46 protein-coding genes and 1 tRNA gene (1 of these 47 running past the window's edge) are annotated in these 57,671 nt (G+C 57.4%); 18 read left to right on the forward strand and 29 right to left on the reverse strand.

Going from position 1 to position 57,671, the window contains the following annotated elements:
• Window positions 1-321: 321 nt before the first annotated feature.
• Both ACOTXF_RS17420 and rsuA read right to left on the reverse strand, forming a co-directional pair.
• Window positions 322-1,518 (reverse strand): Bcr/CflA family multidrug efflux MFS transporter, encoded by a 1,197-nt coding sequence (locus ACOTXF_RS17420; RefSeq protein ID WP_008500953.1) that lies wholly within the window; start codon window positions 1,516-1,518, stop codon window positions 322-324.
• Between the two features lie 15 nt (window positions 1,519-1,533).
• Complete coding sequence (rsuA, locus tag ACOTXF_RS17425; RefSeq protein ID WP_021241522.1) at window positions 1,534-2,241, reverse strand: 16S rRNA pseudouridine(516) synthase RsuA; 708 nt, start codon at window positions 2,239-2,241, stop codon at window positions 1,534-1,536.
• A gap of 152 nt (window positions 2,242-2,393) precedes the next feature.
• Between rsuA and ACOTXF_RS17430 the strand changes: the two genes are divergently transcribed.
• Window positions 2,394-4,154, forward strand: a complete 1,761-nt coding sequence (locus tag ACOTXF_RS17430) for a DEAD/DEAH box helicase (protein WP_045414656.1) — start codon at window positions 2,394-2,396, stop codon at window positions 4,152-4,154.
• 125 nt (window positions 4,155-4,279) lie between these two features.
• Window positions 4,280-4,564: a 50S ribosomal protein L25 gene (gene rplY, locus ACOTXF_RS17435; protein WP_008500956.1), complete on the forward strand. Its 285-nt coding sequence runs from the start codon at window positions 4,280-4,282 to the stop codon at window positions 4,562-4,564.
• A 51-nt stretch (window positions 4,565-4,615) separates the two neighbouring features.
• On the opposite strand, the gene yejK is transcribed toward rplY, so the two are convergent.
• A complete protein-coding gene (gene yejK, locus ACOTXF_RS17440) occupies window positions 4,616-5,623 on the reverse strand; it encodes a nucleoid-associated protein YejK (RefSeq protein ID WP_045414658.1) in 1,008 nt (335 codons plus the stop codon).
• Window positions 5,624-5,757: 134 nt separating this feature from the next.
• Between yejK and ACOTXF_RS17445 the strand changes: the two genes are divergently transcribed.
• The 3 genes from ACOTXF_RS17445 to ACOTXF_RS17455 all read left to right on the forward strand — a co-directional run bounded on the left by ACOTXF_RS17445 (window position 5,758) and on the right by ACOTXF_RS17455 (window position 7,914).
• Window positions 5,758-5,985, forward strand: a complete 228-nt coding sequence (locus tag ACOTXF_RS17445; RefSeq protein ID WP_008500958.1) for a YejL family protein — start codon at window positions 5,758-5,760, stop codon at window positions 5,983-5,985.
• Window positions 5,986-6,004: 19 nt separating this feature from the next.
• Window positions 6,005-7,765 (forward strand): LPS biosynthesis-modulating metalloenzyme YejM, encoded by a 1,761-nt coding sequence (yejM, locus tag ACOTXF_RS17450; RefSeq protein WP_023294051.1) that lies wholly within the window; start codon window positions 6,005-6,007, stop codon window positions 7,763-7,765.
• 72 nt (window positions 7,766-7,837) lie between these two features.
• Window positions 7,838-7,914: transfer RNA gene (locus ACOTXF_RS17455), tRNA-Pro, on the forward strand.
• 37 nt (window positions 7,915-7,951) lie between these two features.
• Here ACOTXF_RS17455 and ACOTXF_RS17460 read toward each other — a convergent pair.
• Complete coding sequence (locus ACOTXF_RS17460) at window positions 7,952-9,139, reverse strand: MFS transporter (RefSeq protein ID WP_048963228.1); 1,188 nt, start codon at window positions 9,137-9,139, stop codon at window positions 7,952-7,954.
• A gap of 124 nt (window positions 9,140-9,263) precedes the next feature.
• On the reverse strand, window positions 9,264-9,524 hold the full coding sequence (locus tag ACOTXF_RS17465) for a DUF2534 family protein (RefSeq protein ID WP_010433451.1): 261 nt from the start codon (window positions 9,522-9,524) through the stop codon (window positions 9,264-9,266).
• A gap of 209 nt (window positions 9,525-9,733) precedes the next feature.
• On the opposite strand from ACOTXF_RS17465, the gene eco reads away from it, so the two are divergent.
• Window positions 9,734-10,237 carry a serine protease inhibitor ecotin gene (gene eco, locus ACOTXF_RS17470; protein WP_047748461.1) on the forward strand — a complete coding sequence of 168 codons (504 nt, stop codon included), beginning with the start codon at window positions 9,734-9,736 and terminating at the stop codon, window positions 10,235-10,237.
• 93 nt (window positions 10,238-10,330) lie between these two features.
• On the opposite strand, the gene mqo is transcribed toward eco, so the two are convergent.
• Complete coding sequence (mqo, locus tag ACOTXF_RS17475) at window positions 10,331-11,980, reverse strand: malate dehydrogenase (quinone) (protein WP_023325740.1); 1,650 nt, start codon at window positions 11,978-11,980, stop codon at window positions 10,331-10,333.
• 187 nt (window positions 11,981-12,167) lie between these two features.
• Between mqo and ACOTXF_RS17480 the strand changes: the two genes are divergently transcribed.
• Complete coding sequence (locus ACOTXF_RS17480; protein ID WP_048963226.1) at window positions 12,168-13,457, forward strand: SulP family inorganic anion transporter; 1,290 nt, start codon at window positions 12,168-12,170, stop codon at window positions 13,455-13,457.
• Here ACOTXF_RS17480 and mgtE read toward each other — a convergent pair.
• The 6 genes from mgtE to ACOTXF_RS17510 all read right to left on the reverse strand — a co-directional run bounded on the left by mgtE (window position 13,420) and on the right by ACOTXF_RS17510 (window position 20,832).
• A complete protein-coding gene (gene mgtE / locus ACOTXF_RS17485) occupies window positions 13,420-14,856 on the reverse strand; it encodes a magnesium transporter (protein ID WP_021241530.1) in 1,437 nt (478 codons plus the stop codon). The two genes, ACOTXF_RS17480 and mgtE, sit on opposite strands and share 38 nt — an antisense overlap.
• 190 nt (window positions 14,857-15,046) lie before the next feature.
• Window positions 15,047-16,690: a multidrug ABC transporter permease/ATP-binding protein gene (locus ACOTXF_RS17490; protein ID WP_316937070.1), complete on the reverse strand. Its 1,644-nt coding sequence runs from the start codon at window positions 16,688-16,690 to the stop codon at window positions 15,047-15,049.
• Between the two features lie 69 nt (window positions 16,691-16,759).
• Window positions 16,760-17,416 (reverse strand): DNA oxidative demethylase AlkB, encoded by a 657-nt coding sequence (alkB, locus tag ACOTXF_RS17495; protein WP_047747622.1) that lies wholly within the window; start codon window positions 17,414-17,416, stop codon window positions 16,760-16,762.
• Complete coding sequence (gene ada / locus ACOTXF_RS17500; RefSeq protein WP_023294099.1) at window positions 17,416-18,474, reverse strand: bifunctional DNA-binding transcriptional regulator/O6-methylguanine-DNA methyltransferase Ada; 1,059 nt, start codon at window positions 18,472-18,474, stop codon at window positions 17,416-17,418. Before ada ends, alkB begins: the two co-directional genes overlap by 1 nt.
• 72 nt (window positions 18,475-18,546) lie before the next feature.
• Window positions 18,547-19,602: an FAD:protein FMN transferase ApbE gene (gene apbE, locus ACOTXF_RS17505; protein WP_008500243.1), complete on the reverse strand. Its 1,056-nt coding sequence runs from the start codon at window positions 19,600-19,602 to the stop codon at window positions 18,547-18,549.
• Between the two features lie 117 nt (window positions 19,603-19,719).
• Window positions 19,720-20,832, reverse strand: coding sequence for a porin OmpC (locus ACOTXF_RS17510; RefSeq protein WP_008500242.1), 1,113 nt, complete (start codon window positions 20,830-20,832; stop codon window positions 19,720-19,722).
• Between the two features lie 744 nt (window positions 20,833-21,576).
• On the opposite strand from ACOTXF_RS17510, the gene rcsD reads away from it, so the two are divergent.
• Both rcsD and rcsB read left to right on the forward strand, forming a co-directional pair.
• Window positions 21,577-24,249: a phosphotransferase RcsD gene (gene rcsD / locus ACOTXF_RS17515; protein ID WP_021241536.1), complete on the forward strand. Its 2,673-nt coding sequence runs from the start codon at window positions 21,577-21,579 to the stop codon at window positions 24,247-24,249.
• Between the two features lie 16 nt (window positions 24,250-24,265).
• Window positions 24,266-24,916 (forward strand): response regulator transcription factor RcsB, encoded by a 651-nt coding sequence (gene rcsB, locus ACOTXF_RS17520; RefSeq protein WP_003859405.1) that lies wholly within the window; start codon window positions 24,266-24,268, stop codon window positions 24,914-24,916.
• 78 nt (window positions 24,917-24,994) lie between these two features.
• Here the strand turns inward: rcsB and rcsC are convergent, their stop codons facing one another.
• Together rcsC and gyrA are read right to left on the reverse strand one after the other, a co-directional pair.
• Window positions 24,995-27,841 (reverse strand): two-component system sensor histidine kinase RcsC, encoded by a 2,847-nt coding sequence (gene rcsC / locus ACOTXF_RS17525; protein WP_047747624.1) that lies wholly within the window; start codon window positions 27,839-27,841, stop codon window positions 24,995-24,997.
• A gap of 135 nt (window positions 27,842-27,976) precedes the next feature.
• Entirely contained in the window at window positions 27,977-30,613 is a 2,637-nt protein-coding gene (gene gyrA, locus ACOTXF_RS17530) for a DNA topoisomerase (ATP-hydrolyzing) subunit A (protein WP_021241538.1), read from the reverse strand.
• Between the two features lie 146 nt (window positions 30,614-30,759).
• On the opposite strand from gyrA, the gene ubiG reads away from it, so the two are divergent.
• The 4 genes from ubiG (at window position 30,760) to yfaE (ending at window position 35,561) form a co-directional block, all read left to right on the forward strand.
• Entirely contained in the window at window positions 30,760-31,488 is a 729-nt protein-coding gene (gene ubiG, locus ACOTXF_RS17535) for a bifunctional 2-polyprenyl-6-hydroxyphenol methylase/3-demethylubiquinol 3-O-methyltransferase UbiG (RefSeq protein ID WP_021241539.1), read from the forward strand.
• 348 nt (window positions 31,489-31,836) lie between these two features.
• Window positions 31,837-34,122, forward strand: coding sequence for a class 1a ribonucleoside-diphosphate reductase subunit alpha (gene nrdA / locus ACOTXF_RS17540; protein ID WP_008500237.1), 2,286 nt, complete (start codon window positions 31,837-31,839; stop codon window positions 34,120-34,122).
• Between the two features lie 54 nt (window positions 34,123-34,176).
• Window positions 34,177-35,307, forward strand: coding sequence for a class Ia ribonucleoside-diphosphate reductase subunit beta (nrdB, locus tag ACOTXF_RS17545; RefSeq protein ID WP_025913162.1), 1,131 nt, complete (start codon window positions 34,177-34,179; stop codon window positions 35,305-35,307).
• Window positions 35,307-35,561, forward strand: coding sequence for a class I ribonucleotide reductase maintenance protein YfaE (gene yfaE, locus ACOTXF_RS17550; protein ID WP_023294104.1), 255 nt, complete (start codon window positions 35,307-35,309; stop codon window positions 35,559-35,561). Before nrdB ends, yfaE begins: the two co-directional genes overlap by 1 nt.
• Window positions 35,562-35,650: 89 nt before the next feature.
• Here the strand turns inward: yfaE and glpQ are convergent, their stop codons facing one another.
• Both glpQ and glpT read right to left on the reverse strand, forming a co-directional pair.
• On the reverse strand, window positions 35,651-36,706 hold the full coding sequence (glpQ, locus tag ACOTXF_RS17555; RefSeq protein ID WP_047747625.1) for a glycerophosphodiester phosphodiesterase: 1,056 nt from the start codon (window positions 36,704-36,706) through the stop codon (window positions 35,651-35,653).
• Window positions 36,707-36,717: 11 nt separating this feature from the next.
• The gene (glpT, locus tag ACOTXF_RS17560; protein ID WP_008500232.1) at window positions 36,718-38,070 is read right to left on the reverse strand and encodes a glycerol-3-phosphate transporter; all 1,353 of its coding nucleotides are present in this window, start codon (window positions 38,068-38,070) and stop codon (window positions 36,718-36,720) included.
• A gap of 251 nt (window positions 38,071-38,321) precedes the next feature.
• On the opposite strand from glpT, the gene glpA reads away from it, so the two are divergent.
• Genes glpA through glpC form a run of 3 tightly spaced genes read left to right on the forward strand, consistent with a single transcriptional unit; the run spans window position 38,322 to window position 42,344 of the window.
• Entirely contained in the window at window positions 38,322-39,950 is a 1,629-nt protein-coding gene (gene glpA, locus ACOTXF_RS17565; protein ID WP_047747626.1) for an anaerobic glycerol-3-phosphate dehydrogenase subunit A, read from the forward strand.
• Window positions 39,940-41,157 (forward strand): glycerol-3-phosphate dehydrogenase subunit GlpB, encoded by a 1,218-nt coding sequence (gene glpB / locus ACOTXF_RS17570; protein WP_047747627.1) that lies wholly within the window; start codon window positions 39,940-39,942, stop codon window positions 41,155-41,157. Before glpA ends, glpB begins: the two co-directional genes overlap by 11 nt.
• Complete coding sequence (gene glpC, locus ACOTXF_RS17575; RefSeq protein WP_023325753.1) at window positions 41,154-42,344, forward strand: anaerobic glycerol-3-phosphate dehydrogenase subunit GlpC; 1,191 nt, start codon at window positions 41,154-41,156, stop codon at window positions 42,342-42,344. Before glpB ends, glpC begins: the two co-directional genes overlap by 4 nt.
• Before the next feature lie 33 nt (window positions 42,345-42,377).
• Here the strand turns inward: glpC and ACOTXF_RS17580 are convergent, their stop codons facing one another.
• From ACOTXF_RS17580 to ACOTXF_RS17625, 10 genes are all read right to left on the reverse strand, one after another.
• Complete coding sequence (locus tag ACOTXF_RS17580; RefSeq protein ID WP_021241545.1) at window positions 42,378-43,577, reverse strand: nicotinamide mononucleotide deamidase-related protein YfaY; 1,200 nt, start codon at window positions 43,575-43,577, stop codon at window positions 42,378-42,380.
• A 94-nt stretch (window positions 43,578-43,671) separates the two neighbouring features.
• Window positions 43,672-44,211, reverse strand: a complete 540-nt coding sequence (locus ACOTXF_RS17585; RefSeq protein ID WP_023294110.1) for a YfaZ family outer membrane protein — start codon at window positions 44,209-44,211, stop codon at window positions 43,672-43,674.
• Window positions 44,212-44,335: 124 nt separating this feature from the next.
• Window positions 44,336-45,697 carry an o-succinylbenzoate--CoA ligase gene (gene menE, locus ACOTXF_RS17590; RefSeq protein ID WP_232927061.1) on the reverse strand — a complete coding sequence of 454 codons (1,362 nt, stop codon included), beginning with the start codon at window positions 45,695-45,697 and terminating at the stop codon, window positions 44,336-44,338.
• Window positions 45,694-46,659, reverse strand: coding sequence for an o-succinylbenzoate synthase (menC, locus tag ACOTXF_RS17595; protein ID WP_044597882.1), 966 nt, complete (start codon window positions 46,657-46,659; stop codon window positions 45,694-45,696). Before menC ends, menE begins: the two co-directional genes overlap by 4 nt.
• Window positions 46,659-47,516, reverse strand: a complete 858-nt coding sequence (gene menB, locus ACOTXF_RS17600) for a 1,4-dihydroxy-2-naphthoyl-CoA synthase (protein WP_008500223.1) — start codon at window positions 47,514-47,516, stop codon at window positions 46,659-46,661. The genes menC and menB overlap by 1 nt, the downstream gene beginning before the upstream one ends.
• The gene (menH, locus tag ACOTXF_RS17605; RefSeq protein WP_047747630.1) at window positions 47,513-48,289 is read right to left on the reverse strand and encodes a 2-succinyl-6-hydroxy-2,4-cyclohexadiene-1-carboxylate synthase; all 777 of its coding nucleotides are present in this window, start codon (window positions 48,287-48,289) and stop codon (window positions 47,513-47,515) included. Before menH ends, menB begins: the two co-directional genes overlap by 4 nt.
• A complete protein-coding gene (gene menD, locus ACOTXF_RS17610; RefSeq protein WP_047747631.1) occupies window positions 48,286-49,956 on the reverse strand; it encodes a 2-succinyl-5-enolpyruvyl-6-hydroxy-3-cyclohexene-1-carboxylic-acid synthase in 1,671 nt (556 codons plus the stop codon). Before menD ends, menH begins: the two co-directional genes overlap by 4 nt.
• An 88-nt stretch (window positions 49,957-50,044) precedes the next feature.
• Complete coding sequence (gene menF, locus ACOTXF_RS17615) at window positions 50,045-51,340, reverse strand: isochorismate synthase MenF (RefSeq protein WP_047747632.1); 1,296 nt, start codon at window positions 51,338-51,340, stop codon at window positions 50,045-50,047.
• A gap of 86 nt (window positions 51,341-51,426) precedes the next feature.
• Entirely contained in the window at window positions 51,427-51,732 is a 306-nt protein-coding gene (elaB, locus tag ACOTXF_RS17620) for a stress response protein ElaB (RefSeq protein WP_008500219.1), read from the reverse strand.
• 53 nt (window positions 51,733-51,785) lie between these two features.
• Entirely contained in the window at window positions 51,786-52,247 is a 462-nt protein-coding gene (locus ACOTXF_RS17625) for a GNAT family N-acetyltransferase (RefSeq protein WP_048963217.1), read from the reverse strand.
• 71 nt (window positions 52,248-52,318) lie between these two features.
• Between ACOTXF_RS17625 and rbn the strand changes: the two genes are divergently transcribed.
• Both rbn and ACOTXF_RS17635 read left to right on the forward strand, forming a co-directional pair.
• Window positions 52,319-53,236 carry a ribonuclease BN gene (rbn, locus tag ACOTXF_RS17630; RefSeq protein ID WP_047747634.1) on the forward strand — a complete coding sequence of 306 codons (918 nt, stop codon included), beginning with the start codon at window positions 52,319-52,321 and terminating at the stop codon, window positions 53,234-53,236.
• 64 nt (window positions 53,237-53,300) lie between these two features.
• Window positions 53,301-54,305 (forward strand): chemotaxis protein, encoded by a 1,005-nt coding sequence (locus ACOTXF_RS17635; protein WP_047747635.1) that lies wholly within the window; start codon window positions 53,301-53,303, stop codon window positions 54,303-54,305.
• Window positions 54,306-54,405: 100 nt separating this feature from the next.
• Here the strand turns inward: ACOTXF_RS17635 and nuoN are convergent, their stop codons facing one another.
• The 3 genes from nuoN to nuoL all read right to left on the reverse strand — a co-directional run.
• On the reverse strand, window positions 54,406-55,863 hold the full coding sequence (gene nuoN, locus ACOTXF_RS17640; RefSeq protein ID WP_008500215.1) for an NADH-quinone oxidoreductase subunit NuoN: 1,458 nt from the start codon (window positions 55,861-55,863) through the stop codon (window positions 54,406-54,408).
• Window positions 55,864-55,869: 6 nt separating this feature from the next.
• On the reverse strand, window positions 55,870-57,399 hold the full coding sequence (gene nuoM / locus ACOTXF_RS17645) for an NADH-quinone oxidoreductase subunit M (protein WP_008500214.1): 1,530 nt from the start codon (window positions 57,397-57,399) through the stop codon (window positions 55,870-55,872).
• A 76-nt stretch (window positions 57,400-57,475) separates the two neighbouring features.
• Window positions 57,476-57,671, reverse strand: partial view of an NADH-quinone oxidoreductase subunit L gene (gene nuoL, locus ACOTXF_RS17650; RefSeq protein WP_008500213.1) — the end only. It continues 1,646 nt past the right edge of the window; only the last 196 of its 1,842 coding nucleotides appear in the window; the start codon falls outside the window, past its right edge — the gene reads right to left on this strand; its stop codon occupies window positions 57,476-57,478.

Below are 57,671 nucleotides of genomic sequence, written 5' to 3' on the forward strand. Positions count from 1 at the left end.
GACGAACTGGAAGGACTTGCCGGCCCGCGTACCTGAAGTCCGTAACTATAAGGGCTGGGATCATATGCAGTGCAACCCGGATAAAGGGCTTAAGCCATGAGTTTACTGATGCGGGCCTTCAGACTGTTGATAAAGTGCATTTAGTGAGTGTCGCCCGGCGGCGCTACGCTTGCACGGGCCTACGATGAATGATGCAATTTATTGATATTGTTGAGATATGTATACCTGGCAAGCGCAGCATCACCCGGCAAGAAACCAGCAACATAATTAATAGCGGGGTTTGTCATCAATCTGAAGGCCCTGGCGGGCCTTCTCTGTGTTTCAGTGAGCCGCTTTTCGCGGTCGACTGGCGTAAAGATAGAAGAGTATCGAGCTGGTTGCGCAAAAAGCCATCGCCCACAGCATGGGCCATGCCGTCGTAAAGGTGGCCATCGAAAGCAACGCGCCAACGATAGCGCCGATGCCGAAGCGGAACGTCCCCGCCAGGGAAGAGGCGGTCCCCGCCATGTGCGGGAACTCATCCAGAATCACCGCCATCGCATTGGACGACACCATCGACACGCAGCCGACAAAGGCCGCTACGCCGACCACCAGCGCCCAGAAGCCCACGCCCAGAAACGCGCTCACCACCAGCCAGATCGCCATCACAAACTGGATCCACAGCCCCGCGCGAAACATGTTCAGCGCCCCCACCCGCCGGACAAAGCGGCTGTTGATGATGGTCATGATGAACAGGAAGACGATATTAAGCGCAAAGTAATAGCCGAAGTGCTGCGGCGACACGTGGTTAAGCTCGATGTAGACAAACGGCCCGGCGCTCAGGAAGGAGAACATTCCGGCAAAGCTGAACCCGCTTGCCAGCATATAGCTGAGCACGCGCTTGTGGCGAAACAGCGAGGCAAAGTTGCCGATGGTGGTACGGATGTGAAACTTCTGGCGGCGCTCGACGGGAAGCGTTTCATCTATAAAGAAGAAGATCATTGCCGAGGCCAGCAGCGCGGCCAGGGCCAGGATCCAGAAAATCACATGCCAGCTGAACCACACCAGCACCGCACCACCCGCCATTGGCGCCACCAGCGGCGCAATCGTCGTCACCAGCATCACGAACGACATCATGCGGGAGAACTCTTCCTTCGGGTAGATATCGCGCATCAGGGCGTTAATCACCACGCTTGCCGCTGCCGCTGCCAGACCGTGGAAGAAGCGCATGATGATCAGATGATCGATGGTCTGGGCCAGTGCACAGGCAACCGCAGCGGCCGCAAAGACCAGCGTCCCGCCCAGAATGACGGGCTTGCGTCCAAGGCTGTCCGCCATCGGGCCATAAAACAGCTGGCCGAGGGCAAAGCCGAGAATATAGGTGCTGAGCGTCATCTGCGCGCTGCCCGCCGGGACGCCAAACTGCGCGGAAATGACCGGCAGCGCGGGCAGGTACATATCAATAGACAGCGGCATCAGCATGGCCAGCAGGCCAAGAATGAAGACGATTTTGAACGACGAGTGTGGCCTGGTGGTCACAGAGTTCTCCTGAAATTAGTGCGAAGGCAGACCGACGCTGGCGATCTCTTCTTCCGTTAACGGACGGTATTCGCCTGGCGCAAGGTCGGGATCGAGTTCAATCGCACCAATCCGTTCGCGATGCAGGCCAACAACGTGGTTCCCCACCGCGGCAAACATACGTTTCACCTGATGGTAGCGCCCTTCGCTGATGGTCAGACGGACCTCCGTCGGGGTGATGACTTCAAGCACCGCCGGTTTGGTCAGATCTTTTTCATTATGCAGCTGCACGCCTTTCGCGAAGTGCTCAGCCGTGTCATCCGACACCGGTGACTCCAGCGTCACGAGATAGGTTTTCTCGCAGTGGTGGCGTGGAGAGGTGATGCGGTGCGACCACTGACCGTCGTCGGTCATCAGCACCAGACCGGTGGTGTCGATATCGAGGCGGCCTGCGGCATGCAGCTTGTGCGCCACCGGTTCGTCAAGAAAATAGAGCACCGTCGGGTGATCCGGATCGTCCGTTGAGCAGACGTAGCCTTCCGGCTTATTGAGCATAAAGTAGCGAGGACCGTGCTGCTGGGTCAGCGGATTGCCGTCATACTCCACCTGATGGTCAGGTTGCAGTTTGAACGCGCTGTCTCTCACAATGTCGCCATCCACGGTAACGCGGCTGGCGCGAATTTCGCGCCCGGCAATAGCGCGGCTTACGCCGAGTTGCTGAGCGATAAACTTATCAAGTCGCATGAAATCTTTTTAGCCTTAATGGTGCAGGAAGTCGGACAACAGGTCCGAAAATAGAAGCAGTCTGGAACGGTTCAGTATAATGGTCTGGTTGCGCCACTCAAGGGAAAAAGTTTCGTGGCATACTATGTGCGGAATAACGAAACCGAGACCCCATGACTTTTACACTTCGTCCCTATCAGCAGGAAGCCGTTGACGCCACCCTCGCCTGGTTCCGTAAACATCGCGAGCCGGCGGCGATTGTGCTCCCGACCGGTGCAGGCAAAAGCCTGGTCATTGCCGAACTGGCGCGTCTGGCCCGTGGCCGCGTACTGGTGCTGGCGCACGTTAAAGAGCTCGTCGCGCAAAACCATGCCAAGTATTGTGCGCTTGGACTGGAAGCCGACATTTTCGCCGCCGGTCTAAAGCGTAAAGAGAGCCACGGCAAGGTGGTGTTTGGCAGCGTGCAGTCGGTGGCCCGCAATCTGGATCTGTTTCGCAGCGAATTTTCGCTGCTGATTGTCGACGAGTGTCACCGCATCAGCGATGACGACGACAGCCAGTATCAGCAAATCCTGACGCACCTGAAAGAGGTGAACCCTCACCTGCGCCTGCTGGGCCTGACGGCGACCCCGTTTCGTCTGGGTAAAGGCTGGATCTATCGTTACCATTATCACGGCATGGTGCGCGGCGATGACAAGGCCCTGTTTAGCGACTGCATCTACGAGCTTCCGCTGCGCTACATGATTAAACATGGCTACCTGACGCCACCTGAACGGCTGGATATGCCGGTGGTGCAGTACGATTTCAGCCGCCTGCAGGCGCAGAGCAACGGGTTATTCAGCGAAGCGGATCTTAACCAGGAGCTGAAAAAGCAAAAGCGCATTACGCCGCATATCATCAGCCAGATTGAGGAGTTCGCCGCGACGCGCAAAGGGGTGATGATCTTTGCCGCCACCGTTGAGCACGCGCGCGAAATCACCGGGTTACTGCCCTCCGGCGACGCGGCGCTCATCACCGGCGAGACGCCCGGCCCCGAGCGCGACCGCCTGATTGAGGCCTTTAAAGCCCAGCAGTTCCGCTATCTGGTTAACGTGTCGGTGTTGACCACCGGCTTTGACGCCCCGCACGTCGACCTGATCGCTATCTTGCGCCCGACCGAATCGGTCAGTCTGTATCAGCAAATTGTTGGCCGCGGCCTGCGTCTGGCGCCGGGGAAAACCGACTGCCTGATTCTGGATTATGCCGGTAACCCGCACGATCTCTATACGCCTGAAGTCGGCGCGCCAAAAGGGAAAAGCGACAACGTGCCCGTGCAGGTCTTTTGCCCTGCCTGCGGGTTTGCCAACACCTTCTGGGGCAAAACCACCGCCGACGGCACGCTGATCGAACATTTTGGCCGCCGCTGTCAGGGCTGGTTTGAAGATGATGACGGGCATCGCGAGCAGTGCGATTTTCGTTTCCGCTTTAAAAACTGTCCGCAGTGCAACGCCGAAAATGACATTGCCGCTCGCCGCTGTCGGGAGTGCGACACGGTGCTGGTTGACCCGGACGACATGCTAAAAGCGGCATTAAAGCTGAAAGATGCGCTGGTGCTGCGCTGTTCCGGCATGGCGTTGCAGCCCGGCGCCGATGAAAAAGGCGAATGGCTGAAAATCACTTATTACGATGAAGACGGGGCGGACGTCAGCGAGCGCTTCCGGCTTCAGACGCCTGCCCAGCGAACGGCCTTCGAACAGCTGTTTATCCGCCCGCACACCCGCACTCCGGGCGTGCCCCTGCGCTGGATCACCGTGGCCGATATCGTGCGCCAGCAGGTGCTATTGCGCCATCCGGATTTTGTCGTCGCCCGCAAAAAAGGCCAGTTCTGGCAGGTGCGCGAAAAACTCTTTGACTACGAAGGTCGCTTCCGTCGCGCCAACGAATTGCGCGGGTAGCGGGACTTTTCATTGATGTGAGGGGCATTTGAGTATAAAATGCCGCCCGCTTCACATCCGTGAGGCAGAACACTCACCTGCTGCTGGGTCGCCTGTAGTAGGGTTTTAAATACAGAGAGAAATCAATGTTCACTATCGAAGCAGAAGTACGTAACGTGCAGGGTAAGGGTGCGAGCCGCCGCCTGCGTACCGCTAACAAGTTCCCGGCTATCGTTTACGGTGGCGAAGCTGCTCCAGTTGCAATCGAACTGGATCACGACAAACTGTGGAACCTGCAGACCAAAGCTGAATTCTACAGCGAAGTTCTGACCATCGTTGTTGGCGGTAAAGAAGAAAAAGTGAAAGTTCAGGCTGTTCAGCGTCACGCGTTCAAGCCAAAACTGACTCACATCGACTTCGTTCGCGCGTAATCGCAAACCTGTCGAAAAAAAACCCCGCTTCTGCGGGGTTTTTTGTGCCTGCTATTTACCGCCCGAGGTGCGGCGCTGAAGCTGATCGCGCAGATTCGGCGGCGTACCTTTAATGGTCAGCGTATCGGTGGCCGGATCCCAGAAGATACGTTCCCCCAGCAGCATCGCATCAAAGTTGATGGTTAACCCGCCGCCGCTGCCGGCAAACTTGGTTAACTGACGCAGCGTGCTGCGATCCGCCGGGAAGCTCTCTTCAAGCTCATAGCCCTTTTCTGCGGTAAATTCCTGGAAGCTGACTTCGCTGACGCCCGCCAGCTCTTTTGACAGCGACTCCAGCTCAATCTCTTCCCCTGCCTGCAGCTGTTCGTTGCAGTAGCTGTAAACCTGCTGACGCACCGTCTGGCGCTCAGATTTATCGAGCTGCGCTTCGGCTGTGAAATCGTCAACCGCCTGGAGCAGCCCTTTGTTCTGCGCTTTGGCGTTAAGCCCTTCACTGGCACCGAGGAAGTCCATAAAGAAATCCGCCACTTTGCGGCCCACGCGTCCCTTCAGGAAAGTCAGGTAGCGGGTCGACTCCGGGTTGGTTTCCCACTCGGTCAAATCAATACGCGCCACGATATCCGCATGGTTGATGTCCAGATAGTGCGTCGAGCTGATATCCAGCTGCTCGTTCACGCGCATGCTGCTTAAGTTATTCAGCACGGTAACCAGCAGGTACTCGACCGCCAGATAGCGGTAGTGGCAGAACAGCACGATCCCGCCGTCGGCGAACGGATATTTCGCCAGCTCGTCGCGCAGGCGCCCGATTGCCGCACGGCTAAACGCCAGGAAATCCTCTTCACCCTGGCGCTGCAGGCGCAGGCTATCGGCCAGTTCACTCTCTTCGCTGAACAGCCCATAGGCTTTATTTTTGGCGCTGTAGACGCGATGCAGCTCTGCCATCATCTCCACAACGGTCGCCGTAGGTTCCAGTAACGAATCGCGCAGCACCACTTCAAGGGTTTGCTCATCGCGCTTGATAAGCTGGTGCAGGGCAATCTGGTTGATTTCCAGACTCATGATAAACTCTCCTTTTAGACCGGGCGGTATTCAACCACCACCAGGACATGTGTGCAACAACAGATAAAAAAGGGGAAAAAAAGCTGTTGCTACGGTAATATGTTGCCCTTTCATCAACAAACTGATTTTGATTTATGCCACAACATTCCCGCTACAGTGATGAACACGTTGAACAACTGCTCAGTGAGCTGGTCAACGTACTGGAAAAACATAAAACGCCGACCGATCTCTCCCTGATGGTTTTGGGAAATATGGTCACCAACCTGATTAACACCAGCGTTGCTCCGGCTCAGCGTCAGGCGATCGCAAAATCTTTCGCCCAGGCTTTACAGTCGTCCGTCAGCAACGACCCGGCCCATTAAGGGATACGAACAACAGTTTATGGTGACGAATCGTCAGCGCTACCGTGAAAAAGTCTCCCAGATGGTCAGCTGGGGGCACTGGTTTGCCCTGTTCAACATTCTGCTGGCGACGGTCATTGGCTGTCGTTATCTGTTTGTCGCAGACTGGCCAACAACGCTCACCGGGCGTATCTACTCCTGGATAAGCGTTGTCGGTCACTTTAGCTTTTTGGTTTTCGCCACCTATCTGCTGATCCTGTTCCCCCTGACGTTTATCGTCATGTCGCAGCGTCTGATGCGATTCTTGTCCGCCATCCTTGCGACTGTGGGGATGACGCTGCTGCTTATCGACAGTGAAGTGTTCACCCGCTTCCACCTGCATCTCAACCCCATCGTCTGGGAGCTGGTGATTAACCCCGACCAGAACGAAACGGCCCGCGACTGGCAGCTGATGTTTATCAGCGTCCCGGTGATCCTGTTGATTGAGATGCTGTTTGCCACCTGGAGCTGGCAAAAACTGCGTAGCCTGACCCGCCGACGCCACTACGCGAAGCCCGTCGCCGCGCTCTTCTTCGTCTCCTTTATCAGTTCGCACATCATGTATATCTGGGCGGATGCGAACTTCTATCGTCCTATTACTATGCAGCGCGCGAACCTGCCGCTCTCGTACCCGATGACGGCCCGCCGCTTCCTCGAGAAACATGGCCTGCTTGATGCGCAGGAGTACCAGCGCCGCCTTATCGAGCAGGGTAACCCGGAAGCCGTCAGCGTGCAGTATCCGCTGAGCGACCTGCGCTATCGCGATATGGGCCGCGGGCAAAACGTCCTGCTGATCACCGTCGATGGCCTGAACTATTCCCGTTATGAGAAGCAGATGCCAGCCCTGGCCAATTTCGCGAGTCAAAACGTCACGTTTACTCAGCACATGAGCTCCGGTAACACAACCGACGCGGGCATCTTTGGCCTCTTCTATGGCATTTCAGCCGGATACATGGACGGCGTACTCTCTACCCGCACGCCTGCGGCGCTGATCACCGGGCTGAATCAGCAGGGCTATCAGTTAGGGTTGTTCTCATCCGATGGCTTTAACAGCCCGCTCTACCGCCAGGCGCTGCTGTCTGATTTCTCACTGCCGGCGGCACAGAATCAGTCCGATGCGCAGACCGCCAGCCAATGGATAAACTGGCTGCAGCGCTATGCCCAGGAAGATAACCGCTGGTTCTCATGGGTTGCCTTTAACGGCACAACGCTTGCTAACAGCAATAAGAGTGATTTCGCGCGCCGCTACGGCCGCGCGGCGGGTGATGTTGATGCGCAGATTGCCCGCGTGCTTGACGCACTACGTGAGTCCGGCAAGCTGGACAACACCGTGGTGATCGTGACGGCAGGCCATGGCGTCCCGTTAGGTGACGAGACGAAGAGCATGAGCTGGTCACGCCCTAACCTGCAGGTTCCGCTGGTCATCCACTGGCCGGGCACCCCGGCGCAGCGCATCACTATGCTTACCGAGCATAAAGATGTGATGACCACCCTGATGCAACGCCTGCTGCACGTCAGCACGCCGGCAAACGAGTATTCGCAGGGCCAGGATCTCTTCAGCGCCGCGCGCCGCCATAACTGGGTTACGGCGGCAGGGAATAATACGCTGGTGGTGACCACGCCGAAGCTGACGCTGGTGCTGAACAGCAACGGGAATTATCAGACGTATAACCTGCAGGGTGAGCGGCTGAAAGACCAGAAACCGCAGCTGAGCCTGCTGCTGCAGGTCCTGACGGATGAGAAGCGTTTTGTCGCTAACTGATTAATAATAAACCAGTTAGCGACGGATTTCCTTGCATTCAAAACGGAATCGAGTAGTATTCTTTCTATGCGTCGGCACGTAGCGCAGCCTGGTAGCGCACCGTCATGGGGTGTCGGGGGTCGGAGGTTCAAATCCTCTCGTGCCGACCAAAAATACTTTGAAAACCAGCCTCTTATGGCTGGTTTTTTATTTCGCCTCGTCCGGCGTTTTGCGCAGGTACACAAGCGTTACCAGACAAATCACCGCCCCGGCATAAAACGTATATTCCGCCCCAAACGTTTCCCAGATTGCCCCGGCGCCCAGGCTGGCGACTAACAATCCCACGCCGCTGACCAGACTAAAAATGCCGTAGGCGGTACCGCGCAGATCCGCAGGCGCCGTTTTTGCGATCATTGCCGCCAGCAGCCCCTGCGTCATCCCCATATGCACTCCCCAAAGCGCAACGCCCAGAAGCATTCCAGCCCAGTGGGTGCTCAGCGCCAGCACAATATCTGCTCCAATCAGCATCACCAGACCCCACTGCAGTAGCCTGGTGTGGCTCATCCGGTCCGATAACTTGCCAAACGGATAGGCTGAGAGGAAATAGAGCAGATTCATGGCCACCATCACCAGCGGGATCAGCGCCAGCGGCACCCCCGACTGCTGTGCGCGCAGGACAAGAAAGGCTTCACTGAAGCGTGCGAGCGTAAAGATGGCCCCCAGACCAATCACCCACCAGCAGCCTTTCCCGAGACGCCTGAGGTTCTCTTTTTTGATGGGGTTCGTGCGTTTATGTTCGACGGGCGCTTTCGGCTCATGCAGGCCGAAGAAAAGCAGCGCCACGGCGAGCACGCCGGGGATCACCGCGATCCAGAAAATCGTGCGAAAATCATCGTTCCACAGCAGCATCAATCCTACTGCCAGCAGCGGCCCGAGAAATGCGCCGATGGTGTCCATCGACTGACGCAGCCCAAAGGCCGCGCCGCGAAGTTCCGGCGGCGTAACGTCAGCAACCAGCGCATCGCGCGGCGCTCCCCGGATCCCCTTCCCGACCCGGTCGATTAAGCGTGCCCCCAGAATCATGCCGGAAGAAGAGGCGATAGCGAACAACGGTTTACTCAACGCGCCAAGACCGTAGCCCAGAACCGCCAGTCCTTTACGCTTGCCCAGATAGTCACTGATGGCGCCGGAAAACACCTTGATAAACAGCGCAGTGGCCTCAGCCAGGCCTTCAATCAAACCAATGAAAATCACGCTGGCGCCCAGCGTCGTGACCATAAACAATGGCAGCAGGCTGTGAATGATCTCCGAAGAGATATCCATCAACATACTTACTCCACCGACCACCCAGACACCTTTTGGGATCTGGCGGAGCGTGGCAAACCGGGATTGCATTAAGCCTCTCCTGCTTTCTGTAAACAAAGGTGCTCTCAACAGAATATCCTGGAAAGGCGAATAAAAATTATCAGGCATAAAAAAAGCCACCCCGCAGGATGGCTTAGTTATCGCAAATCGGCGTCTAGTGTTTATCACGTCCGCCCAGGAAAAAAATACCCAGCGGTATAGCCAGCAGAACGGTGAATACCAGACTGTAGACAAAGATCATCGCCGACTGCAGGACGTACATGCTGGTTGTCCAGGCAGAGAGAGGAATGTTGTACTGTTCGATGACGCCAACAATCGTGGCACGCCCCACGCACGCGGCAGCAATCATAAACACGACCAGCAGCGCCAGGAGGAACTTGCGGCCTTCAGGCGTTTTCAGTTTTGCACGAACCATCTCTCTTCCCTTTTACAGATGAATAACATTATATAAAGTCTAAAATAACACAAACGCCTGCCAGACTCCACGCCAGTACAAACACCTGCATAAATAACAAATAACTGGTTTATTACGCTGTATATATTGAAAATGTAAGTAAATAACACCAATCATTCACGGTCGCTATGTTAACCTGTGCAAGATCGTTTTGACATAAAGGAATGACAATGAAAAACGCACCTAAACTTGCCATCGCACTCATCGCCGCCGCGTGTGCCAGCACCAGCGCTTTCGCCAGCGAAACACCTAAAGCGCAGCCGCTGGAAAAAGTCGCCCCGTATCCGAAAGCGGATAAAGGGATGACGCGTCAGGTGATTCAGCTTCCGGTTCAGCAGGATGAAGCGAACTACAAAGTGGAGCTGTTAATTGGCAAGACGCTGGAAGTGGACTGCAACCAGCATCGTCTGGGTGGTCAGCTGGAAAGCAAAACGCTGGAAGGCTGGGGTTACGACTACTACGTCTTTGATAAAGTGACCTCGCCGGTCTCCACCATGATGGCCTGCCCGGATGGCAAGAAGGAGAAGAAATTTGTGACAGCGTATCTGGGCGACAATAGCCTGCTGCGCTACAACAGCAAGTTGCCGATCGTGGTTTATACGCCTGAAAACGTGGAAGTGAAGTATCGCGTGTGGAAGGCTGAAGAGAAGATTGAGCAGGCTGTCGTACGTTGAAATTAAGTCGGGTGGCGGCTTCGCCTTACCCGACCTACAAAACAACACCGAACATAGGCCGTGTAGGCGTCAGCGCCACCCGGCTTTTTTACCTTACAGCGCGATATCCGCAACCGGTTTGTTTTCCGGCTGAGGCTTCAGCTCCGCTTTTGGCGCAGCATCCGCAGCCTGCGGTTTGATGTACTGCAGCTGCAGTACGCGGCTGGTGTATTCCAGCTCCTGCTCCGTCGCGCTCACGTTACCGTTCAGCTTCGTGCCGTAGGATGGAATAATGGTTTTCAGCTTCGCCTGCCATTCCGGACTGGCGACTTTGTCTTTAAACACTTTTTCCATCAGGTGCAGCATGATTGGCGCAGCGGTAGACGCACCCGGTGACGCCCCCAGCAGCGCGGCGATGGTGCCGTCCTTATCGCTCACCACTTCGGTGCCCAGACGCAGCACGCCACCCTCTTTCGGATCGCGCTTGATGATCTGCACGCGCTGACCCGCCTGCCACAGACGCCAGTCTTCTTTCTTCGCCTCAGGATAGTACTCTTTCAGCGCTTCGAAACGGTCGTCGTCAGAGAGCATCACCTGGCTAATCAGGTATTTCACCAGATCGAAGTTATCCAGCCCCACGTCCATCATCGGCTTGACGTTAGAGGTGGTGGTTGCGCTCAGCAGATCCCACAGGGAGCCGTTTTTCAGGAACTTCGTGGAGAAGGTCGCGAACGGGCCAAACAGCACCACGCGTTTGCCGTCAAGCATACGGGTATCGATGTGCGGAACAGACATTGGCGGCGCGCCCACGGAAGCCTGACCGTACACTTTTGCCAGATGACGATTCACCACTTCCGGGTTATCGGACACCAGGAACTGACCGCCCACCGGGAAGCCCGCGTAGTCATCCGCTTCCGGAATACCGGACTCCTGCAGCAGTTTCAGCGCGGCACCGCCCGCACCGATAAAGACAAACTTCGCCTTGATGACGTGCTCGGCTTCGTTGTTTTTCAGATCGGCAACGGTCACGCTCCAGCTGTTATCCGCGTTGCGCTTGAAACCGCGCACTTCGGTGCTGAGCTGCAGGTTGAAGTTCTCTTTTTTCTTCAGTGACGTCACCAGCTGACGGGTAATTTCACCGTAGTTGACGTCGGTACCAATTTCGGTACGGGTCGCCGCCACTTTCTGGTTCGGGTCACGACCTTCCATGACCAGCGGAGCCCACTCTTTAATCTGCGCGTGGTCTTCAGAGTATTTCATTCCGCGGAACAGCGTGCTCTGCTGCAGTGCGGCGTAGCGCGCGCGCAGGAAGTTGACGTTCTGCTCGCCCCACACAAAGCTCATGTGCGGTACGGTGTTGATGAAAGAGTGCGGGTCGTGCAGTACGCCGCTGTTGACCTGGTGAGACCAGAACTGGCGAGAAACCTGGAACGCCTCGTTGATCTCTACCGCCTTCTCGATACTAATGGAACCGTCCTTTTTCTGCGGCGTATAGTTCAGTTCCATGAGTGCCGAATGGCCGGTACCGGCGTTGTTCCAGCCGTTCGAACTCTCCTGCGCCACGCCATCAAGGCGCTCGACCATGGTCATTGACCAGTCCGGCTGCAGTTCTTGCAGATAGGTTCCCAGCGTGGCGCTCATGATACCGCCACCGATTAAAAGGACGTCCGTTTCCTGCTCTTTTGGTGCGTCAGCTTTCGCCGCCATGGAGACGGTGTTAAGCCCCACGGCCAGAGAAAAGAGCATGGCAGTCATTTTTTTCATAATTTATGCCTTAGTGTAAAAGTGCTTGATGCGTGGAAATTGCAGGTGAAACAAGCTGCGGGGGCACGGTAACAACTTTTAAATATTGTTTAAAGGTTACGAAATTATTGTAATTGTGAAATTTAATGATGGATTGTTTGTGAGGAATTATCGAAGCGTCTGGTAAAGCGCGGTTTAACTGGCTAGTATGTTGCGTTTTGTGATCGCGCGCACGGAAGCCTGCCCTAACCAGCGAAACGTTATGTCCCTACCCCATTCTGCTGTCTCTCCCGAAAACCGTGTCGCCAGCGTGCTGCGTTCCCCTAAACAGCTGACGCGTGAAACGCTGGCTGGCGTGATTACCGCCCTGGCGCTGATCCCCGAGGTCATCTCATTTTCGGTGGTGGCGGGCGTTGACCCGAAGGTCAGCCTGATCGCCTCCGTTGTGCTCTGTCTTGCCCTGTCCGTGCTGGGCGGTCGTCCGGCGATGGTCACGGCCGCGGCCGGTTCCGTGGCGCTGGTTATTGGGCCCATGGTGCATCAGCACGGCGTACAGTACATTCTTCCCGCCGTGCTCATGGCTGGCGTAATTCAGATTCTGTTTGGCGTGCTGGGCATGGCAAGGCTGATGCGCTTTATTCCCCAGTCGGTCATGACCGGGTTTGTTAACGCCCTCGGGATATTGATTTTCTTTGCGCAGGTTCCGCATTTCTGGAGCCGAAGCCCGCTGATTGTAGGCCTGTTCGTGCTGACGGTACTGATCGTGCTGTGGGTGCCGCGCTATTTCAAAAGCATCCCTTCCCCACTGATTGCGATTGTGCTGTTAACCTTGTTTACCGTTTCAACCGGGCAAAACCTGCCGACCGTGGGCGATGAAGGCGCCATGAGCGGCGGCTTGCCGGGTCTTAGCGAACTTCTGGTCCCCCTCAATTTACAGACGCTGAGCATAATCTGGCCGTGCGCGTTGAGCATCGCGTTTGTCGGCCTGCTGGAATCCCTGCTGACCGCAAAGCTGGTGGATGAGCTGACCGCGACGCCGTCAAGTAAACGCCGCGAAAGCATTGGATTAGGCATCGGCAATATCCTGGCCGGATTTTACGGTGGTATTGCGGGCTGCGCGATGATCGGACAAACCATCGTTAACGTGGAGATGGGGAAAGGCCGAAGCCGCATTTCAACCTTCGCTGCGGGCATCGTGCTGCTGATCCTGGTGACGGCGCTCAGCGACGTGATGGCCAACATCCCGATGGCGGTGCTGGCGGGCATTATGGCCATCGTCGCCGTTAAAACCTTCAGCTGGCACAGCCTTCAGCCGGCCACGCTGAAAACGGCCCCGATTGCAGAAACGGTCGTCATGCTGGTCACCGTTGCCGCCACGGTATCAACCGGCAATCTGGCGATTGGCGTGCTGGGCGGGATTATCGTCATGGTGCTGCTTCCCGCCCGCATTAAGCGTCGGCTTAAAGCAGAAAAATCGTCGCCAGCCCAAGAAAAATAAAGAAACCGCCGGTATCGGTGATGGCGGTGATCATCACGCTCGACCCCACCGCGGGGTCGCGCCCCAGTTTGGTCATGGTCAACGGGATAATGACGCCCATCATCGATGCCACGAGCAGATTCAGCACCATCGCCAGCATCATCACGCCGCCTAACGCCATATCGTCATACAGCCACCAGGTGATGCCGCCCATAATGCCGCCCCACACCAGGCCGTTGATCAGCGCCACGCCCATCTCTCTGAAGATCAGAAAGGCGAAGTTGCCGGGCTGAATATTCTCCAGCGCCAGCGCGCGGACGATCATGGTAATGGTCTGGTTTCCGGTGTTGCCGCCAATCCCGGCCACAATCGGCATCAGCGAGGCCAGCGCCACCAGCTGCGAAATGGTGTGTTCAAAGCCGTCAATCACGCGGGAGGCGATGAACGCGGTACACAGGTTAATGGCCAGCCACGCCCAGCGCGTTTTCACCGCCTTGCCGACGGAGGCATGGACGTCATCTTCCGCGCTGATCCCACCCAGCGCACGCAGATCGTTATCGGTTTCTTCATAAACCACGTCAACGATCTCGTCGATGGTCAGACGCCCCATCAGTTTGCCGACGGAGTCCACGACGGCGGCACTCACGAGGTCATCACGTTCGAAGGTACGCGCCGCTTTTTCCGCATCGTCCTCCGGGGAGAAGACCATCGGCTCGTTTTCCATCACCTCGCTCACCTTCCGCTGGGTGCTGTTGAGCAGGATGGTTTTCAGCTCCAGTTCGCCAAGCAGGGTTTTATCCCGGGAGGTGACAAACAGCTTATCGGTGTTATCCGGCATTTTGCCCAGGCGACGCAGATAGCGCTGCACGGTGCCGAGCGTCACGTCCGGGCGCACCGTGATAACGCCGAACTCCATAATCGCGCCGACGCTGTTTTTCTCGTAATGCATCACCTGGCGCACGCGCGCGCGTTCATCGGCAGGCAGTGACGCCAGCAGGCGGCCGGTCAGGTTTCGCGGCAGGTGTTGAACCAGGTAAATCTGTTCGTCGATATCCAGCGTTTGCAGGGCGTCGAGGATGTCCCGATCGCTCATCTCATCGATCAGGTCGTCCCAGACGTTTTCCGAGGCCTCAAGCAGCACCTGTCCGCGCTCGTGATCCTGCACCAGCCTCCACAGGGCATGACGCTCTTCCGAGGGAAGCGCTTCAAGGGTGTCCGCCAGATCCGGCGGGGGTAAGTGAGCAACCAGCGCACCTACCTCAGCAATATCGTCGGCTAACGTGCCGACATCATATTGCTCAGCCAGGGTCAGTTTGCCTAATAGCGTAGACGTGACCGCTTTATCGGTCGTGAGAAGCCAGATCAGTCGCGCACGTTCCTGGTCACGCTGTCTGGCGCTGTTTTTCTTTAATACCGACATCAATCATAAATCCATGAAATAAGTTGGTATTAAGCATAGCGCGAGGATATGTAAATAAGAATAAACAACGGGCCGGGATGGAGAAAAAAGCGGCATATCGTGCAAATCATTGTGCCCGGCGGCGCTACGCTGCACGGGCCTACAAAATCCCAGGCCGGGTAAGGCGAAGCCGCCACCCGGCACACGGGCATCAGGCCGTGCGCGCCACCGCGTCACGCGAGGCCGCATCGCGCGCTTCACCGGTCAGCTCGCTCAGCCTGCCGTCGCGCATCTCCAGCAAGCGGTCAGCGTGAATAAAGTAATGATCGTCGTGGCTGATGGCGAAAATGGTTTTGCCCATCTCCTGCATCAGCGGCAGCAGCACCTGATAAAACTCGCGGCGGAAGTGCGGGTCCTGATCCGCCGCCCACTCGTCGAGCAGAATGATGTCACGCTCTTCCGCCAGCGCCAGCAGCAGCGCCACGCGTTTTTTCTGCCCTTTGGAGAGTTTGAGGTTAAGGATCTTGCCGTCCTGAAGTTCCAGCTTGTGCGACATCTGCAGGTGCGCCAGCCATTTTTCCACCAGCGCAGGATTGGCCTGCTGCCCTTCCGGACCCAGCAGTTGCTCAAACAGCCAGACGTCGGTGAACACCGCCGAGAAAAGCTTGCGGTAGTCCTCGGGCTTCTCCGCGCTCAGCGCCCTGCCATCCAGTAAAATCTCGCCCGACTGCGGCTGATAAAGGCCAGTGAGCAGCATCGCCAGCGTCGATTTACCGCTGCCGTTGCCGCCAATCAGGAACAGCAGCTCGCCGCGGCGGATCGTCAGATTGAGCGGCCCCACGGAGAAGGCGCTGTCCTGATAGCGGAACGTGACGTTACGCAGCTCGAGCGTCTGCCAGTTCGGGAAGGCCTGCGGGCGCGGGAATTCGGGCTTAAACGGCGCGAGATCGAATTTTTTGAGTTTATTAAAGGCCACCTGCGCACTCAGCAAGGTGGGCAATGCGCCGACCGCCGAGAGCAGCGGCGTGCGCAAAAACAGCAGCGTCAGTGAGTAGGTTGCCGCGACGTTGGTATCCGCCCAGGCCAGGCTGTTCGCCATCCAGAACACCAGGCCAATGGCGCCCAGCATCATAATGTTTGACCAGTTCACCGCGCTCAGGTGGAAGGTATCGGCGCGAATGATATGGTGCCGGTATTCGCGCGCGTCCGGAATATAGAGATGGTTAAAGATATACTCGGCGCGCTCGCGGTTCAGGGTGAGCTCTTTGCGCCCTTCCAGCACCGTCTGGTAATCGTTATAGAGCTTATCTTCGGTTTCGCGCAGGACCGCCATGTGTTTATAGACGCGGGACACCAGCACAAAACCGCCCCAGATGGTGATGGCAATCCACAGCGCAGTCACCGCCAGCATTTTGCTGGAGAGCCAGGCGAGATAGGCCGCCGAGCCGAAGGTCAGAATGATCCCCTGCACCAGCTCCGGCAGACGAACGAACGCGATAGTAATGGCGCGAACGTCGCTGGTCAGCCCCGCCAGCAGGGAGGCGCTGCCGAGCTGCTCGACGCGCTCGACCTGAGTGTCCAGGATGCGCTTGATAAACTCGCTGCGCAAACGGAAAACGAAATGGTGGCCGAGCGCAGTCAGTGCCAGCTGGGAGCCGAGCGTAACCGCCATCAACAGCAAGAGCAGGCCAAGAAACTCCGGCAATACGGAGAGCGAGGTGTCGACCATTTCAATCAACCGCACGTTAATAAACGCGATCAGGCCAATACCCAGCGCGGCGCTGGCCAGGCTTAACGCCATGACGGCGACGAAGGGCCAGCGGTACTGACGCCAGACGAGGAGAAGTAGTTGCATGCAGGCAATCCGGACAATAAAAATCAGCGAGCAGTGTAAACTGCCCTGCGCGGACATCAAGAATAATTCTTATTTTAGTTTACTGTACCCCGCCTGACGGAAGGTCAGATTAAAGCGGTACTCGCCCGTGAGGGGGTGAACGCCGGTTTTCAGCGGCTGAATTCCGTGATAGTAAAGCCGCGATTCCCTGCCCCACACCACCACATCGCCATGTTCCAGCATGATGCGTTTGAGCGGATCGTTGCGGCGTAATCCCCCAAACTGAAAGACGGCGGGCAGGCCTAACGATACCGAAACGATAGGCGCGCGCAGATCGGGCTCATCCTTGTCCTGGTGCAGCGAGAGCTTCGCCCCGACGGCGTAGCGGTTGATCAGACAGGCGTCAGGACGGAAGTCAGGATAATCCGCCGCCACGGCAGCCTCGTGACAAAGTGCCTGGAAAACCGCAGGCATGGGAGGCCACGACCGACCTGTCGTGGGATCGTTCGGAGCATACACATACCCACGTTCGTTTGTCGCCCAGCCCAGTTCGCCGCAGTTGGTCATGGCCACCGACATGGTGTAGCCGCCCGGCGTCACCATATGGCGAAACGGTGAAGCCGCTGTGACCTCTTCAATACCGGCAAGCAACGCCTCCGCACGGGAGAGAGCAAAGCGACGCAGGATAACCGCCCCCGGCGCAAGCGGCTCCTGCCAGGGTTCAGCATCCGCAAAAAGATCGAGCATTATCCCTCCCGGCGTTTCGCCTCACGTTTCAGTAATAGCGCTTTTCGCGCCGCCCCCCAGCGGTAGCCCGACAGTGCGCCGTCGTTGCGAACCACGCGATGACAGGGGATCACAATCGCCAGCGTGTTGGCCGCACAGGCTCCGGCGACGGCGCGTACCGCACCGGGTTGACCAATCGCCTGCGCCACCTGCTGGTAACTTGCCGTTTCACCGCAGGGAATTGCGCGAAGGGCCTGCCAGACGCGCTGCTGGAACGCGGTACCGCGAATATCCAGCGGCAGCGCAAGCGGTACGTCGCGGTTATCAATACTGGCAATGACCTGGTGGATCCGCTGTACGAAGGCGTCGTCCCGCGGCGCGTGCGTCGCTTTTGGAAATTGCGTGGCAAGCTCTGCGGTTAATTCAGCATCGGTGTCACCCAGCAGAATCGCGCAGATCCCCCGCTCGCTTTCGGCGACCAGACAGCGTCCTAACGAACAGTCATCGATGGCATACCGAACGGCCACCTCTCCTTTACGGTACTGCTTCGCCGTCATGCCCAACGCATCGTTGGCTTTACGATAATAGCTGCTGCTGTCGGGAAATCCCGCTGCCAGCACGGCATCGGTAATTTTGTCTCCCTGCGCAAGCGCGGTGCGCAGACGCTGACCCCGCGCCGCCTGCTGCCAGGCTTTTGGCGTCATGCCGGTCACGGATTTAAACAGGCGGTGGAAATGGAAAGGACTCATGGCAACCTGCTCCGCCAGTCTCTCCAGGGTTAACGCGGGATCCTGCTCCAGAAGCCGGCAGGCGTGTTCCACTTTTGCCAGCTTTTGCGCCTGCGGGTCGCGCTTGTCCGGCATGCAGCGCTTGCACGGACGAAAGCCCGCCTGAGCGGCGTGCCGGGCATCGGGATAAAAGCGGACATTTTTACGCAGCGCGTGGCGGGCGCGGCATGACGGACGGCAGAAAATACCGGTCGTCTGCACGGCGAAGACAAACTGATCGTCAGCGAGCGGATCGCGGGCCAGCACGGCCTGCCAGCGATCCTCATCGGTAGTGAAGGTTGGGTTTTTCATGATCGGCTCCTCGTATAAGCATACATAGAGCGTGCCTGAGCGCCACCGATAAAAAACCCGCAACCTTGCTTTTTAATTTTTGTCGCTGACCAGGAAACTGTTGAACTGCGGCGAGCTCCAGGTTTTAAACCCGTCGCCCTCTTTGGTGATCATATAAACCGCCAGCCCTTCCTGACGGACCACCTCTTTGGCTTTCTCCGGGCCAAGAACCATTAATCCGGTATCCCAGGCATCCGCTTCCAGCGCGGTGGGGGCAATGACCGTTACCGAGACCAGGTTATGCGTGATGGGGCGGCCGGTCTGCGGATCAATCACGTGCGAAATACGCTTCCCGTCAAGCTCGTAATAGTTGCGATAGCTTCCGGAAGTGCTGATGCCATGTCCGTTGATATCCACTATCGCCTGCACGGCATTTTGCCGATCCGTCGGTTTTTGAATCGCCACGCGCCACGGTTTATCGCTGGCGTTCATGCCCCGACTGACCAACGCGCCGCCCACGGAGACCAGATAACGGGAAATCCCCTCCTGCGCCATCAGTGCAGCAAGATGATCCGCCGCGTAGCCTTCCCCGACCGTCGACAGATCGACAAACAGATCGGGAATATCTTTCTGCAGGTACTGCTGCCCGTACTGGTTGATGACGGTCAGATGCTGTAGCCCGGTCCGGGCGCGGGCGTCATCAATGGCCGCCTGTTCGGGCGTCTTCACCGGCTGTTTATTCGGGCCAAAACCCCAGAGGTTCACCAGAGGACCGACGGTCACATCCATCGCCCCGTTGGTTTTATAACCTACGCGCATTGCCTCGGTCACGATATCGGCCATCGCCTCGCTCACCGGCCACAGAGAGGTGCTGGTTGAGAGGTTAAAGCGCATCAGCGCCGAGTCATTTTTATAGGTCGACAGCAGCTGATCGTCGGCGTCCAGCTGTGCCTGGATTTTGCCGCGAAGCTCATCCGTGCGCGTTTTATCGAGGTTCATCACGCTGACGCGCCAGAAGGTGCCCATCGTTTTGCCTTCGAGCACCGTCGCGGCAGGTGCGTCGGTTTTCGCCACGGGCGCGGGATCGTTACACGCGGTCAGGAAAAAAAGCATAGCCAGAAAGCTGGCGCGTAAAAAAGTCATGTCCATTCATTATTATCCTCATGCCAGGGCGGCAAGAGTACACCAAAACGGGTGAGTTGTGAGAATCTGAGAGGCACAAAAAAAGGGAGCCATCAGGCCCCCTTACGTCACACGACGGCACGATTAGAACTGGTAAACCAGACCCAGCGCGACGATATCGTCAGTACCGATACCCGCCTGACGGGTGAATTCATTTTCATCAACCAGGTTGATTTTGTAATCCACGTAGGTGGACATGTTTTTGTTGAAGTAGTAAGTCGCACCCACATCAACATATTTCAGCAGATCCTGATCGCCGAAGTTTTCGATGTCTTTGCCTTTAGACTGCAGGTAAGCCACGGATGGACGCAGGCCGAAGTCGAACTGGTACTGAGCAACCACTTCGAAGTTCTGCGCTTTGTTAGCAAAGCCGTAAGCGGTAGTTGGGTTGCTGCCGTTAGAGGTACCAAAACGGGTTGCGTTGTAGGTCTGAGAGTACTGTGCTGCCAGATAGATGTTGTTGGCATCGTACTTCAGGCCACCAGAATAGACTTCTGCGTGATCCCCTTTACCGTATACGCCCAGTGCGTTCTGATCGGCGGTACGTTTAGAGGAGGACATCGCACCACCCACGCTGAAACCTTCGCCCAGGTTATAGGTCACGGATGCACCGTAGCCATCGCCGTTCTGGTTCAGCAGGCTGCGACCGTCGGTGTTTTCACCACTTACGCTGCCGTTTTTGCCCTGATACTGCAGAGCAAAGTTCAGGCCATCAACCAGACCAAAGAAGTCCTGGTTACGGTAGGTTGCCACGCCGTTAGCACGAGACTGGAGGAAGTTGTCGGCACCGTAGGTGTCACCGCCGAATTCTGGCAGAACGTCGGTCCAGGAGGTCACGTCGTAAATCACGCCGTAGTTACGACCGTAATCGAATGAACCTGCTTCCGCGAACTTCAGACCTGCAAACGCCACACGAGTCCAGGACTGGTTGTCGCCTTCGTCCTTGTTGCCCTGAATCTGGTATTCCCACTGGCCATAACCGGTCAGCTGATCGTTAACCTGAGTTTCACCTTTGAAGCCAAGACGCATGTAGGTCTTGTCGCCGTCGTTACCCTTGTCGTCAGAGAAATAATGCAGACCATCGACTTTGCCGTACAGATCTAATTTGTTGCCATCTTTGTTATAAATTTCGGCCGCATTTGCTGCGCCTGCCACCAGGAGTGCTGGTACCAGGAGGGACAGTACTTTAACTTTCATTTTATTAACCCTCTGTTATATGCCTTATAATTGCCACTGCTTACTGGTTAACCCTCATTAACCAGTCGGCAATTTCATTCTCCGCAAAATTACAGAATAATCCAATGCGAATATGATACGAAAACTTTGAAGATGTTTCATTTGTCCATCAAGATGTTTCAAAATGTAAACATCAAGGAACTTTTACAAAGCACAAATAGCTTATAAATTTAGAACTTATAATCAAAAGAAAAATCATACATATAGCAATCAAGTACTTATAATAAAAACCGTTACAGCACTGAATGACAAAACAAGATCGCGGCTAATCTCTAAAATATCTCTCGCTATCATCATTAACTTTATTTATTACCGTCATTCAGTTTTGAATGTCTGTTTATCCCTAATTGAGCCGGATGCTTCGCATTCGGTTTTTTTTTTACCTTTCTTTACGCAACGCCTCATTTTTTGTGCTACCGTACCGAAATTGTAACGACTATTAACTAAATTCTCCCCGGCGATCGTTCGCTAACACACAATTGATGTAAAACTTAATTTCTTGTTAATTCGTGCTATTTGCTGGCCAGCCGCACTTTTTATTTGTACGCGCAGGACGAGTTTGTACATGTTTACCGCGCCACCCGCCGCCGGTATTGTCCGTTGAAAAAGTCGCCTGTTCCCGGACGGTGGCGCTGGAAATTCAGTTATTACCCTTTATACTGCCCTATCGCCACAGAGCATGACCATGACGGGTTAAAAATATCAATGAGTCAGACTGAAACCACCGCCCCGAGCAAATTCTCCCTCCTCCCCGGGAGCATCACCCGTTTCTTTCTTCTTTTGATCGTTGTGCTGTTAGTGACCATGGGGGTGATGGTACAAAGCGCGGTTAACGCCTGGCTGAAGGATAAGAGCTATCAGGTCGTCGATATCACCCACGCCGTGCATAAGCGCATCGATACCTGGCGCTACGCCACCTGGCAGATTTACGACAATATTGCGGCCGCCCCGGCCTCCTCATCCGGAGATGGACTTCAGGAGACGCGGCTTAAGCAGGATGTCTATTACCTCGAAAAACCGCAGCGTAAGACTGAGGCGCTCATTTTTGGCTCTCACGACAGCGCAACGCTCGAGATGACACAGCGTATTTCGACCTATCTGGATACCCTCTGGGGGGCCGAAACGGTGCCGTGGTCGATGTACTATCTGAACGGTCAGGACAACAGTATGATCCTGATCTCAACCCTGCCGTTAAAAGATCTCTCTTCCGGGTTTAAAGAGACCACCGTGGGCAGCATCGTCGACTCCCGCCGGGCAGAGATGCTGCAGCAGGCGAATGCCCTTGATGAACGTGAGAGCTTCTCTTCCCTGCGTCGTCTGGCCTGGCAAAACGGTCATTATTTTACTCTGCGCACCACCTTCAACCAGCCAGGACATCTGGCGACAGTTGTGGCCTTCGATTTACCGATTAACGATTTAATCCCGCCGGACATGCCGCTCGACAGCTTCCGTCTGGAGCCCGACAACAGCACCCAGAACATGCGTGCGGCATCTGACAAAGAGGCCGCAGAAAGCGTCTCGATCTCCTTTAACGGCTCAAAAATCGAAATCGCCTCATCCCTGAACTCGACCGGTATGCGTCTGGTGTGGCAGGTGCCGTTTGGCACGCTGTTGCTCGACACGCTGCAAAATATCCTGCTGCCTCTGCTGCTGAATATCGGTCTGCTGGCGCTGGCGCTGTTTGGCTACAGCACCTTCCGTTTCCAGCCGGGGCGTCAGAGCGACGCCTCTGCGGTCCCGGCAGGCACCAGCAATGAACTGCGCGTGTTACGTGCGCTAAATGAAGAGATTATTTCCGTGCTGCCGCTTGGGGTCTTAGTTCACGATCAGGAAGCGAATCGTACGGTAATGAGCAATAAAATTGCCGACCATCTGCTGCCACATCTTAACCTGCAGAACATCACCACCATGGCGGATCAGCACCAGGGGGTGATCCAGGCCACCATCAACAATGAGCTGTACGAGATCCGTCAGTTCCGCAGCCAGGTCGCCTCCCGCACGCAAATTTTCATCATTCGCGATCAGGATCGCGAGGTGCTGGTGAATAAAAAGCTCAAGCAGGCGCAAAGACTATATGAGAAAAACCAGCAGGGGCGCGCCGCATTTATGCAGAATATTGGCGATGCCTTCAAGCAGCCGTTAAAAACGCTGGCGACCCAGGCGGCGGCGTTAAATACGTCAGAAAGCCACCAGCTTGCCTGTCAGGCCGACTCGCTGGTCAGAATGGTTGACGAGATCCAGCTGGCGAACATGCTGGAGAATGATTTCTGGAAAGGAACACCAACCCTCTTCTCTATTCAGGATCTGATCGATGAAGTGGTTCCGGAAGTCCTGCCCGTGATTAAGCGTAAAGGGTTGCAGCTGCTGATCAATAACAATCTTCCGGCAAATGACGAGCGCCACGGCGATCGTGAAGCGCTGCGCCGCATACTGTTGATGATTATTCAGTACGCGGTGACGACCACGCAGATCGGCAAGATCACCCTCGAAGTCAGTACGGAGGAGTCGGCAGAAGACCGCCTGACGTTCCGCATCCTCGACACCGGGGAAGGCGTCACCACGAGTGAAATTGATAATCTCCACTTCCCGTTCCTGAACGACACGCAAAGCGATCGCTACGGCAAGGCCAATGCCCTCACCTTCTGGCTGTGCGATCAGCTGGCGCGCAAGCTCGGCGGCCACCTGAATATCAAAGCCCGTGAATCCCTCGGCACCCGCTATTCTCTGCACGTGAAAATGGCGGCCAACCCGCAGGAAGAAGATGAAGAACGTCTGCTGGATGATGTCGTGGTGATGGTCGATGTGACCTCGAACGAGATCCGCAATATTGTCGTTCGTCAGTTAGAAAACTGGGGGGCGGCCTGCATCACGCCGGATGAAAGACTTGCAAGTCAAGAATTTGATCTGTTTTTAACTGATAATCCGTCTAATCTTACTGCCTCCGGCTTGCTTTTAAGCGATGATGAGTCAGGCGTGCGGAAAATCGGCCCTGGCCAGCTGCGCGTCAACTTTAATATAAGCAATGCGATGCAGGAAGCTGTACTACAACTAATAGAAGAGCAGCTGGCGCAGGAAGAGATAGCGGAATCCCCGCTTGGCGGTAATGAAAATGCCGAGCTTCACGCCAGCGGATACTATTCACTCTTTGTTGATACAGTACCAGATGATGTTAAGCGGTTGTATACTGAGTCCGCTGCGAATGATTTTGCAGCGCTGGCACAGACAGCACACCGGCTTAAAGGGGTGTTTGCCATGCTTAATCTGGTTCCCGGCAAGCAGTTATGTGAAACGCTGGAACATCTAATTCGTGAGAAAGATGCCTCTGGCATTGAAAAATACATCAGCGACATTGACGCCTACGTCAAAAGCTTGCTGTAGCAAGGTAGCCTTATACATGAACAATATGAACGTAATTATTGCCGATGACCATCCGATTGTACTGTTCGGTATTCGCAAATCACTTGAACAGATCGAGTGGGTGAATGTAGTCGGTGAATTTGAAGACTCTACAGCACTGATCAATAACCTCCCAAAGCTTGATGCACACGTGCTCATTACCGATCTCTCCATGCCCGGAGACAAATACGGTGATGGGATCACGCTCATCAAATATATTAAACGTCACTTCCCGGATATCTCGATCATTGTTCTGACCATGAACAACAACCCGGCGATCCTGAGCGCGGTACTGGATCTGGATATCGAAGGGATTGTGCTGAAACAAGGCGCACCGACCGATCTGCCTAAAGCGCTTGCGGCGCTGCAGAAAGGCAAGAAGTTCACGCCTGAAAGCGTTTCTCGTCTGCTGGAAAAAATCAGCGCGGGTGGCTATGGTGACAAACGTCTGTCGCCGAAAGAGAGTGAAGTTCTGCGCCTGTTCGCAGAAGGTTTCCTGGTGACCGAGATTGCCAAGAAGCTGAACCGCAGTATTAAAACCATCAGCAGCCAGAAGAAATCAGCGATGATGAAACTGGGTGTGGACAATGATATTGCGCTGCTCAACTATCTCTCCTCCGTGACGCTGAGTGCAACTGACAAAGATTGATCTCCGCTGTCTATGCCGGGTGGCGCTCACGCTTACCCGGCCTACAGACCCCGCAGAAAAGGTCCTTGCGGGCCTTTTTTATTGTCTCGTTTTCCTTACCCGATCCGCATAGACGGACAACGTCTGCTTCAGCACGTCCAGCGTCACCGGTTTCGACAGACAGCTGTCCATGCCTGACTCCAGACAGCGCTGCTTCTCTTCCGCCAGCGCGTTCGCCGTTACGCCCACCACCGGCAGCGTCAGGCCAAGCTGCCGGATGCGCTGCGTCAGACGGTAGCCGTCCATGTTAGGCATGTTGACGTCGCTCAGCACGATATCAATATGATTCTTACTCAGCACGTTCAGCGCATCCACGCCGTCATTGGCGGTTTTGCACTGGTAGCCCAGCGATCCAAGCTGGTCAGCCAGCAGGCGGCGGTTAATCGGATGGTCATCCACCACCAGAATCATCATATCGTCATTCACCGACGCCAGAGACTCCGGTGACGGCAATCCGCCCGCGCCGTCGCGCTCTTCCAGCTCCACTTTGTAGATGCGTGCCAGCAAGCTCAACAGCTCGTGCGGCGTCGCAACACTGTGTACCCATTCCCCAGGCGCGCGCTCGACGGGAATGCCGATGTGGCGACGGCAGAAGAGCGCCGACCCTCTCCCCTGCCACGGCTGCTCCTGCATCTCGTCGGCGATCAGCACATCGTCAACGTCCGGTGTTTGACCTTCATAGCGGCACACCCTCACGCCGCAGTGGGTCAGCAGCGCCGTCAGATAGTCATTCAGCGAGGCGTTATGCACCGCCAGCCAGCAGCGCTTATCGCTCAGCCCGTCTACCGTGGCTTTTGCCGGATATTGCGCCGAATAGAGCGGAATGCGGATGGTGAACTGGCTGCCCATGCCGGGCTCGGTATCCACGGAGATATCGCCGTCCATCATGCTGACGAGCTTCTCACAAATCGCCAGCCCCAGTCCGGTGCCCTGGAAGTTACGCTGCACGCCGGTACCGACCTGGAAGAACGGATCGAACAGACGAACCACCTCCTTCGCCGGGATGCCAACCCCCGTGTCGCGCACGCGAATGCTCAGGTAATCCCCTGCCCGGCAGACGTGCAGCACAATACAGCCGGTATCGGTAAATTTGATGGCGTTGCTGAGCAGGTTAGAGATGACCTGCTGCAGGCGCATCGGATCGCCGTGCAGCGTCAGCGGCACGTCCGGTTCGATAAAGCAGTAGAGCCCCAGCTGTTTACGCACCACCAGCGGCAGATAGTTGGCGCTGATGTGGTTCATCACCTCGCGCGGTGAAAACTCGCGCGGCTCGATTTTCAGCTGCTCGGACTCAATTTTAGAGAAGTCGAGAATATCGCTGATGATTTTCAGCAGCAGGCTGGAGGAGTTGTTCATCGCCGTCACCAGCCGGTCGACGCCTTTCGGCAATTCCTTCGTCTGCAGCAGATCGAGGTTACCGATAATCCCGTACAGCGGCGTACGCAGCTCGTGGCTGACGGTCGCAAGGAACATGGATTTTGACTGGCTGGCCTGCTCCGCCGCCTGCGCCATCTCCTGCAACGACTCTTCCATCTTCACGCGCGCGGAGACATCCACCAGCACGCAAATCGCCACGTTTTCATTGCGATAGCGGGAATGGACAAAGCTGATCTGCAGGTTGGTGTGCGTACTGGTGAGCACGTCAACGAAGTTAACCTGCTGACCGCAGATAATCTGCGTCAGCCTCTGCCGGTCTTCGTGCGTCAGCATGTTCAGGTAGTTATGCGCCAGTTCGTTACTCAGAATGTTGGTCCCGTCCTGGGTACGCAGGATACAGATCCCCACCGGCGCCGAGGCAACAATCTTGCGGTTAAACTGCTCGTGTTCCTCCAGGCGCTGGGCGTCGCTTTCGGCGGGAATAAAGATTTTCCGCTCATACATGCGCGCCAGCGTAAACAGCGCGCCCCCCGCCAGCAGGTTGAGCAGAATTGCATTCATGATAAGAATGCGTATCCGCTCAAGTACCATATCCACCGGCAGCGAATAGACGATACTCAGCGACGAAGGCGGCAGGCTCTTCTTCAGCACCAGCTCGCGGAAGCCCGAGGTATAGCCAAACCACGACCGTTCCTGCATCCAGTGCGGTTCGACGTTCAGCCGGTTATCGGGCCCGGCAAGCGAGATCAGCTGATGGCCGTTTTCATCCAGAATGGTCACCCCCATGGGCAGGCTGCCAGGGGTGAAGAAGTTTTCCATGCGGATGGTCTGCTCAATCCCCATCAGCGCCTGCAGGCGATTACCGAGATAAACCGGCGTCAGGGCATAGAAATAGCCCACGCCGGGGCGCGGGCCCTGGCTCACCCAGAAGATGTTATTCCCGCGCTCGTCCTGTGGGGCATTGCGGTATTTCACAATACGTTCATGCAGGCTTTTCAACGCATTGTCACGCTCAACGGGCACGTCGCGCAGGCCAAAGTCAGCCATGCAGAGATTTTCGCTGCCAATCAGGAAGACGCGGTTCAGGTCATAGGCGGCGGAGAAATTGTCGCGCCAGTAGCGCATAAACCAGGCTAGCGATTCCAGCGACCCGCGCCAGGTATTGCTCATGGTGGAGCAATCGGAATCCGGGAACAGCGGCTGGAAGTCCGGAACTTCGGTTTTGTCGTTACGCCCGCGGAGCGCAAGAATACCGTTTTCCGCCGTCAGACGATTCTCGGCAATATACTTCAGCTCCTTCATGACGTCAGACGTTCGCTGAATGTAGCGCTGGGCCTGGTCGGAGCTTAAGTTAAACTCCTGGCGGATCTCCGCTTCTTTCTGATGCAGCGCATTAACGATGTAAAACACCGAGAACAAGGCCACCAGCAGCCAAAGCAGGAGCGCCAGCGCTCTAAACAGATAGCGAGAGACTTTCAGCGTAGTACGAAAGGAGACGAGGTATTTCAAGGGGGCGAGGCTCCGCCGTCGGGGTCAAAAGAATGTGGTTAAGGTAGCGGTAAACGCGCCAGGTCGCAACGTTGACTTATCTGCTTCTGCAAAAGAAAAGGGCCGGAATCCGGCCCTTTTTTACATCATGAGACATTACTCGTCAGCGTCATCCGCTACGTCATCGTCGGTGTCGGCTTCTGGCGCGATGTCCTCATCGCCTTCCGCGACGCTACCGTCGATGGAGTCGAGCTCTTCGTCATCCACCGGCTCGGCAACGCGCTGCAGACCCACCACGTTTTCATCTTCCGCTGTACGGATGAGGATCACGCCCTGAGTGTTACGACCCACCACGCTGATCTCAGACACGCGGGTACGCACCAGCGTACCGGCATCGGTGATCATCATGATCTGGTCGGCATCGTCTACCTGCACCGCGCCGACAACGGAACCGTTGCGCTCGGTCACCTTGATGGAGATAACGCCCTGCGTGCCGCGAGACTTGGTTGGGTATTCCCCTTCCGCCGTACGTTTACCGTAACCATTCTGCGTGACGGTCAGGATAGCCCCTTCACCGCGCGGAATAATCAGAGAAACAACGCTGTCTTCGCCAGCCAGTTTGATACCACGCACGCCCGTCGCGGTACGGCCCATTGCACGGACGGCGTCTTCTTTGAAGCGCACCACTTTACCGGCCGCAGAGAAGAGCATGACTTCATCGGAGCCCGAGGTCAGATCCACGCCAATCAGCTCGTCGCCTTCGTTCAGGTTCACGGCGATAATACCGGCAGAACGCGGACGGCTGAATTCGGTCAGCGCGGTTTTCTTCACGGTACCGCTGGCGGTCGCCATAAAGACGTTCACGCCCTCTTCGTACTCGCGTACCGGCAGAATGGCGGTGATACGTTCGTTCGCTTCCAGCGGCAGCAGGTTAACGATTGGACGACCACGTGCGCCACGGCTTGCTTCCGGCAGCTGATAGACTTTCATCCAGTACAGACGACCGCGGCTGGAGAAGCAGAGGATCGTGTCATGGGTGTTCGCCACCAGCAGGCGGTCAATAAAGTCTTCTTCTTTAATACGTGCTGCAGATTTACCTTTACCGCCACGACGCTGTGCTTCGTAGTCGGTTAACGGCTGATACTTCACGTAGCCCTGGTGAGACAGGGTCACCACAACGTCTTCCTGGTTGATCAGGTCTTCGATGTTGATGTCCGCGCTGTTGGCGGTGATTTCGGTGCGGCGCTCGTCGCCGAACTGATCGCGGACCAGCTCCAGCTCTTCGCGGATCACTTCCATCAGGCGCTCTGCGCTGCCCAGGATATGCAGCAGCTCAGCAATCTGTTCCAGCAGCTCTTTGTATTCGTCGAGCAATTTTTCATGCTCAAGGCCGGTCAGTTTCTGCAGACGCAGATCCAGAATCGCCTGGGCCTGCTGTTCAGTCAGGTAGTATTGACCGTCACGCACGCCGAACTCAGGTTCCAGCCATTCAGGACGCGCCGCGTCATCGCCCGCACGTTCCAGCATCGCGGCGACGTTGCCCAGATCCCACGGACGGGAAACCAGCGCGGTTTTCGCTTCCGCCGGGGTTGGCGCACGACGGATCAGCTCGATGATCGGGTCGATGTTGGCCAGCGCAACCGCCAGCGCTTCAAGGATGTGCGCACGGTCGCGCGCTTTGCGCAGTTCGAATATGGTACGACGGGTCACCACTTCACGGCGGTGACGGACGAACGCGCTCAGGATCTCTTTCAGGTTCATGATCTTCGGCTGACCATGGTGCAGCGCAACCATGTTGATACCGAAGGAGACCTGAAGCTGCGTCTGGGAGTACAGGTTATTCAGGACAACCTCACCCACCGCGTCGCGTTTGATCTCAATCACGATGCGCATACCGTCTTTATCAGACTCGTCACGCAGCGCGCTGATGCCTTCAACGCGTTTTTCTTTTACCAGCTCGGCGATTTTTTCAATCAGACGCGCTTTGTTCACCTGATACGGGATCTCGTGAACAATAATGGTTTCACGGCCGGTTTTGGCGTCCGCTTCTACTTCAGCGCGGGCACGGATGTAAATCTTGCCGCGGCCGGTACGGTACGCTTCTTCAATGCCGCGACGACCGTTGATGATCGCCGCTGTCGGGAAGTCCGGGCCCGGGATGTGTGCCATCAGCCCTTCAATGCTGATATCTTCATCGTCGATATAAGCCAGACAGCCGTTGATCACCTCGGTGATATTGTGCGGCGGAATGTTGGTTGCCATACCGACCGCGATACCGGAAGAACCGTTCACTAACAGGTTCGGGATCTTGGTGGGCATCACATCTGGGATGCGCTCGGTGCCGTCGTAGTTATCGACGAAATCAACGGTCTCTTTTTCCAGGTCGGCCATCAGCTCATGAGCGATTTTCGACATACGGATTTCCGTATAACGCATCGCCGCAGCGGAGTCGCCGTCGACTGAACCAAAGTTACCCTGACCATCTACCAGCATGTAGCGCAAGGAGAATGGCTGCGCCATACGAACGATGGTGTCATAAACGGCGATATCACCATGCGGGTGATATTTACCGATGACGTCACCGACGACGCGGGCAGATTTTTTATAGGCTTTATTCCAGTCATTGCCCAATACGTTCATGGCGTATAGTACGCGACGGTGTACCGGCTTAAGGCCATCGCGGACGTCCGGCAGCGCACGGCCAACAATGACCGACATCGCATAGTCCAGATAGGAGCTCTTCAGCTCTTCCTCGATGTTAACCGGTGTAATTTCTCTCGCAAGGTCGCTCATCTAACCGCTATCCCTCTACTGTATCCCGGATTCAAAGGTCGCAAATTATAACACAGCCGAGATGATTGAGGTAAACCTATACGCTTTATTCACAGGGATTGCCTGATATACTCATTCGTCTTGCTAAATAAGGAGTAAAAGCGCCCATGAATGCCGAAAAATCCCCGGTGGCTCACAACGTTGACCACGAAGAGATTGCCAAATTTGAAGCGGTGGCGTCCCGCTGGTGGGATCTCGAAGGCGAGTTCAAACCGCTGCACCGTATTAACCCGCTGCGTCTGGGCTATATCGCGGAGCGCTCCGGCGGTCTGTTCGGTAAAAAAGTGCTCGATGTCGGCTGCGGTGGCGGTATCCTGGCGGAAAGCATGGCGCGCGAAGGGGCGAACGTCACGGGCCTGGATATGGGCTTTGAACCGCTGCAGGTTGCTCGTCTTCATGCGCTGGAGTCTGGCATACAGGTGGACTACGTGCAGGAAACCGTGGAAGAACACGCGGCAAAACATGCCCATCAGTACGATGTGGTAACCTGCATGGAGATGCTGGAACACGTTCCCGATCCGCAGTCCGTGGTGCACGCCTGTGCAAAACTGGTGAAACCGGGTGGACAGGTCTTCTTCTCGACCATCAACCGCAACGGTAAAGCCTGGCTGATGGCCGTCGTTGGCGCGGAGTATGTGCTGCGCATGGTGCCGAAAGGCACGCATGACGTGAAGAAATTCATCAAGCCTGCGGAACTGTTAAGCTGGGTCGACCAGACGTGGCTCAAGGAGCAGCACATCACCGGTCTGCACTACAATCCGCTGACCAATAAATTCAAACTCGCACCGGGCGTTGATGTTAACTATATGTTGCATACAACCGCCAAAAACGATTAACGTCATTCGTTATTCTTATAAAGATTGCGCGACATCATGTTGCGCAATTCTGACCGCCCGTTGAAGAAATCAGCACTCGATCAAATTTTGAATTTTTTTTCTTAATTATTGACATGTCTTCCAGGCCTTACAGCACGAGGACTTAGCCTTTTTTACCCTTTCACAACCTCAATTTAACGTCAAAATCAACCCTTGTACTGAAAAGAATCCTTACTAGAATACTCACCATATAGCGTTTTTCTTATCGCAAACCCCCTATATGTAGTATTTATCCACAGAGTTAGTCACAAGACGGTTCTGTGGATAAGCGGGGGATATTTTTTTATTTCACGGACAGGTAAACCCCACATGAATCAGAGTCTGCTGGTGACAAAGCGCGACGGTACTACCGAGCGTATCAATCTGGACAAAATCCATCGAGTTCTCGACTGGGCAGCAGAAGGACTGAACAACGTATCTATCTCCCAGGTTGAACTGCGTTCACACATCCAGTTCTACGACGGCATCAAAACGTCTGATATCCACGAAACGATCATTAAAGCGGCGGCGGACCTCATCTCCCGCGAAGCACCGGATTATCAGTACCTCGCTGCACGTCTGGCGATTTTCCACCTGCGTAAAAAAGCCTACGGCCAGTTTGAGCCGCCGAAGCTTTACGATCACGTGGTGAAAATGGTTGAGCTGGGCAAATACGACACGCATCTGCTGGAAGACTATACGGAAGAAGAGTTCGAGCAGATGAACGGGTTTATCGATCACTGGCGCGACATGAACTTCTCCTACGCGGCGGTGAAGCAGCTCGAAGGCAAATACCTGGTTCAGAACCGTGTAACCGGTGAGATCTACGAAAGCGCCCAGTTCCTCTATATTCTGGTGGCCGCCTGCCTGTTCTCCAACTATCCGCGTGACACCCGTCTGGATTACGTGAAGCGTTTCTACGATGCGGTATCGACGTTCAAGATTTCACTGCCGACGCCAATCATGTCTGGCGTGCGCACCCCAACCCGTCAGTTCAGCTCCTGCGTACTGATCGAGTGCGGTGACAGCCTGGATTCCATCAACGCCACGTCCAGCGCCATCGTGAAATACGTTTCCCAGCGTGCCGGTATCGGCATCAACGCCGGTCGCATCCGTGCGCTGGGCAGCCCGATTCGCGGCGGTGAAGCGTTCCACACCGGCTGTATCCCGTTCTATAAGCACTTCCAGACGGCGGTAAAATCCTGCTCTCAGGGCGGCGTGCGCGGCGGTGCTGCGACCTTGTTCTACCCTATGTGGCACCTGGAAGTGGAAAGCCTGCTGGTCCTGAAAAACAACCGTGGTGTTGAAGGCAACCGCGTGCGTCACATGGACTACGGCGTGCAGATCAACAAGCTGATGTACACCCGTCTGCTGAAGGGCGAAGAGATCACCCTGTTCAGCCCGTCCGACGTCCCGGGCCTGTATGACGCGTTCTTCGCCGATCAGGACGAATTCGAGCGTCTGTACACCAAATACGAAAAAGACGACAGCATCCGCAAGCAGCGCGTGAAGGCGGTGGACCTGTTCTCCCTGATGATGCAGGAACGTGCCTCTACCGGCCGTATCTACATCCAGAACGTTGACCACTGCAACACCCACAGCCCGTTTGATCCGGTGGTTGCACCAGTGCGCCAGTCTAACCTGTGCCTGGAGATCGCCCTGCCGACCAAACCGCTGGAAGACGTGAACGACGAAAACGGTGAAATTGCGCTGTGTACGCTGTCCGCGTTCAACCTGGGCGCAATCAAGAGCCTGGACGAGCTGGAAGAGCTGGCCGTGCTGGCGGTTCGTGCGCTCGACGCCCTGCTGGACTACCAGGATTACCCAATCCCGGCCGCGAAACGCGGTGCGATGGGGCGTCGTACCCTGGGTATCGGCGTGATCAACTTCGCCTACTGGCTGGCGAAAAACGGCAAGCGTTACTCCGACGGCAGCGCCAACAACCTGACGCACCAGACGTTCGAAGCGATTCAGTACTACCTGATGAAAGCGTCCAACGAGCTGGCGAAAGAGCAAGGCGCGTGCCCGTGGTTCAACGAAACCACCTACGCGAAAGGCATTCTGCCGATCGACACCTATAAGAAAGACCTGGATGCGATCGTCAGCGAGCCGCTGCACCTCGACTGGGAAGGCCTGCGCGAGTCCATCAAGACTCATGGCCTGCGTAACTCCACGCTCTCTGCCCTGATGCCGTCCGAGACCTCTTCGCAGATCTCTAACGCCACCAACGGTATTGAGCCGCCGCGCGGCCACGTCAGCATCAAAGCCTCGAAAGACGGCGTGCTGCGTCAGGTGGTACCGGATTACGAGACGCTGGGTGACAACTACGAGCTGCTGTGGGAAATGCCAAACAACGACGGCTACCTGCAGCTGGTGGGTATCATGCAGAAGTTTATCGACCAGTCGATCTCTGCCAATACCAACTATGACCCGACGCGCTTCCCGTCCGGCAAGGTGCCGATGCAGCAGCTGTTGAAAGACCTGCTCACCGCCTACAAGTTTGGCGTGAAAACGCTGTACTATCACAACACCCGTGACGGTGCGGAAGACGCGCAGGATGACCTGGTTCCGTCAATTCAGGACGATGGCTGCGAAAGCGGCGCATGTAAGATCTAATGTAAATGCCGGGTGGCGCTACGCTTACCCGGCCTACGTTTTTAGGACACACTCATGGCATATACCACCTTTTCACAGACGAAAAACGACCAGCTCAAAGAGCCGATGTTCTTCGGCCAGCCGGTCAACGTGGCACGCTACGATCAGCAAAAATATGACATCTTCGAAAAGCTGATTGAAAAGCAACTCTCCTTCTTCTGGCGTCCGGAAGAAGTGGACGTCTCCCGCGACCGTATTGACTACCAGTCTCTGCCGGATCACGAAAAACATATCTTCATCAGCAACCTGAAGTACCAGACGCTGCTGGACTCCATTCAGGGCCGTAGCCCGAACGTGGCGCTGCTGCCGCTGATCTCGATTCCTGAGCTGGAAACCTGGGTGGAAACCTGGGCGTTCTCCGAGACGATCCACTCCCGCTCTTACACCCACATCATTCGCAACATCGTGAACGATCCGGCAGTGGTGTTTGACGATATCGTCACCAACGAGCAGATCCAGAAGCGCGCGGAAGGCATTGCCCATTACTACGACGAGCTGATCGAGATGACCAGCTACTGGCACCTGCTGGGCGAAGGCACCCACAACGTGGATGGCAAAACCATCACCGTGAACCTGCGCGCGCTGAAAAAGCAGCTGTACCTGTGCCTGATGAGTGTTAACGCGCTGGAAGCGATCCGCTTCTACGTCAGCTTCGCCTGCTCCTTCGCCTTTGCCGAGCGCAAGCTGATGGAAGGCAACGCCAAAATCATCCGTCTTATTGCCCGCGATGAAGCCCTGCACCTCACCGGTACCCAGCACATGCTGAACCTGCTGCGCAGCGGCACGGACGATCCGGAGATGGCGGAAATCGCCGAAGAGTGCAAGCAGGAGTGCTATGACCTGTTCGTGCTGGCGGCTCAGCAGGAGAAAGAGTGGGCAGACTACCTGTTCCGCGACGGCTCCATGATTGGCCTGAACAAAGACATCCTGTGCCAGTACGTTGAGTACATCACCAACATCCGCATGCAGGCGGTCGGTCTCGACCTGCCGTTCCAGACGCGCTCTAACCCTATCCCGTGGATCAACACCTGGCTGGTGTCCGATAACGTGCAGGTTGCGCCGCAGGAAGTAGAAGTGAGTTCTTATCTGGTCGGTCAAATTGATTCTGAAGTCAACACCGACGACCTGAGCGACTTCCAGCTCTGATGTCACGCGTCACGTTACGTCTTTCCGGCACTGAGGTTCTGTGTCGGGAAGAGCACCCTTCTCTGCTGGTAGCGCTTGAGGCGCATCAGGTCGAAGTAGAGTACCAGTGTCGTTCCGGCTACTGCGGCTCTTGCCGCTGCCGTCTGGTCGCCGGCCAGGTGGACTGGCTGACCGAACCACTGGCCTTTATCAACGAAGGGGAAATTTTGCCCTGCTGCTGCCGGGCAAAAGGCGATATCGAGATCGAGATGTGATGGTGTCGGGTGGCGCTTCGCTTACCCGACCTACAAAACCGCAGTTCGTAGGCCGGGTAAGGCGCAGCCGCCACCCGGCAATTTCAGCGTTAATCCTTCAGGAAGCTGACCGCTTTATCCGGGAAATCCGTAAACAGTCCGTCCACGCCCGCCTGGTTATATAACACCTCATAAAGCTGATTCACATCCGTGGCATACGGCGGCAGCTGGTCTGCACGCACGGTGTACGGATGCACCTGCATCTTGCTGGCATGCGCCTCTTTCACCATCGCCGTCAGCTTCACGTGTCCCGGCGTTGAGCCTTCCGCCACCAGCATGTGGTAATCCGGCCCGATGCCGTCGGCGTACTGCGCAATCTGCTTCATCGCACCCGGCTTAAACATCCAGTCGTAGCTGTAGTTCACCCACTTGCCGTCCGGCTGCTTCTCCTGGGTTTCATTCCAGTCGGTATAGGCAATCAGCTGCACCAGATTGAGATCCATCCCCATCTTCGGCTCCAGCTCGGTTTTGATGCGCTTCAGCTCGGCGGCGTCAAAACACTGCAGGTAGACTTTGTCCTGCTTGCTGGTGTAGCCGTACTGTTTGAGCACCTCCAGCGTCTTCGCGGCAATGTCTTTCCCTTCCTGATGGTGGAACCATGGGGCTTTGATTTCCGGGTAGATGCCGATGTTTTTACCGGTGGAGTGGTTCAGTCCCTGAACAAACTCAATCTCTTCCTGGAAGGTATGGATCCGGAAGTCAGATTTGCCCATCGGGAAACGTCCCGAATAGACCTGCACCTTCTTGCCGTTTTCAATCTCGAAGCCTTCGGTGAACTTCAGGGAGCGGATCTCCGCCAGCGTGAAGTCAATGGCGTAGAAGCGGCCATCTTTGCGGGCGCGATCCGGGAAACGCTCTGCCACGTCCGTCACGCGGTCAAGATAATGGTCGTGCAGGACGACCAGCTGGTCGTCCTTCGTCATCACCAGATCCTGCTCCAGGTAATCCGCCCCCTGCGCATAGGCCATCGCTTTTGCCGGCAGCGTATGCTCTGGCAGATAGCCGCTCGCACCGCGGTGGGCAATAACGATTTTATCCGCCGCCAGCGCGGAGCCTGTCATCAGGCCCGCCAGCAGCAGGCCGGTTGCTAACTGAGTTAATTTCATCGCAAAGCTCCTTATTGACGACGCGCCAGCACTTCCGCGTGGTGACGTTTTTCACCGATCATCACAACAATCAGCAGCAGTACCGCCAGCACGCTTCCGCCGATCATCACCATAAAGCCGCCGTCCCAGCCGAAGAAGTCAACGGTATAGCCCACGATGGCGCTCGCCGCGACCGAACCGCCGAGGTAGCCGAACAGGCCGGTAAAGCCCGCCGCCGTTCCCGCCGCTTTCTTCGGCGCCAGCTCCAGCGCGTGAAGACCGATCAGCATCACCGGACCGTAAATCAGGAAGCCGATGACGATCATACAGGCCATATCCACACCCGGATTTCCCGGCGGGTTGAGCCAGTACACTACCGTTGCGATAGTCACCAGGGTCATAAAGAAGACGCCCGTCGCACCGCGGTTGCCCTTAAACACCTTGTCCGACATCCAGCCGCAAATCAGGGTGCCCGGGATACCGGCGTATTCATACAGGAAGTACGCCCAGGAGGATTTATCCAGCGCGAAGTGCTTCACCTCTTTCAGGTAGGTCGGGGACCAGTCCAGAATGCCGTAGCGCAGGAGATAAACGAACACGTTGGCGACCGCGATGTACCACAGCAGCTTGTTCGGCAGGACGTACTTCATAAAGATTTGCTTCGCGGTCAGCTCTTCTTCGTGCTTCTCGCTGTAATCATCCGGATAGTCGTTTTTGTACTCTTCAATCGGCGGCAGGCCGCAGGACTGCGGCGTATCGCGCATCAGGGCGAAAGCAATAATCGCCACCAGAATGGCACCAAAGGCAGGCATATAGAGCGCCGCGTGCCAGTCGTTGAACCAGGCCATCCCCAGCAGGAACAGCAGCGGCGGAATACCGCCGCCCACATTATGGGCGCAGTTCCACACCGACACGATGCCGCCGCGCTCTTTCTGCGACCACCAGTGCACCATGGTGCGTCCGCACGGCGGCCACCCCATTCCCTGGAACCAGCCGCAGAGAAACAGCAGCACGAACATGATGGCAATGCTGGAGGTTGCCCATGGCACAAAGCCCATAAACAGCATCACCGCTGCCGCAAGGATCAGACCGGCAGGCAGGAACACGCGCGGATTAGAGCGATCCGACACGGAACCCATGATGAATTTGGAAAAACCGTAGGCGATGGATATCCCCGACAGCGCGAACCCCAGATCGCCGCGGGAGAAGCCCTGCTCCACCAGATACGGCATGGCGAGCGCGAAGTTTTTACGTACAAGGTAGTACGCCGCATACCCGAAGAAGATCCCCAGGAAGATTTGCCAACGCAGACGGCGATAGAGCGGATCTATTTCTGCCTCTGGCAGACGCGCCCTGTGGGGCGCAGGTTTGAAGATACTGAGCATAACAGCCTCCGTGGCCTTGAAATGAATGAGCAGGTGGCTCGCACCTGAATTCCAGAGGCGGGGATGTTAAGAAACCACGGTGATTGTTACTGTGAATCAACGCACAGATTGTTACAGAAATATGACAGAATGCGCAAAAAAGCGCATGAAATCACGTTTCACTTTCGAATTCCGCGCGTTTATGTTCGAAATCAAACAAACCACAAAATTACTATGGCTAAATGATAAAAAACGAACATAGAGGGTAAACAATGACCAGTCACGATCCTCGTTATAGTGATGTGATAATCATTGGTGGTGGCGCAACCGGCGCCGGGATCGCGCGCGATTGCGCCCTTCGCGGCTTAAGCGTTACGCTTCTGGAACGCCATGATATCGCCACGGGCGCAACCGGACGGAACCACGGCCTGCTGCACAGCGGCGCCCGGTATGCGGTCACCGACGCGGAATCCGCGCGCGAATGTATTGCTGAAAACCAGATCCTCAAGCGTATCGCACGCCACTGCATTGAGCCGACCGACGGCCTCTTTATTACCCTTCCCGAAGATGACCTCGCCTTTCAGGACACCTTTATTACCGCCTGCACTGCCGCGGGCATTCAGGCGGAGGCCATGGATCCGGCGCTGGCGCGGCGGCTGGAACCGTCGGTTAACCCGGCGCTTATCGGCGCGGTGAAAGTCCCTGACGGTACCGTCGATCCGTTCCGCCTGACCGCCGCCAATATGCTGGACGCCCGTGAGCATGGCGCACGCATTCTGACCGGACATGAAGTGACCGGGCTTATTCGCGAAGGTCATCGCATCTGTGGGGTGCGGGTGTTTGATACGCAGTACAACGAGCACGGCGAGCTGTATGCCGCCGTAGTGGTTAACGCGGCGGGGATCTGGGGCCAGCGTATAGCGGAATATGCGGACCTGTCGGTGCGCATGTTCCCGGCGAAAGGCTCGCTGCTGATCCTCGACCACCGCATCAATAACCACGTGATTAACCGCTGCCGCAAGCCGTCTGACGCCGATATCCTCGTTCCGGGCGACACCATTTCGTTAATCGGTACGACTTCAACGCACGTGGACTACAGCGAGATTGATTACAACCGCGTCACCGCTGAAGAGGTGGATATCCTGCTGCGGGAAGGGGACAAACTGGCCCCGGTAATGGCGCAGACGCGGATTCTGCGCGCCTACGCGGGCGTGCGTCCGCTGGTCGCCAGCGACAACGACCCGAGCGGACGGAACGTCAGCCGGGGCATCGTGCTGCTCGATCACGCCGCGCGCGACGGCATGGACGGGTTTATCACCATCACCGGCGGCAAGCTGATGACCTATCGCCTGATGGCCGAGTGGGCGACCGATGCCGTCTGCCGCAAGCTCGGAAATACCGAGCCGTGCGTCACGGCAGAACAGCCGCTGCCGGGATCGCGGCAGTCCACCGAAAAAACGCTGCAGAAAATCATCTCCCTGCCCGCGCCGCTGCGCGGGTCCGCGGTATACCGCCACGGCGACAGAACGCCACCGTGGCTTGGTGAAGGAAGATTGAGCCGCAGCCTGGTGTGCGAGTGCGAAGCCGTGACGGCCGGTGAAGTGCAGTACGCGGTGGAGAACCTGACGGTCAACAGCCTGCTCGATCTCCGCCGCCGCACCCGCGTCGGAATGGGCACCTGTCAGGGCGAGCTGTGCGCCTGCCGTGCTGCGGGGCTGCTGCAGCGCTTTCATACCACCACCGCCACCCAGTCGCTCGATCAGCTCAGCGCGTTTTTAAACGAGCGCTGGAAAGGCATTCAGCCTGTCGCCTGGGGCGATGCCCTGCGTGAAAGTGAATTTACCCGCTGGGTCTACCAGGGGCTTTGCGGTCTGGAGAAGGAGCAACACGATGAAATTTGATACCGTGATTGTCGGCGGCGGGCTGGCGGGCCTGCTCTGCGGCATTAAGCTCACGAAGCAGGGGCTGCGCTGCGCCATTATCACCCGGGGGCAGAGCGCCCTGCACTTCTCGTCGGGCTCGCTGGATCTGGTGGACGAAGCGTACCGCGATAAGCTGCCGCCGGAGCACCCGTATCACCTGGTTGGTGCACAGCATATTGACCGCTTTGCGCTGGAAACCGAAGCGCTGCTGGCGGAGTGCGGCGCGCGTCTGCAGGGCAGCGCCAGGTTCAATCACCAGCGCGTTACGCCGCTAGGCACCCTGCGTTCCGCCTGGCTCAGCCCGGAGGAAGTGCCCGTTGCCCCCATTCGCGCGGGACGCGTGCGGGTGGTAGGGATTAGCGGCTTTCTGGATTTTCAGCCCCATCTCGCGGCGGCATCGCTCTGTCGCCAGGGCGTTAACGCCGACACGGCAGAAATAGAGCTGCCCGAGCTTGATGTCCTGCGCGACAACCCGAGCGAATTTCGCGCGGTGAATATCGCCCGTTTTCTGGATAACGAGGACAAATGGCCGCTGCTGTATGAGGCGCTCAGCCCGCTTGCGGCAGGATGCGATGCGCTATTGATGCCCGCGTGCTTTGGCCTGAACGATAACCGACTCTGGCGCTGGCTCTCAGACCGTCTGCCCTGCACGCTCGGTTTGTTGCCCACGCTGCCCCCGTCTGTCCCCGGCATTCGCCTGCATACCCAGCTCCAGCGTAAGTTTGTTGCGCAGGGTGGCGTCTGGATGGCAGGTGATGAAGTGAAAAAAATTACCCTGACAGACGGCGCGGTGAGCGAAATCTGGACGCGCAACCACGACGATATTCCGCTTCGTGCACGCTATACGGTGCTGGCAAGCGGCAGCTTCTTCAGCAACGGGCTGCTGAGCAGCCGGGAGGGCATCCGGGAAGCCATTATGGGGCTGGATGTTCGCCAGCGAGCCTCCCGCGCGGACTGGTATCAGAGTGATTTCTTCTCGCCGCAGCCCTGGCAGCAGTTCGGCGTGATTGTCGATAACCACCTGCATCCGCAGCTTGCCGGTAAGCCCGTCAGTAATCTCTTTGCCATCGGCTCGCTGCTGGGCGGGTACGATCCCATTACCCAGGGATGCGGTGGCGGAGTCTGCGCCGTCACGGCGCTGTATGTGGCAGAGCAGATTAGCCAGCGCACGGAGGCTGAACAATGAACGATACCCGTTTTGAAAGCTGCATCAAATGCACGGTGTGTACCACCGTCTGCCCGGTCAGCGGCGTGAACCCACGCTATCCCGGGCCAAAGCAGGCCGGGCCGGACGGCGAGCGTCTGCGCCTGAAGGACGGCAAGCTGTACGATGAAGCGCTGAAATACTGCATTAACTGCAAACGCTGCGAAGTCGCCTGCCCGTCGGATGTGAAAATCGGCGATATTATTCAGCGCGCCCGGGCGCGCTACAGCACGCAAAAGCCGTCGCTGCGGGACGCGATTCTGAGCCACACCGATCTGATGGGCAGCGTCTCGACGCCGTTTGCCCCGCTGGTGAATGCCGCGACCGCTCTCAAGCCGGTGCGCCAGCTGCTGGATGCCACGCTGAAGATAGACCATCACCGCAGCCTGCCAAAATATTCTCACGGTACGTTCCGTCGCTGGTATAAATCCGTGGCGGCGGAGCAGGCGCAGTACGCCGAGCAGGTGGCTTTTTTCCACGGCTGCTATGTGAATTACAACCACCCGCAGCTGGGTAAAGATCTGCTGAAGGTGCTGAACGCCATGGGAACGGGCGTTCAGCTACTGAATAAAGAAAAGTGCTGCGGCGTGCCGCTGATTGCCAACGGGTTTACCGATAAAGCGCGCAGGCAGGCGCAAAGCAATGTCACCTCCCTGCGCGAGGCGATTGTCGAAAAAGGCATACCGGTATTGGCGACCTCATCCACCTGTACCTTCACCCTGCGCGACGAGTATCCGCATCTGCTGGACGTGGACAACACCGGCCTGCGCGAGCACATCGAGCTGGCGACGCGCTTCCTGTGGCGCAAGCTGGACAGCGGACAGACGTTGCCGCTGGGGAAATTACCCCTGAAAGTGGTGTACCACACGCCGTGTCATATGGAAAAAATGGGCTGGTCGCTCTATACGCTTGAGCTGCTGCGGTTAATTCCGGGGCTGGAGCTGACGGTGCTGGACTCACGCTGCTGCGGGATTGCGGGAACCTACGGCTTTAAGCGTGAAAACTACGAAACGTCGCAGGCGATCGGCGCTCCGCTGTTCCGTCAGATTGAGGAGAGCGGCGCGGATATCGTGGTGACCGACTGCGAAACCTGCAAGTGGCAGATTGAGATGTCCACCAGCAAGCGCTGCGAGCATCCGATTACGCTGCTGGCAAAGGCGCTCGGGTGAACATGGCCGGGGCGAAAGGCCCCGGCACAGGCGTTACTCCACGAACAGCGACTCAACCACGTTAATCCAGCCGTGCTCGCTGGCCACCTCTTTGCCATTCAGCCAGCGGCGCAGCATGTTCAGCGCCATCATGGCGCATACCTCCTGACGCACCGCCAGGCTGTGGCGGGTAATGCTCATTTTTACCCGCAGGGCGTGAGTGCCCTCAGGCGTCGCCAGCGCGAAGTTGAGGTATTCCTCATCCAGCCCGCCGACAAACAGCGCCAGACCGGCAAAATGCTTCACCCTTCTCTCGGACGCCCAGCGGGCGGTTTGCGCGAGAGTCTCCTGCTGGAACGGCACCACTTCGCTGGCCAGCAGCGGCGCGTTGACGCGCGACAGCTGCAGCGCCAGCAGGCCACCGGTGAACTGCTCGCTTAAGGTCACGCTCAGCTGACGCGACTGCAGATGCTTCGCAATCTGCGCCGGTAGCCCTTCCGTGCCTTCAAAGATCAGGCTTTCACCCGCTACGCGCTGCACCTCAGGCCACAGCGCGAGCATCGCCTCTTTCTGGGTGGCCGGTCCGGTCAGCTTAAGCTCAATGATCGGCATGGAGGAGCGATAGCCCATGGAGACGCCCGGAGGGAGTGAGAGGTGATCGAGGCTCTGGGCCAGATCGCTTTCCGAACGGCCAAAAGTGGTCAGACGCAGGCACAGCGGGGGTTCCGGCAGGGTAAAACGCTGGCGAAGGCGCGGCAGGATCTGCTGCTCGACCATCACTTTAAATTCTGAGGGCACGCCCGGCGTGAAGAACATCAGGCAGCGGTTCAGCTGCATGGCAAACCCGCACGCGGTACCGACCGGGTTATCGACCAGTTCAGCACTGGCGGGAATTTCAGCCTGTTTGCGGTTGCTGGGGGCCATGACGCGGCCACGTTCGGAGAAAAAACGCGCCATCTGCGAGAGCCACGCCTCATGCAGCACCAGCCCTTCGCCTTTTGCGGTCGCGGCGGCCAGGGCACTGAGATCGTCACTGGTGGGGCCAAGCCCGCCGTTCACAATCAGCACGTCGCACTGTTCACTGCGCTCGCGCAGAACAGCGACCAGTGACTCAAGATTGTCGCCCACCGTATTGCGGCGCGTTAACGGTAATCCTTGCTCAAAGAAAAGATCGGCAAGCCAGGCAGCATTGGTATCAATAATTTGTCCATGCAGCACTTCGTCGCCGGTGGATAACATCTCCACGTTAATCATTGTGTTCTCCCGCTTATTTGGTCAAAACACTATAGCGCAAACGCGGGGTGGAGAAGAGGAGAAACTGGCGCGACAGCATGCCGCGCCGGAGAGATTAGAAGCCTGCGCTAACGCCCACGTACGGACCGTCGGCCAGCGCGTTGTCGCGGTTGCCGTCTTTACCGGCCAAGTTCAGATAGCGATAGCCTGCTTCGATGGTGATTGGACGCATGATGGTCCAGCGTGCGCCAGCGTTGGCTTCCTCATAGCTGTCGATACCGCTTGAGAGGGAGTCCGGAGAGTAGTAGTACTCGCCAAACAGGCCGAAGCTGTCGCCAATTTTCCACTGCAGGCCGCCGCCCACTGCCGCCGCATATCCTTCGTCACCGTCATTTGGGTTGGTATAGATACCTTTACCGCCGACGGTCGCCAGGAACGGGCCCAGAGGAATGTTGAGGCCCAGGCCAAGGCTTGCCGCGTCGCCGTCGTCATCGTTATGCGTCCAGCCGCCAGTCATCGCCAGACCGGATGTCTCGGTACCCATGCCGAAGCCCAGGTGGGTATAATCCTGACCCGCCGAGCCGTTAATGCTAATGGCGTTCGCCGCCGCAGATACAACCATCAGGCCGAAGCCCAGTAATGCCACTTTTTTCATTGTCGTGATCCCGCACAATTTTTATAGAGAAGTCCCAAAACCGCGAGATTTTAACCTGGGTCTTCCGGGGATCAAGCACTCTGCGTGCGGCAGGCTAGTAGATTGTAACTATTTGAAACGGCTATTATCCCTTCAGCGTTGCGTTCACCCACTCCTGCAGCGCGCGGCGCGAGACTTTAATGCCGCCATTTTTGAGTTCGGTCGGCAAAAGCAGCCAGCGGACGGGTTGCTCAAAACGCGCCACCTTGTCCCTGACCCAGTCGGGTAAACAGGTGATATCCGTTCCCGGCTCGCACTCCACGACCGCCACCGGGCGTTGCCCGAATTCAGCGTCGTCCAGCGGGACGATGAACACCTGGTTAACCTGCGGGTGCGTGGCGATAACGCGCTCGAGCGATTCCGGCTGGATCCCTTCTCCGCCGCTAAAGAAGAGGTTATCCATGCGGCCGAGGATCGTCAGACGGCCGTCATGCCATTCGCCGCGATCGCGTGTGGCAAACCATCCCTGCGCGTTGGACAGCGGAATCAGTTCGCCATCGCGCCAGTAGCCTGAGGCCATGCTTTGCGCCCTGATCCAGACTTCACCGTTAACGACCTGCACCTCTCTGCCCGGCAGCGCACGGCCGACGTCCGGCTCGCCGTCGGCCTCTTTCGCACAGACGGTTGAGGCAAACTCGGTCAGACCGTAGCCGCAGAAGGTGCGAATATCCTGCTCTCGCGCCTGTTCGGTCAATTCAACAGGAATGGCTGCCCCGCCCAGCAGCACCGCTTTCAGTGGGACAGGCTGGTGGGCATTAAGCAGACGCCAGAGCTGGGTTGGCACCAGCGAGGCGTGGGTGCAGCCGCACAGCGCCTGCTCCAGAGGCCGTTTCTCGCGCACGGTTAACCGCGCGCCTGCCTGCAGCCAGCGCCATAAAATCCCCTGGCCCGAAACGTGGAACAGCGGTAGCGAAAGCAGCCAGTCGTCGTCTTCACCGTAGGGCATCAGCGACAAAACGCCGCGCGCGCTGGCGAGATGGGCCTCGCAGGTATGGACCGCTGCTTTCGGCAGACCGGTGGAGCCTGAGGTCAGCGTCATGGAGGCCAGCCGCGCCGGTTGCCACGCAGCGCAATACGCATCGGCGGTCTCGCGCATGCTCAGGGCAGGAAGGCCGTCGTAGCTGCCGTCCAGCACCAGCGCAAAGCGCAGCGTAATCTGCGGGAGCAGCACGTCCAGCAGCGGGCGCGGCAGCTGCGGATTAACGGGAAGAATACGCGCCCCGCACTGGAGCAGCGCCAGCCACGCCAGCAGGGTGTGCGGGTGGTTATGGGCAAGCAGCAGCACGCCGTCGCCCTCCTCCACGCCCTGACGGTGAAAGCCCGCCGCAAGGCTGTCGATGCGCGCGCACAGCTGTTGCCAGCTGAGCACCTCGTCGTTAAGCCTCAGGGCCGGTTTATGGGTAAATTGCGCACACCAGTGCCGCCACGGCCAGTCGGTAAAACTCATCGCAACGGCTCCAGCGCCGCGACGTCGAGGCACGGCAGCGCGCTGTCCGGCCACGGGCGAAGAAGCTGAGCCTGCATCAGGTTCAGCGTGTCGAGGCCGGGGACCGTGTCAGGCGTTAACCAGGCGGCAATGCGCGCCAGCTGGGTTAGCCCAAGGCTGGATTCAATCGACGAGCTGATGACCGCCGTCAGCCCTAAGGCGTGCGCCGCCGCGACCTGCTCGCGCACTTTCGCCAGGCTGCCGGTCAACGTCGGTTTAATCACCACCGCGCTGACGCCGGGCTCTGCAGCAAATTCAAAATCGGCCTCGCGCAGGCTTTCATCCCAGGCGATGGCAATCCCCGTTTCGCGGGCGAACGCGCGCGAATCCTCACGGGTTTTGCACGGCTCTTCGAGGAAGGCAATGCGGCTGCGGTACGCCGGATTGACGTACTTTGCAAACTGCTGCGCCTTAAGCGGCGTCCAGGCGCGGTTGGCGTCCAGACGCAGATGCAGATCGGGGATCGCCTCCAGCAGCAGGTTGGCGACCATGCCGTCACGCACCGCTTCATAAAGCCCGACTTTGATTTTCGCGACCTTCTCGCCCGGCATGGCGGAGAGCTGCGCGAACAGCTCGTCCGGATCGCCCGTACAGAGCGGTGCCGCGCGGTAATTCCCCGCTTCTGGCAGGCTGCCGTCCAGCTCCGCCAGCGCGCAGCTGATACCAAAAGCCGCGGAAGGCACATCCGGTAACGCCGGGTTCTCGCCCTCACGCCACGCGTCTGCCCACGCCAGCAATGCAGCCTGCGCATCCTCCAGCGACTCGAGGCTAAAGCCCGGCAGAGGCGAAATCTCGCCCCAGCCTTCCCGCTCGCCCTGCTGCAGATGCACGAAGAAGCCGTCACGGGTTTTTAACCGCCGTTCACGCAGCACCACGCCCGCGTCCATCGGTATCTGCCAGCGGTAAACCTGCGCGCGACGCATTACGGATTCCGTTTGTATTTGCTGAAGTCTGGCTGGCGTTTTTCGTTAAACGCGTTGCGCCCTTCCTGACCCTCTTCGGTCATGTAGAACAGCATAGTGGCGTTGCCCGCCAGCTCCTGCAGACCCGCCTGACCGTCGCAGTCGGCGTTGAGTGCCGCTTTGAGGCAGCGCAGCGCCATCGGGCTGTTTTGCAGCATTTCGCGACACCAGCGCACGGTCTCTTTTTCGAGATCGGCAAGCGGCACCACGGTATTCACCAGGCCCATATCCAGCGCTTCCTGCGCGTTGTACTGACGGCACAGGAACCAGATTTCACGGGCTTTTTTCTGCCCGACGATGCGCGCCATGTAGGAGGCACCCCAGCCGCCGTCGAAAGATCCCACTTTCGGGCCGGTCTGGCCGAAGATGGCGTTTTCAGCGGCAATGGTCAGGTCGCACATCATGTGCAGCACGTGGCCGCCGCCGATGGAGTAGCCCGCCACCATCGCCACCACCGGTTTTGGACAGGTGCGGATCTGACGCTGGAAATCGAGGACGTTCAGGTGGTGCGTCCCCGCATCGTCCTGGTATCCGCCGTAGTCGCCGCGCACTTTCTGATCGCCACCGGAGCAGAACGCTTTCTCGCCTTCGCCGGTCAGGACAATCACGCCGATGTTGTCGTCATAGCGCGCATCCGCCAGGGCCTGAATCATCTCTTTCACGGTCAGCGGACGGAAGGCGTTACGCACCTGTGGGCGGTTGATGGTGATTTTGGCAATACCGTCGGTGGATTTGTGGTAACGAATGTCGGTGTAGCCTTCGGAGCAGTCCTGCCATTCAACCGGGGCGTAAAGCATGTGTTCATCAGGATAGATCATAGAGTGTCCTTTATTCGAAGACGCAGTATCTGAGCCAGACTCGCGGCAACCGCGTCGGGGTTTTCCCGGTGGGCGTTGTGTCCGGCGTTGGGAATTGCATGGCAGACGGCGCTCAACTCCGCAGCAAGGGCCGCAAACTTCTCATCACGTTCGCCATAGAGATAATCAAAAGTGAAATCACGTGCGCTGAGCGCGGTACGCAGGTCGGGCTGCACGGCCAGCGACGTCGCCTCGAGCATCATCGCCAGCGCCGCGCCGTTGTTCTGGCTGCGCAGGGTAATCAGCGCGTCGCGCTGGGCGTCCGTCAGGGAGGCAAACACGGGCTGTTGGTACCAGTCAGCGAATACCTTTTCCAGCGGTTCGCTGCGAAAACGCGTCGCCCAGCGGCGGTCTGATGCCAGCCGCGCCTGTCGCGCATCGGCATCCTGCAGGCCCGGATGGCCGCCTTCTACCGTCACGCCCAACAGCCCCTTCGGCTGCTGGCAGGCATGGAACATCGCAATGCGGCCGCCGAGGGAGTACCCGACGAGCCAGAATTTCAGTATGTTGTAACTAATCAAAGTTCGGGTAAGCAACGCGCTCATCTCGTCGAAGCCCGTCACGCCCAGATTCCGGGATCCGCCGTGTCCCGGCAGATCCAGATACAGCCTGGGGTAATCGCAAAGCCGCTCACCAACACCCTGCCACTCGCGGCAATCGCCGGAAAAACCGTGCAAAAAGACCAGCCAGGGATAGCCTGGTTTTCCAGCCTGCTGCACGCCCGAGAGGATCACAGCTGGCTCACCTGCGCCAGCAGGCTTTGCAGGGCCTGCGCACCGTCAGCCTCGTTCACCACCAGCTCAATCAGCGTCGCGCCGGGCTGCTTCCAGGCGGAGCTTAGCGCCGCATCCAGCTGTTCCCAGCTTTCCGGGCGATGATATTTCAGGCTGAACATCGCCGCGGCGTGTTCGAAGTGCACGTTCTGCGGCATCAGATAGAAGCGCTCGCGCTCGCTCTGCGGCGTGGGCAGCAGGGAGAAAATCTGCCCGCCGTTGTTGTTAACCACAATCAGCACGAACGGGGCAGACGCCTGACGCAGCAGCGCCAGCGCGTTGAGGTCGTAGAGCGCGGAGAGATCCCCCACGATGGCCAGCGTCGATTTTGCGCTGGCGCGCTGCACGCCCGCCGCCGTAGAGATCAGCCCGTCGATGCCGCTGGCACCGCGGTTGCTGTACACCGGGTAGCCCGCGGGCAGCTGCGAAATGGCGTCAATCAGCCGCACGACCAGGCTGTTGCCGACAAACAGCTGCCCCTGCTCGGGCAGGTACTGGCGAATACGGTGCGCCAGCCCGGCCTCGCTGAACGCTTCACAGCGCGCGCGGGTCAGTGCCCACGCCTGGCGCGACAGGTCCGGGAGGGTAACCGCCCAGGGTTTGCGTTTTTCAGCCGGATGGAGCGCCAGCCAGGCGTCGATACGGCTGACCAGACGACGACCGCGATGGTGCGCCGGGTCAAGACGCCCTTCCAGCGCGTCCACCAGCCAGTATTCGTCCGGTGTGCAGGTGGCCTGCCACTGCAGTAACCGCTTGCCGGTTAAACTCGATCCAAGCTGGACCACAATTTGCGCCTGCGACAGCTCGGTGACCGCTTTGGCATTACCCAGCCAGAGATCCGCACACGGCAGCGGCTGCCCGGTCTGGGAAAGCACGTCGCCTATCAGCGGCCAGCCCAGGGTTTGCGCCCACTCGGCGACCAGCTTGCCTTCGGCGGCGCTCATGCGCCCGGCGATAACCACGCCGCGCTTCTGCCGCCAGAAGAACCAGTCGCGCTGCTTCGCGCTCTCAAGGTGCGTCTGCTCGCGCAGCCACGGTTTTTCACTCTGCCACCAGTCACCGAGAGACTGCTGCCAGTCAAGACCCGTGTCGTCCAGCTCGCCGTACAGCGGCTCGGCAAACGGGCAGTTGATATGCAGCGCCCCGCCGCGCAGCGTTTCCATGGCGTGATCGACGGTGGAGACCAGCCAGCTTGCCGGAATATCCTGGGTGGGCCGGGGCAGCGAAATCGTCTGCGAAGGATGCGAAGAAAAGAGTCCCGGCTGACGGATGGCCTGATTGGCGCCGCAGTCGATAAGCTCAGGGGGACGATCGGCCGTCAGCAGAATCAGCTTTTCACCGGTTAACCCGGCTTCAATCAGAGCCGGATAGAGGTTCGCCACGGCAGTACCGGAAGTGACAATCACCGCCACGGGTTCTTTGCTGACCTTCGCCAGACCCAGCGCGAGATGACCGAGGCCGCGCTCATCAAAGTGGGTGTGGTGAATCAACGCCCGGTTTTCGGCGGCCGCCAGCGTCAGCGGCGTTGAGCGAGAACCCGGTGCAATACACACGTGCCTGACGCCATGGCGCGTCAGGGCTTCAAGGATCACCGCCGCCCAGCGTCGGTTAAAAGAACTTACTGACATGAGATTGTCCGGTATCAAGAATGCGACACAGTATAAATAATAGAAAAAATTGGAATTTTGATGTGAATCGGGATTGCGCGAATCAGTATTAATCCCTTAGGAGCAGAGAGCGCAATCCGGCGGCTTTGTTTTCAATCTCCTGCCACTCCTGCTCCGGGTCAGACCCGCTGACAATGCCGGCCCCGGCGTAGAGCCGCAGCGAGTCCTCATGGACGCGGGCTGAACGCAACGCCACGCAGAACTCACTCTGGTCAGGCGATAAATACCCGGCCGAACCGGCGTACCACTCGCGGTTAAAGGGCTCAACCTTCTGAATAAACTCGCGCGCAGGCTGTCGGGGCAAACCGGCAACGGCCGCCGTCGGCTGTAGCATATGCAGGCACTGCTCGTCGTCGGCCTGTTTGAGCTCGGTCCAGATACAGCGGCGCAAATGCTGCACTTTACGCAGGCGCACCACCTGGGGGGGCAGTACCTCAAGCGTCCGCGTGTAGTGCTGAAGACGCTGGCAGATATCCTCCACAACCAGCATATTTTCGCGCTGGTTTTTATCGTCGTTCAGCAGCCACTCGCCCAGACGCTGCGCCTTTTTATCATCGGTATGGCTGGCGACGGTGCCCGCCAGCGCTTCGGTGCGCAGCAGCGTGCCGCGCCGCCGCCAGAGACGCTCGGGGGTCGAGCCAAGAAACGCGTTGCTGGCGTCGAAAATCATGCAGAAATGGTAGCAATGTAAATTCAGGGCGCGGCTGGCCGCCATCAGCGCGACAGGGTTAACGCGCTGTGTAAACCGGATATCGGTTGCCCGGGCGAGAACCACCTTTTCAAAATCACCGCGCGCGATGGTCTCTGTCGCTCTGCGGATAAGCGTCAGCCATTCGGCCTGTTGCGGCTGATGGGTTTCGTGCTCAATCTGAACGGATAGCGGACGGATAGATCTCGCAGGACGGAGTTGCTCTAAAAAATCCCGCGCGGCGAGGGCATCTTCCTGAAGTGAATAATCACTCCACAGCTGCAGACGCAGCGTAGCGGTGCCGGCGGTGCGTCGCCAGAGCAGTCGCGGTAAAAAGAGGCTGCCCTGCTCCGGAGTAAAGGCGTTCAGGCCACAGATACGGGTATCACCTGCCGCGTTTTGCTCGCGCAAAAACTGCGTGGCTAACGCCAGAGAGGAAAAGGGGATCACCGCCCCCAGCGCAGCCAGCTCTTCATCGCCGTTACGCTGCTGCCAGTAAAATTGCGGATAGCACTGCTGCGCCCCAAGCCAGGCGAGAGGGTCGAAGGCGTCGTTTAACGGGAAAGAGACGTCGAAATGACGTATGCCGGGTGTTGCGGGTAACGCTTGCGAAAGCTGGGTACGCAATTGCTCCAGCGCGAGGAAAATCGAATTCACGCGAACCTCTCCCTGTTAAAACCTCGTATTATACGGGGTACTGGCAATAAATAGCAGTACCCACGTATAGGGAGTGGTTAAGCGGCTTAACGACGGGCTAAGAGCAGCCCCAGTACCAGCCCGACGGCAGCACCTACTCCAATGCCCTGCCACGGTTTTTCATGCACGTAATCATCGGCACGGTACACCGCTTTTTTGGCGCGGTAGTAGTAGGTATCAGACGCATGGCTGACGCGGTTTTTCACTTCATGCAGCGCCTGTTCGGCACGGGCTTTTAGCTCAATATATTTCTGATCGGCAGGGTCGCCCGAGGAACGTAACACCTCTTCCAGCGTTTCGCTCAGTAAGGCCAGGTCGTCGTCGATACGGGTATCCCAGGATTGAAATGACATATTTTTCTCCATGTTAGTACACCAGTCCGCTAACTATAGCCAACGACTCGTCATTACGCCTGCTTCGCTTCCCGCGCCATGCCGATGTGGGGAATGCCGTCTTCATCGTACACCTCGGTGACCGGCACGAAACCAAAGTGGCCGTAGAAGGACTGCAGGTGCGCCTGCGCGCCCAGGTATAACGCCTTGTTCGGCCACTGTTTCTGGCATGCCTCCAGCGTTTTATCCATCAGCTGATAGCCCAGTTTTTCACCGCGCGCTTTGCCGCTGATGATGACGCGGCCAATGACGACAGGCTCAAAATCGTCTTCACTTTTCAGAATCCTCGCATACGCCACCAGCTCGTTATTCCGCCAGCCGAGGATATGGCGGTTCTCGCCGACGAGATCGTCGCCGTCGATGTCCTGATACGGGCAGGTCTGTTCAACCACGAACACTTCGCAGCGCAGTTTCAGCACGGCGTAAAGTGAATGAACGGTAAGGTCACTATGGTGTAAATCTTGCCACTGGATCATGTCAGTCTCCTTCCTGGGGTTCATCACGTTATACTAAACACCTCCCCGTTCAGCAAAGGGCTGATTGCGTTATGGAACTGATTTTTCTGGGTACGTCGGCGGGCGTGCCAACCCGCTCACGGAATGTGACGGCGATACTGCTGGATCTTAAACACCCCACCCGCGGCGGGCTGTGGCTGTTTGACTGTGGTGAAGGGACGCAGCATCAGCTGCTAGACACCGCTTATCACCCCGGCAAGCTGGATAAAATTTTTATCACCCATCTGCATGGCGACCATCTGTTTGGCCTTCCCGGCCTGCTGTGCAGCCGCTCGATGGCCGGTAACGCCAACCCGCTGACGATTTACGGGCCTGCGGGTATTCGTGAATTTGTTGGAACCACGCTGCGCCTGAGCGGGTCGTGGACGGATTATCCGCTGGAGGTCGTTGAGATTAGCGAAGGCCTGGTTTTCGATGACGGCGATTATAAGGTGAGCGTTCAGCCGCTCAATCACCCTGTCGAGTGCTATGGATACCGTATTGACGCGCATGACAAACCCGGCGCGCTGGATGCCGCCGCGCTAATGGCCGATGGCGTAAAACCCGGGCCGCTGTTCCAGCGCCTGAAGCACGGCGAGACCGTCACGCTGGAGGACGGGCGCGTCATCAATGGGCAGGATTATCTCGCCGCACCGCAGCCCGGCAAGAAGCTGGCGATCTTTGGCGACACGGCCCCGTGCCGGGCGGCGCTCACGCTTGCCCAGGACGTGGACGTGATGGTGCATGAAGCGACGCTTGAAACGGCGATGGAAGAGAAAGCCAACGGCCGGGGTCATAGCTCCACGCGTCAGGCGGCGCAGCTAGCCCGTGACGCGGGCGTCGGGAGGCTCATCATCACCCACGTCAGCTCGCGCTACGACGCGCGGGGCTGTGAAAAGCTGCTGGAAGAGTGCCGCGCGCTGTTCCCGGAATGTGAGCTGGCCGAAGATTTCGCTCAAGTCAGCGTTTAGTCCTTCATTTTTCCCTCAGGATGCCGATAACGATTAAAAGGTCAGCATTTCTCTCGAGGGTAGAATGGATAATTTCCAGAAAGATATTGATGACAGGGCGAATCTGACCCTGTCGAACCGTTTTGAACTGTTGCTGTTCCGTCTTGGCACCTCTCTTAACGAAAATAAATCTGAGCTGTTTGGCATTAACGTCTTTAAGCTGCGTGAAATTGTGCCGATGCCGGAGTTCACGAAACCCGCCGGAATGAAATCACCGCTGATGGGAATGGTGAATATCCGCGATCAGGTGATCCCGGTGATCGACCTGGCCGCCGTGGCGGGCTGTAAGCCCACCACCGGTCTGAATATCCTGCTGATCACCGAATATGCGCGCAGCGTGCAGGCGTTTGCCGTGGAGTCGGTTGAGAACATCATGCGTCTGGACTGGAAGCAGGTGCACGCGGCGGAAACCGCCGTCAGCGGTCGCTATATCACCAGCATTGCCTGCCTGGATGAGAAAACGGATACCAACGATCTGGCGATGGTGCTGGACGTTGAGCAGATCCTGTATGACATCACTCCGGCCAACCACGATCTGCACGCCACCAATCTGAAAACCACTAAGTTCAATATCAAGCCGGGCGCGGTCGCGATTGTGGCGGAAGATTCCAAAGTGGCGCGTTCGATGCTGGAGAAAGGTCTGCAGGCGATGGAGATCCCAGCGCAGCTGCACATCACCGGCAAAGAGGCGTGGGAAAAAATTGGCGTGCTGGCCGCACAGGCACAGGCTGAGGGCGTGCCGATCACCGATAAGATCGCGCTGGTGCTGACCGACCTCGAAATGCCGGAGATGGACGGTTTTACGCTGACGCGCAAAATCAAAACCGACCCGGTTCTGAAAGATATTCCGGTGGTGATCCACTCTTCCCTTTCCGGTAACGCCAACGAAGACCATATTCGCAAGGTGAAGGCCGACGGGTACGTCGCGAAGTTTGAGCTGAACGAGCTGTCGTCAGTGATTGAGGAAGTGCTGGACCGCTCGATGAAGAAGATTGACGGGCCGTTGATTAGCCGTAAACAGCTGGCTTAGTCGGGTGGCGCTACGCTTACCCGACCTACAAAACCCGTAGGCCCTGCAAGCGTAGCGACGCTGGGCAATAAAAAAACCCGCCGAGGCGGGTTTTTTGTTTTTACATCAGCGGCATCGCTCGCTGCACGATATCAATCAGCGGTTGCGGATAGATACCGAAGATCAGCACCAGCAGCGCGGAGATGAGTACCACGATACCACCAGCGCTGTACTGCCAGTTGCCTGGAGCATCACGATTGAGCTGCTGAGGTGCGCTCAGGTACAGGCTCACGGCCACACGCAGGTAGTAGTAGAGACCAATCGCGGAGCCGATCACCACGCCCGCGGTCAGCCACCACAGGTGCGCCTGCACACCGACGGCCAGCACATAGAACTTACCGATAAAGCCAAGCGTCATCGGAATACCGGCCAGAGAGAGCATCATCACGGTCATTACGGCGGACAGGATTGGACGGTGCCAGAACAGACCACGGTAAGAGAACAGTGAATCGGCATCCGGACCACGGTACGGGCTGGACATCAGGCTCACCACGCCGAAGGCGCCGAGGCTGCTGAACAGGTAGCCGGCCAGATAGACGCCCACGGCTTCCATCGACATCTCACCGCTCTGCAGCGCAATCAGCGCCACCATCAGGTAGCCCAGATGAGAGATAGACGAGTAGCCCAGCAGACGCTTGATATTGGTCTGGCTCAGCGCCATCAGGTTACCGAAGATGATGGAGACGAACGCGATGATGCCCAGCACCACGCGAACCGCTTCGCTGTCACCCACCGGCGCGTACAGGAACAGACGCATCACTACCCCGAAGATAGCGATTTTGCTCGCCGTCGCCAGGAAGGTCGACACCGGAGCCGGTGCCCCCTGGTAGACGTCTGGCGTCCACAGGTGGAACGGCACCAGAGAGAGTTTGAAGCCAAGGCCAACAATCATCATGCCCAGACCCGCCAGCAGCAGCGGCTCATGCAGCATACCGTCACCGAGGCTCTTGCCGAGCGCCATAAAGGAGAGGTTACCGGACTGTGCGTACACCAGCGCAATACCAAACAGCAGGAACGAGGACGCCGCCGCAGACAGGATGGTGTACTTGATGCTTGCTTCCAGCGAGCGCTTCTGGCGGAAGGCGTAACCAATCAGACCGAACAGCGGCAGAGAGATCAGCTCAATGCCGAGGAACAGCGCGGCCAGGTGGTTCGCATTCGCCAGCAGAATGCCGCCCAGCGCGGCAATCAGAACCAGCAGGTAAAACTCTTCTTTGTTGTCGTTGTAGCCTTCGAGCCACGGGTACGCAAAGGTACAGGTTGCCAGGCTCGCCAGCAGCACCAGACCGGTGTACAGCATGGCGTAACCGTCAACGCGCATCAGCGGGGTGACGTCCATCGCCCCACCCTGGCCAACAAACCAGAGTGAGACTAACGCGGCGTTCAGGCCGATGACCGACAGCGTGGCATTCAGGAAGTGATTGCGTCGCCACGCAATGGAGAGCATCACAACCACCACCGTCAATCCGACGATCAGCAGCGGTAGCAGCGCGATCAGTTGTTGTGGAGTTATTGTCATGGCGAATTACGGCCTTGTAGTAGAAACAGAATTAACAAACCACTGCTGGATATTGCCCATCGCGCTGTGCGAGGTATCCAGAATCGGCTGCGGGAAGAAGCCCAGCAGCACCAGCAGTACGACCAGCAGCAGGATGATGAACAGCTCACGCAGCGACATCCCCGGCAGTTCTTGTGCAGCAATTTCGCTCTTCGCTTTACCGAAGTAAGCGCGGTGCAGCATCGCCAGCGAGTAGACGGAAGCGAACACCAGACCAAAGGTGGAGATCACGGTAATCACCGGTACCACTTTGAAGCTGCCGAACAGAATCATAAATTCGCCGACGAAGTTACCGGTGCCCGGCATCCCCAGAGTCGCCACCGCGAAGAACATGGAGAGCGCTGGCAGCCACTTAATTTTGCTCCACAGACCGCCCATCATACGCATGTCGCGGGTGTGCAGACGTTCGTACAGCTGGCCGCACAGGATGAAGAGACCGGCTGCGGACAGACCGTGCGCAATCATCTGGATCACCGCCCCCTGGTACGCCAGTTGGCTGCCGGTGTAGATAGCAATCAGCACGAAGCCCATGTGGGAAACGGAGGTGTAGGCAATCAGACGCTTGATGTCGTACTGGGTGAAAGCCATCCAGGCACCGTAGAAGATGCCGATCACACCCAGCCACATGGCAATCGGTGCGAACTCTGCGGAGGCGTTCGGGAACAGCGGCAGTGCAAAGCGCAGCAGACCGTAGGCCGCCGTTTTCAGCAAGATGCCCGCCAGGTCAACGGAACCCGCCGTTGGCGCCTGAGAGTGCGCGTCTGGCAGCCAGCCGTGCAGCGGAACCACCGGCATTTTCACCGCGAAGGCGATGAAGAAGCCCAGCATCAGCAGGTATTCCACGCCGTGCGACATTGGGGTCTTCAGCAGGTCTTCGTAGTTGAAGGTCCAGGTGCCGGTCGCGTTGTGGTGAACAAACACCAGCGCCAGAATGGCAATCAACATCACCAGACCACTCGCCTGGGTATAGATGAAGAACTTGGTTGCCGCCGTGATACGCGTTTTACCGTCGGATGCCTTGTGGCCCCACAGCGCGATCAGGAAGTACATCGGAACCAGCATCATCTCCCAGAAGAAGAAGAACAGGAACATGTCGATGGCAAGGAACACGCCGATCACGCCGCCCAGGATCCACATCAGGTTCAGGTGGAAGAAGCCCTGGTATTTTTCGATTTCACGCCAGGAGCAGAGTACCGCCAGAACGCCGAGCAGGCCGGTCAACACCACCATCAGCAGCGACAGGCCGTCAATCGCCAGGTGGATCGTAATGCCGAAACGTGGGATCCACGGCAGGATGAACTCAGACTGCCACTGCGGAATGCCCGCAGACTGGGTCAGTGAGTAACCGCCCTGCAACCACAGTTGCAGGCCAAGCGCGAGCGTCAATCCCATGGTGATCAGCGCGATCCAGCGCGGCATCTTCACGCCAAAGCGTTCAGTCTGCCAGCACAGGAAGCCGCCGATGAAGGGAATTAATATTAGCCAGGGTAGTAACATGGCGATTTACATTCCTTTTTAAGGCCCCCAGCAGGGGCCTGATTTTCAACGAATTCGAATAAAATTCACTTAACGATCAACGCAACACCATCAGCAGCGCCAGCACGACAACCGCACCGATGCTCATGGACGCCACATACCAGCGCAGGTAACCGTTCTCGCTGTACAGCAGGCCTTTGCCTGCAAAGCGGGAAAGGATCGCCGGGATGTTCATCAGGCTGTTCAGCGGGTCGCGCTTCAGCAGCCACGCGATACCCAGGAACGGCTTAACG

The sequence above is a fragment of the Enterobacter cloacae complex sp. IR53041 genome, assembly GCF_049238285.1.
GTDB lineage: Bacteria > Pseudomonadota > Gammaproteobacteria > Enterobacterales > Enterobacteriaceae > Enterobacter > Enterobacter roggenkampii.

What these genes read in the sequence shown, in the direction of transcription:
- rbn (WP_047747634.1), top strand. Translation starts at nt 52,319, where the DNA reads ATGGAACTGATTTTTCTGGGTACGTCGGCGGGCGTGCCAACCCGCTCA.
- mgtE (WP_021241530.1), bottom strand. Translation starts at nt 14,856, where the DNA reads ATGTCGGTATTAAAGAAAAACAGCGCCAGACAGCGTGACCAGGAACGT.
- ACOTXF_RS17445 (WP_008500958.1), top strand. Translation starts at nt 5,758, where the DNA reads ATGCCACAACATTCCCGCTACAGTGATGAACACGTTGAACAACTGCTC.
- yejK (WP_045414658.1), bottom strand. Translation starts at nt 5,623, where the DNA reads ATGAGTCTGGAAATCAACCAGATTGCCCTGCACCAGCTTATCAAGCGC.
- menD (WP_047747631.1), bottom strand. Translation starts at nt 49,956, where the DNA reads ATGTCAGTAAGTTCTTTTAACCGACGCTGGGCGGCGGTGATCCTTGAA.
- apbE (WP_008500243.1), bottom strand. Translation starts at nt 19,602, where the DNA reads ATGGACATGACTTTTTTACGCGCCAGCTTTCTGGCTATGCTTTTTTTC.
- ACOTXF_RS17480 (WP_048963226.1), top strand. Translation starts at nt 12,168, where the DNA reads ATGTTGCGTTTTGTGATCGCGCGCACGGAAGCCTGCCCTAACCAGCGA.
- alkB (WP_047747622.1), bottom strand. Translation starts at nt 17,416, where the DNA reads ATGCTCGATCTTTTTGCGGATGCTGAACCCTGGCAGGAGCCGCTTGCG.
- glpC (WP_023325753.1), top strand. Translation starts at nt 41,154, where the DNA reads ATGAACGATACCCGTTTTGAAAGCTGCATCAAATGCACGGTGTGTACC.
- rplY (WP_008500956.1), top strand. Translation starts at nt 4,280, where the DNA reads ATGTTCACTATCGAAGCAGAAGTACGTAACGTGCAGGGTAAGGGTGCG.
- ACOTXF_RS17625 (WP_048963217.1), bottom strand. Translation starts at nt 52,247, where the DNA reads ATGATCCAGTGGCAAGATTTACACCATAGTGACCTTACCGTTCATTCA.
- ACOTXF_RS17460 (WP_048963228.1), bottom strand. Translation starts at nt 9,139, where the DNA reads ATGCAATCCCGGTTTGCCACGCTCCGCCAGATCCCAAAAGGTGTCTGG.
- glpQ (WP_047747625.1), bottom strand. Translation starts at nt 36,706, where the DNA reads ATGAAATTAACTCAGTTAGCAACCGGCCTGCTGCTGGCGGGCCTGATG.
- mqo (WP_023325740.1), bottom strand. Translation starts at nt 11,980, where the DNA reads ATGAAAAAAATGACTGCCATGCTCTTTTCTCTGGCCGTGGGGCTTAAC.
- rsuA (WP_021241522.1), bottom strand. Translation starts at nt 2,241, where the DNA reads ATGCGACTTGATAAGTTTATCGCTCAGCAACTCGGCGTAAGCCGCGCT.
- nrdA (WP_008500237.1), top strand. Translation starts at nt 31,837, where the DNA reads ATGAATCAGAGTCTGCTGGTGACAAAGCGCGACGGTACTACCGAGCGT.
- nrdB (WP_025913162.1), top strand. Translation starts at nt 34,177, where the DNA reads ATGGCATATACCACCTTTTCACAGACGAAAAACGACCAGCTCAAAGAG.
- ubiG (WP_021241539.1), top strand. Translation starts at nt 30,760, where the DNA reads ATGAATGCCGAAAAATCCCCGGTGGCTCACAACGTTGACCACGAAGAG.
- rcsD (WP_021241536.1), top strand. Translation starts at nt 21,577, where the DNA reads ATGAGTCAGACTGAAACCACCGCCCCGAGCAAATTCTCCCTCCTCCCC.
- menC (WP_044597882.1), bottom strand. Translation starts at nt 46,659, where the DNA reads ATGCGTCGCGCGCAGGTTTACCGCTGGCAGATACCGATGGACGCGGGC.
- ACOTXF_RS17465 (WP_010433451.1), bottom strand. Translation starts at nt 9,524, where the DNA reads ATGGTTCGTGCAAAACTGAAAACGCCTGAAGGCCGCAAGTTCCTCCTG.
- ACOTXF_RS17490 (WP_316937070.1), bottom strand. Translation starts at nt 16,690, where the DNA reads ATGCAACTACTTCTCCTCGTCTGGCGTCAGTACCGCTGGCCCTTCGTC.
- gyrA (WP_021241538.1), bottom strand. Translation starts at nt 30,613, where the DNA reads ATGAGCGACCTTGCGAGAGAAATTACACCGGTTAACATCGAGGAAGAG.
- menE (WP_232927061.1), bottom strand. Translation starts at nt 45,697, where the DNA reads ATGAGTTTTACCGACTGGCCGTGGCGGCACTGGTGTGCGCAATTTACC.
- eco (WP_047748461.1), top strand. Translation starts at nt 9,734, where the DNA reads ATGAAAAACGCACCTAAACTTGCCATCGCACTCATCGCCGCCGCGTGT.
- glpB (WP_047747627.1), top strand. Translation starts at nt 39,940, where the DNA reads ATGAAATTTGATACCGTGATTGTCGGCGGCGGGCTGGCGGGCCTGCTC.
- ACOTXF_RS17585 (WP_023294110.1), bottom strand. Translation starts at nt 44,211, where the DNA reads ATGAAAAAAGTGGCATTACTGGGCTTCGGCCTGATGGTTGTATCTGCG.
- ACOTXF_RS17430 (WP_045414656.1), top strand. Translation starts at nt 2,394, where the DNA reads ATGACTTTTACACTTCGTCCCTATCAGCAGGAAGCCGTTGACGCCACC.
- yfaE (WP_023294104.1), top strand. Translation starts at nt 35,307, where the DNA reads ATGTCACGCGTCACGTTACGTCTTTCCGGCACTGAGGTTCTGTGTCGG.
- nuoN (WP_008500215.1), bottom strand. Translation starts at nt 55,863, where the DNA reads ATGACAATAACTCCACAACAACTGATCGCGCTGCTACCGCTGCTGATC.
- glpA (WP_047747626.1), top strand. Translation starts at nt 38,322, where the DNA reads ATGACCAGTCACGATCCTCGTTATAGTGATGTGATAATCATTGGTGGT.
- ada (WP_023294099.1), bottom strand. Translation starts at nt 18,474, where the DNA reads ATGAAAAACCCAACCTTCACTACCGATGAGGATCGCTGGCAGGCCGTG.
- elaB (WP_008500219.1), bottom strand. Translation starts at nt 51,732, where the DNA reads ATGTCATTTCAATCCTGGGATACCCGTATCGACGACGACCTGGCCTTA.
- menB (WP_008500223.1), bottom strand. Translation starts at nt 47,516, where the DNA reads ATGATCTATCCTGATGAACACATGCTTTACGCCCCGGTTGAATGGCAG.
- glpT (WP_008500232.1), bottom strand. Translation starts at nt 38,070, where the DNA reads ATGCTCAGTATCTTCAAACCTGCGCCCCACAGGGCGCGTCTGCCAGAG.
- ACOTXF_RS17635 (WP_047747635.1), top strand. Translation starts at nt 53,301, where the DNA reads ATGGATAATTTCCAGAAAGATATTGATGACAGGGCGAATCTGACCCTG.
- yejM (WP_023294051.1), top strand. Translation starts at nt 6,005, where the DNA reads ATGGTGACGAATCGTCAGCGCTACCGTGAAAAAGTCTCCCAGATGGTC.
- ACOTXF_RS17510 (WP_008500242.1), bottom strand. Translation starts at nt 20,832, where the DNA reads ATGAAAGTTAAAGTACTGTCCCTCCTGGTACCAGCACTCCTGGTGGCA.
- rcsB (WP_003859405.1), top strand. Translation starts at nt 24,266, where the DNA reads ATGAACAATATGAACGTAATTATTGCCGATGACCATCCGATTGTACTG.
- nuoM (WP_008500214.1), bottom strand. Translation starts at nt 57,399, where the DNA reads ATGTTACTACCCTGGCTAATATTAATTCCCTTCATCGGCGGCTTCCTG.
- ACOTXF_RS17580 (WP_021241545.1), bottom strand. Translation starts at nt 43,577, where the DNA reads ATGATTAACGTGGAGATGTTATCCACCGGCGACGAAGTGCTGCATGGA.